Annotated in this window: 43 protein-coding genes (1 of these 43 only partly in view); 8 read left to right on the forward strand and 35 right to left on the reverse strand. The window is 50.3% G+C overall.

All coding sequences use genetic code 11. The annotated features are described in order from the left end of the window. From MKY48_RS29390 to MKY48_RS29405, 4 genes are all read right to left on the reverse strand, one after another. Positions 1–4,411, reverse strand: partial view of an amino acid adenylation domain-containing protein gene (locus tag MKY48_RS29390; RefSeq protein ID WP_339291777.1) — the 5' portion only. The gene continues 71 nt to the left of window position 1, outside the view; 4,411 of the gene's 4,482 nt are visible here — the first part of the coding sequence; it begins with the start codon at positions 4,409–4,411; its stop codon lies beyond the left edge, outside the window. 34 nt (positions 4,412–4,445) lie between these two features. Continuing rightward, positions 4,446–5,468, reverse strand: coding sequence for a hypothetical protein (locus MKY48_RS29395; RefSeq protein ID WP_339268145.1), 1,023 nt, complete (start codon positions 5,466–5,468; stop codon positions 4,446–4,448). Between the two features lie 463 nt (positions 5,469–5,931). After that, entirely contained in the window at positions 5,932–7,224 is a 1,293-nt protein-coding gene (locus MKY48_RS29400) for a homocysteine synthase (RefSeq protein WP_076325379.1), read from the reverse strand. Positions 7,225–7,373: 149 nt separating this feature from the next. Next, complete coding sequence (locus MKY48_RS29405; protein ID WP_339268146.1) at positions 7,374–8,201, reverse strand: SDR family oxidoreductase; 828 nt, start codon at positions 8,199–8,201, stop codon at positions 7,374–7,376. Positions 8,202–8,428: 227 nt separating this feature from the next. On the opposite strand from MKY48_RS29405, the gene MKY48_RS29410 reads away from it, so the two are divergent. Further along, positions 8,429–8,686 (forward strand): DUF3949 domain-containing protein, encoded by a 258-nt coding sequence (locus MKY48_RS29410; RefSeq protein WP_339268148.1) that lies wholly within the window; start codon positions 8,429–8,431, stop codon positions 8,684–8,686. 79 nt (positions 8,687–8,765) lie between these two features. On the opposite strand, the gene MKY48_RS29415 is transcribed toward MKY48_RS29410, so the two are convergent. The 7 genes from MKY48_RS29415 to MKY48_RS29445 all read right to left on the reverse strand — a co-directional run bounded on the left by MKY48_RS29415 (position 8,766) and on the right by MKY48_RS29445 (position 16,346). Further along, positions 8,766–9,629, reverse strand: coding sequence for an ABC transporter ATP-binding protein (locus MKY48_RS29415; protein WP_076325376.1), 864 nt, complete (start codon positions 9,627–9,629; stop codon positions 8,766–8,768). Beyond that, positions 9,622–10,464 (reverse strand): hypothetical protein, encoded by an 843-nt coding sequence (locus MKY48_RS29420; protein WP_076325375.1) that lies wholly within the window; start codon positions 10,462–10,464, stop codon positions 9,622–9,624. The genes MKY48_RS29415 and MKY48_RS29420 overlap by 8 nt, the downstream gene beginning before the upstream one ends. Next, positions 10,445–11,134: an RNA polymerase sigma factor gene (locus MKY48_RS29425; RefSeq protein WP_076325374.1), complete on the reverse strand. Its 690-nt coding sequence runs from the start codon at positions 11,132–11,134 to the stop codon at positions 10,445–10,447. Before MKY48_RS29425 ends, MKY48_RS29420 begins: the two co-directional genes overlap by 20 nt. Positions 11,135–11,224: 90 nt before the next feature. Beyond that, complete coding sequence (locus MKY48_RS29430; protein WP_339268151.1) at positions 11,225–13,426, reverse strand: ABC transporter permease; 2,202 nt, start codon at positions 13,424–13,426, stop codon at positions 11,225–11,227. Next, complete coding sequence (locus MKY48_RS29435; RefSeq protein WP_076325372.1) at positions 13,419–14,288, reverse strand: ABC transporter ATP-binding protein; 870 nt, start codon at positions 14,286–14,288, stop codon at positions 13,419–13,421. Before MKY48_RS29435 ends, MKY48_RS29430 begins: the two co-directional genes overlap by 8 nt. 308 nt (positions 14,289–14,596) lie before the next feature. After that, positions 14,597–15,502, reverse strand: a complete 906-nt coding sequence (locus MKY48_RS29440) for an aldo/keto reductase (RefSeq protein ID WP_339268154.1) — start codon at positions 15,500–15,502, stop codon at positions 14,597–14,599. Positions 15,503–15,551: 49 nt separating this feature from the next. After that, positions 15,552–16,346 carry a sulfite exporter TauE/SafE family protein gene (locus MKY48_RS29445; RefSeq protein WP_083659800.1) on the reverse strand — a complete coding sequence of 265 codons (795 nt, stop codon included), beginning with the start codon at positions 16,344–16,346 and terminating at the stop codon, positions 15,552–15,554. A gap of 122 nt (positions 16,347–16,468) precedes the next feature. On the opposite strand from MKY48_RS29445, the gene MKY48_RS29450 reads away from it, so the two are divergent. Next, positions 16,469–16,648 carry a hypothetical protein gene (locus MKY48_RS29450; RefSeq protein ID WP_076325467.1) on the forward strand — a complete coding sequence of 60 codons (180 nt, stop codon included), beginning with the start codon at positions 16,469–16,471 and terminating at the stop codon, positions 16,646–16,648. Positions 16,649–16,694: 46 nt separating this feature from the next. On the opposite strand, the gene MKY48_RS29455 is transcribed toward MKY48_RS29450, so the two are convergent. Beyond that, positions 16,695–17,255: a hypothetical protein gene (locus MKY48_RS29455; protein ID WP_339268155.1), complete on the reverse strand. Its 561-nt coding sequence runs from the start codon at positions 17,253–17,255 to the stop codon at positions 16,695–16,697. Beyond that, the gene (locus tag MKY48_RS29460; protein WP_339268157.1) at positions 17,252–18,157 is read right to left on the reverse strand and encodes a hypothetical protein; all 906 of its coding nucleotides are present in this window, start codon (positions 18,155–18,157) and stop codon (positions 17,252–17,254) included. The genes MKY48_RS29455 and MKY48_RS29460 overlap by 4 nt, the downstream gene beginning before the upstream one ends. A gap of 189 nt (positions 18,158–18,346) precedes the next feature. On the opposite strand from MKY48_RS29460, the gene MKY48_RS29465 reads away from it, so the two are divergent. Further along, a complete protein-coding gene (locus MKY48_RS29465; RefSeq protein WP_339268158.1) occupies positions 18,347–18,688 on the forward strand; it encodes a hypothetical protein in 342 nt (113 codons plus the stop codon). Positions 18,689–18,761: 73 nt separating this feature from the next. Here the strand turns inward: MKY48_RS29465 and MKY48_RS29470 are convergent, their stop codons facing one another. The 5 genes from MKY48_RS29470 to MKY48_RS29490 all read right to left on the reverse strand — a co-directional run bounded on the left by MKY48_RS29470 (position 18,762) and on the right by MKY48_RS29490 (position 26,274). Then, the gene (locus tag MKY48_RS29470; protein WP_339268159.1) at positions 18,762–20,951 is read right to left on the reverse strand and encodes an alpha-galactosidase; all 2,190 of its coding nucleotides are present in this window, start codon (positions 20,949–20,951) and stop codon (positions 18,762–18,764) included. 50 nt (positions 20,952–21,001) lie between these two features. Further along, positions 21,002–23,044: a beta-galactosidase gene (locus MKY48_RS29475; RefSeq protein WP_339268160.1), complete on the reverse strand. Its 2,043-nt coding sequence runs from the start codon at positions 23,042–23,044 to the stop codon at positions 21,002–21,004. 152 nt (positions 23,045–23,196) lie between these two features. Then, positions 23,197–24,483 carry an ABC transporter substrate-binding protein gene (locus MKY48_RS29480; RefSeq protein ID WP_076325364.1) on the reverse strand — a complete coding sequence of 429 codons (1,287 nt, stop codon included), beginning with the start codon at positions 24,481–24,483 and terminating at the stop codon, positions 23,197–23,199. A gap of 69 nt (positions 24,484–24,552) precedes the next feature. Beyond that, entirely contained in the window at positions 24,553–25,392 is an 840-nt protein-coding gene (locus tag MKY48_RS29485; protein ID WP_076325363.1) for a carbohydrate ABC transporter permease, read from the reverse strand. Further along, positions 25,393–26,274 carry a sugar ABC transporter permease gene (locus MKY48_RS29490; protein ID WP_076325362.1) on the reverse strand — a complete coding sequence of 294 codons (882 nt, stop codon included), beginning with the start codon at positions 26,272–26,274 and terminating at the stop codon, positions 25,393–25,395. It abuts the gene before it with no gap. A gap of 132 nt (positions 26,275–26,406) precedes the next feature. Here MKY48_RS29490 and MKY48_RS29495 point away from each other — a divergent pair, with 132 nt between their 5' ends. Beyond that, positions 26,407–28,242: a sensor histidine kinase gene (locus MKY48_RS29495; protein WP_339268162.1), complete on the forward strand. Its 1,836-nt coding sequence runs from the start codon at positions 26,407–26,409 to the stop codon at positions 28,240–28,242. Beyond that, the gene (locus tag MKY48_RS29500) at positions 28,220–29,857 is read left to right on the forward strand and encodes a response regulator (protein WP_339291778.1); all 1,638 of its coding nucleotides are present in this window, start codon (positions 28,220–28,222) and stop codon (positions 29,855–29,857) included. Before MKY48_RS29495 ends, MKY48_RS29500 begins: the two co-directional genes overlap by 23 nt. Before the next feature lie 240 nt (positions 29,858–30,097). Here the strand turns inward: MKY48_RS29500 and MKY48_RS29505 are convergent, their stop codons facing one another. The 9 genes from MKY48_RS29505 to yicI all read right to left on the reverse strand — a co-directional run bounded on the left by MKY48_RS29505 (position 30,098) and on the right by yicI (position 44,894). Continuing rightward, positions 30,098–32,131: a beta-galactosidase gene (locus MKY48_RS29505; protein WP_339268166.1), complete on the reverse strand. Its 2,034-nt coding sequence runs from the start codon at positions 32,129–32,131 to the stop codon at positions 30,098–30,100. A 68-nt stretch (positions 32,132–32,199) separates the two neighbouring features. Further along, positions 32,200–34,575 carry a glycoside hydrolase family 95 protein gene (locus tag MKY48_RS29510; protein WP_339268168.1) on the reverse strand — a complete coding sequence of 792 codons (2,376 nt, stop codon included), beginning with the start codon at positions 34,573–34,575 and terminating at the stop codon, positions 32,200–32,202. 202 nt (positions 34,576–34,777) lie between these two features. Further along, complete coding sequence (locus MKY48_RS29515) at positions 34,778–36,490, reverse strand: ABC transporter substrate-binding protein (RefSeq protein WP_339268169.1); 1,713 nt, start codon at positions 36,488–36,490, stop codon at positions 34,778–34,780. A gap of 76 nt (positions 36,491–36,566) precedes the next feature. Further along, positions 36,567–37,475 carry a carbohydrate ABC transporter permease gene (locus MKY48_RS29520; RefSeq protein WP_076325357.1) on the reverse strand — a complete coding sequence of 303 codons (909 nt, stop codon included), beginning with the start codon at positions 37,473–37,475 and terminating at the stop codon, positions 36,567–36,569. A gap of 14 nt (positions 37,476–37,489) precedes the next feature. After that, on the reverse strand, positions 37,490–38,452 hold the full coding sequence (locus MKY48_RS29525) for an ABC transporter permease subunit (RefSeq protein ID WP_339268171.1): 963 nt from the start codon (positions 38,450–38,452) through the stop codon (positions 37,490–37,492). A gap of 89 nt (positions 38,453–38,541) precedes the next feature. Next, the gene (locus MKY48_RS29530) at positions 38,542–38,727 is read right to left on the reverse strand and encodes a hypothetical protein (protein WP_339268173.1); all 186 of its coding nucleotides are present in this window, start codon (positions 38,725–38,727) and stop codon (positions 38,542–38,544) included. Positions 38,728–39,007: 280 nt separating this feature from the next. Next, positions 39,008–40,564 (reverse strand): response regulator transcription factor, encoded by a 1,557-nt coding sequence (locus MKY48_RS29535; RefSeq protein ID WP_339268175.1) that lies wholly within the window; start codon positions 40,562–40,564, stop codon positions 39,008–39,010. Further along, the gene (locus tag MKY48_RS29540) at positions 40,539–42,347 is read right to left on the reverse strand and encodes a sensor histidine kinase (protein ID WP_339268177.1); all 1,809 of its coding nucleotides are present in this window, start codon (positions 42,345–42,347) and stop codon (positions 40,539–40,541) included. Before MKY48_RS29540 ends, MKY48_RS29535 begins: the two co-directional genes overlap by 26 nt. 219 nt (positions 42,348–42,566) lie before the next feature. Further along, a complete protein-coding gene (gene yicI / locus MKY48_RS29545) occupies positions 42,567–44,894 on the reverse strand; it encodes an alpha-xylosidase (protein ID WP_339268179.1) in 2,328 nt (775 codons plus the stop codon). Positions 44,895–45,064: 170 nt separating this feature from the next. Between yicI and MKY48_RS29550 the strand changes: the two genes are divergently transcribed. After that, complete coding sequence (locus tag MKY48_RS29550; protein WP_339268181.1) at positions 45,065–45,943, forward strand: AraC family transcriptional regulator; 879 nt, start codon at positions 45,065–45,067, stop codon at positions 45,941–45,943. Here the strand turns inward: MKY48_RS29550 and MKY48_RS29555 are convergent. Next, entirely contained in the window at positions 45,938–47,365 is a 1,428-nt protein-coding gene (locus tag MKY48_RS29555; protein ID WP_339268184.1) for a glycosyl hydrolase family 18 protein, read from the reverse strand. The genes MKY48_RS29550 and MKY48_RS29555 overlap by 6 nt on opposite strands. A gap of 319 nt (positions 47,366–47,684) precedes the next feature. Beyond that, positions 47,685–48,440 (reverse strand): YqcI/YcgG family protein, encoded by a 756-nt coding sequence (locus MKY48_RS29560; RefSeq protein ID WP_339268186.1) that lies wholly within the window; start codon positions 48,438–48,440, stop codon positions 47,685–47,687. A gap of 184 nt (positions 48,441–48,624) precedes the next feature. Here MKY48_RS29560 and MKY48_RS29565 point away from each other — a divergent pair, with 184 nt between their 5' ends. Further along, positions 48,625–50,343 (forward strand): ribonuclease J, encoded by a 1,719-nt coding sequence (locus MKY48_RS29565; protein ID WP_339268188.1) that lies wholly within the window; start codon positions 48,625–48,627, stop codon positions 50,341–50,343. A 168-nt stretch (positions 50,344–50,511) separates the two neighbouring features. On the opposite strand, the gene MKY48_RS29570 is transcribed toward MKY48_RS29565, so the two are convergent. Then, positions 50,512–51,735: an MFS transporter gene (locus tag MKY48_RS29570; protein ID WP_339291779.1), complete on the reverse strand. Its 1,224-nt coding sequence runs from the start codon at positions 51,733–51,735 to the stop codon at positions 50,512–50,514. Positions 51,736–51,796: 61 nt separating this feature from the next. Beyond that, positions 51,797–52,870, reverse strand: coding sequence for an ATP-binding protein (locus MKY48_RS29575; RefSeq protein WP_339268190.1), 1,074 nt, complete (start codon positions 52,868–52,870; stop codon positions 51,797–51,799). Positions 52,871–53,179: 309 nt separating this feature from the next. Between MKY48_RS29575 and MKY48_RS29580 the strand changes: the two genes are divergently transcribed. Further along, positions 53,180–53,800, forward strand: a complete 621-nt coding sequence (locus tag MKY48_RS29580) for a hypothetical protein (RefSeq protein ID WP_098749017.1) — start codon at positions 53,180–53,182, stop codon at positions 53,798–53,800. A gap of 126 nt (positions 53,801–53,926) precedes the next feature. On the opposite strand, the gene MKY48_RS29585 is transcribed toward MKY48_RS29580, so the two are convergent. The 4 genes from MKY48_RS29585 to MKY48_RS29600 all read right to left on the reverse strand — a co-directional run bounded on the left by MKY48_RS29585 (position 53,927) and on the right by MKY48_RS29600 (position 57,604). Beyond that, positions 53,927–54,589 (reverse strand): VTT domain-containing protein, encoded by a 663-nt coding sequence (locus tag MKY48_RS29585; protein WP_339268192.1) that lies wholly within the window; start codon positions 54,587–54,589, stop codon positions 53,927–53,929. Between the two features lie 262 nt (positions 54,590–54,851). Next, a complete protein-coding gene (pdxK, locus tag MKY48_RS29590; protein WP_076325345.1) occupies positions 54,852–55,664 on the reverse strand; it encodes a pyridoxine/pyridoxal/pyridoxamine kinase in 813 nt (270 codons plus the stop codon). A 548-nt stretch (positions 55,665–56,212) separates the two neighbouring features. Continuing rightward, complete coding sequence (gene map / locus MKY48_RS29595; RefSeq protein ID WP_076325344.1) at positions 56,213–56,959, reverse strand: type I methionyl aminopeptidase; 747 nt, start codon at positions 56,957–56,959, stop codon at positions 56,213–56,215. Between the two features lie 522 nt (positions 56,960–57,481). Further along, complete coding sequence (locus MKY48_RS29600) at positions 57,482–57,604, reverse strand: hypothetical protein (RefSeq protein WP_339293578.1); 123 nt, start codon at positions 57,602–57,604, stop codon at positions 57,482–57,484. Between the last annotated feature and the right edge of the window lie 67 nt (positions 57,605–57,671).

Below are 57,671 nucleotides of genomic sequence, written 5' to 3' on the forward strand. Positions count from 1 at the left end.
CAGTCTGTCCCCTGTCTGAGCCTAACTGAATAACTTCAGCCAGCCGCTGCATAAAAACTTGAATAAACGCGTCCATTGTATCCCGGCTGAACATAGCCTTGCTGTATGTCATGCGGACCTGGAGCCTCTTATCCGTAATCATGGCTACCACATCGACCAAACAGGACAACCTGTTGCTCGGGCATGTATCTCTTCCGGTATCGTCCCCGGCAATGGCGAGCACAGGGCTGTGTAAATGATTATCGATTTCGCCCATATAATTGAAACGGAGCAGGTTGCATCCCGTCTTCGGAATGCTGCCGGAACCGTATGCCAAGATACCATAGTCGATTCCTTTGTTTGGAATGGAGCGAAGCTGGCCCTTTATGCTCTTGATGATTCCCGCTGTTCTGGTTTCAGTCATCTGGAGATTAACGGGATACAGCGAAGTGAACCACCCGATGGTTCTGGATACATCCATGTTCTCGAACAGCTCTTCGCGTCCATGTCCCTCTAATTCGATCGTGATTTTCTTCTTGCCGGTAATTTCGCTCACGGCCATGGCCAACGAGGCGATCAGCAAATCGCTCGTTTGAGTTCGGAAAGCGGTATTCGCCTCCCCCAGCAGCCTGCTCGTCTCCTGCTCTGAGAGCTCCCGGACCAGCGTGCCGCATACGGCAATCCGGTCGTCATTCGAAGGGTAATCAGCATCCAGGCTGTCTTCTACGTTCTCTAAGACCGAATACCAGTAGTCAAGGTGTTCCAGCGCCTTCTCGGAGCCGTAAGCATCAATAGCATCTGACCAAGTTTGAATGGAATGCGTCTTATTCGGCAGGGTCCAAACCGATCCGGTCAAAACCGCTTGCAGCAGCCGGTCCAAGTCTTCCAGCATAATTCGCCAGGAGACTCCATCTACAATCAAATGATGTGCTGTCAGCAAAAGACGCTGTCCCTGATCTCCTTCATCAAATGTAAGAGCTTTGAATAGAAGGCCCTGTCCGAGCCGTACACTTGCTTTGAAAGATTCGGCTTGTTTCTTCAGAACCGCAGCCCGCTCTTTCTCCGGAAAGCTGGTCAGATCGAAGCGGGCAAGCTCTACGTCCCCGCGTCCGACCGTCCGGTACACCATGCGCCCTTGAGTTTCAACAGCCTGCAGCCTCAAGGTGTCATGGTGGCCGATTAATGCAAATAACGCATCGTGAAGCTGATCTGTTGTTATTGCCGGAGTTAGGCGAAGCAATACAGACTGCGCGTAGTAATGAGGATTGTTCCATTGTTGTGAAAAAAACCATGATGTAATCGGCAGTGGCTTAACTTCCCCGTAACTCGGCCCCTGCTCGATCGGAGCAGCCGTGTTTAGCTCAATAAATGCAGCCAGTTCTCGGATAACGGGATAACTCATAATTTGCTGCACCTTTAGCTGATAACCGGCCGCCTTGATTTTAGATACAATTTGTATTGCCTTGATAGAGTCACCGCCGAGCCGGTAAAAATTATCCTGAACCGTTATTTCATCCCTGCGGAGTACATCCTTGAATATATTCATTAACAGCGCTTCAACTTGACTGGTCCTTCCGGTCTCACTTGTTTCGAGGTACTGTTCCGGAGCCGGCAGAAGGCGCCGGTCCACTTTACCGTTCGGAGTAAGCGGCAATTGATCAAGACGGACAAAGTAAGCCGGTATCATATACGAGGGCAGTATCTCTGCTAGCTTCATCCTCAGCTCCAGAGCCGTAAGATGTCCCGTTGCGACGTAATAAGCGGCAAGCTGCTGCTGTCCGTCTTCTCCGATGCGGTCAATGACGACGGCTTCTTCAATACCGTTCATTTCAAGCAGCTGATGCTCGATTTCTCCCATTTCAATGCGGTACCCTTTAATTTTGACCTGATGATCGATCCGGCCTAAATATACGATGCTGCCACTATCGTGGCGTACGGCCAAGTCGCCCGTCCGATACATCCTATTGCCCGTAAGGAATGGGTTGGGCAGAAACCGGTCTTGAGTCAGCTCCTCCCTGTGCAAGTAACCCCGGGCCACTCCGGCCCCGGATATATATATTTCGCCGATCGATCCGTCTGGGACCGGCTCCAGCTGCCGATCCAGCAAATAAATCTGCACATTGTCAATGGGCTGTCCGATCGGAACGGAGACCCCTTCGTCGCTCGCCGGATCATACCGGTAAATCATGCAGCCGACTACGGTCTCAGTCGGTCCGTACTCATTGAGGATTTCAATCCCGCCCCGACTGTGTTCATGGATGTCACGAGCCAGCGAGCATTTCAAATCTTCACCGCCCACAATGAATGTCCGAACCGTATATTGGCTGAAATCCATGTCTCTGATGAGTGCCAGATGAGCCGGCGTCAGCTTGATAACTGTTGCCTTGTTGTCTTCCACAATACGTTTAACTATAAAGTCGCTCCCGTCATCTTCGTAGATTTCGATACGGCTGCCGCTAATTAACGGCGTAAAGATAGAGGTCACGGTCAGATCGAAAGCAATGGAAGAGTACAGCGCAAATACATCATTTTGCGAGCGGATATACGTCTTGCCAGCCCACCAGATGTAGTTCACCAGTCCCCTGTGTTCGATCATCGCACCTTTGGGATTGCCTGTTGATCCTGAGGTATAGATGATATAGACCAAATCATCTGGCGTAATCATAGCAGGCAAATTATGCCCGTCCTTGTTGTACAGACGTTCATCATCGAGTGCAAGAACCTCACCGTTGTAAGAAAGCTGCTCCCATTCCTTGCCATGAGTCAGCAGCAGGGAAGCTCCGCTATCCCTCAGAATATACTCGATCCGTTCTTTGGGATATTCGGGATCAATCGGCAGATATGCCATTCCAGCCTTGATTACCGCCCAGATCCCGACAACGATGGACAGAGAGTGGCGGCCCATGATAGCTGCCGGGGTGTGAGGGCTTATCCCTCTCTCCAGCAGTGTTCGTGCGAGCCGATTGGCGCGTTCATTCAGTTCGCCGTAAGTAAGCGATTGTCCCATGCATGAAACAGCAATGCGTTCCGAATTCCGCTCGACTTGTTCTTCGAACAGCTGCAAGATCGTTTGATGCGAGGGATATTCGCAATCTGTTGTGTTGTACGTATATAGAAGCTTCGTACGCTCTTCCGGCAGAAGCAGCTGCAAATCATGAAGTGCGGCATCGGGACGGCTCAGGACTTGATCGGTTAAATATAGAAGACGGCTATGTAGTTCATCGATTTGCTTCTCCGTGTAGTCGCCTTCTTTATAATCGAAGTACAGCTCCAGTTCTTCATTCGATGACCATTCGGTTACGATGAGCTGCAAGGAATACAGTTGGTTGCCGTTATTCACCTCAATTTGCTGCATTTTCCAACCAGGACCGAAGTTCCGGTCGAATGCCGTATTATAATAGTTCACGCACACTTGAAATAATTGGTCCAATCCCCGCTGCTGAAGCTGAAGATCCTGTACGAGCAAGTTGTAAGGATATTTCTGATGGAAATAGCATTGAATGAGTTCTTGGTTGACGTTATGTATGAACGATGAGAAGGACATCTCATGCTTGATGTCAATGAGAAAGGGCATCGTGCTGGTAAACATACCAAATGTATTTTTTTCTTTGGCCCCCGTACGATTCAATACAGGAGTGCCTATCAGGAGACGGTTTTGTTGATTCGCTTTGTGGAGATAAAGGAGCATCGTTGCTACAAAAAAGGTATTCAACGAAATACGATGGGTTTGTGCAAAGTCGCGGATGGCATCGGAAGCAGACTGGCTTACTAAGAACTTTTTGCGGTTGCCTGCGATGCCGATTGATGTAGTATGCAAATCAATGTCATGGATGTGATCAAATTTATGATTCCAATAGCTTTGATTTTTCGTAAAACGAGGGGATGATAAATACTTTTGCTCTTGTTCAATGTAATCCAGGTAGGTAGGTCGGGGTTCCTGAGGAACTTCCTCCCCCTGCATCAATTGCGTATAAATCTGATTGATGTGCGTCGTCATCAATTGAAAAGACCAGCCGTCCGAAATAATATGGTGGAATTTCGTAAGATACGCGCTTTCTGTGTCGCTGATTCTAACCAGTACAAAATCATACAATTGTTCTCCATCCAGTGGGAGCGGTTTGGAAAACTCGGCACTCACCCAGGCATCCACATCCGATTCTTGGGCCATAAAATCGATAAACGGGAACGTTTTCCTGCGGTATTCCATCACCGTCTGCAACACCGAACCGTCCTGTTCGACTAACCGCATACGGACGGCATCATTGAGCCGAATGAAATGATTAATGGCTTCCTCCAGCAAGGAAAAATCGACGGGTCCGTAAATTTTGATGAGTCCTCCGATGTTATGTATGCTCGTACCCGAGTATATATTTTCTACATACCAAATTCGTTTTTGCGGATGTGTCAGTGGATAGAGTTGGCATGTCTTCATAGAAATAACCTCCAATCGGAATAAGTTACGGATACTAGGAAACCACCCGAGGGTCCAGTGCATTCAAAACGGTTCCCAGTATTCGTTTTTCACTTTCCATGATGTGAGTCATCTCGCTCAATCCTTGCTTCAACATGCATTCGTCTCCGGTTAAGGCGTATTTCATCAACAAATGACGCAAAGCATATGCCTGCTCTTCTATTGGCCGGAAGCATTCTGTAAAATCTGGTGAAAGAAGTCCCTGATTACATAAATACTGGATCCGCAGCCCCATCATTTTCTTGTGTTCCCACAGAATGTGGATGGGCCGGATATCACGTTTACGAACAAGTACGGGCATATTGCGAATTAGTGCAGCATAAACATCGACACCGAATGCCGCCTCCAGTGGATTCGCCGTTCCCCGGTTGCGCAAGGAAATATTGCTGCCCGCCAAATATTCTTCCAGGGATTCTTTGATAAACGCTGCATCTAGCCAGTAGCTTCCCGATTTATTGAACTTGTAAAGGTAGATTTGTTCTTCATAGTTGTCCGTCCATTCGAGGTTTTGGAACCCTTGCTCCATTTCATGGTACGGCACCACGGTCTTCTGAAACTGCATTTCTTCATCGTAGCCGAGAACAAGAAACGTCCTTCTCGCATCATCGTAACCGTAAACCAGAATATCGTGAGCATAATGAGTATGTTGATAGACTCGTCTACGAGGGATATAGAACTCATCCACATAAAGAGAGATCGTATAGTTTGAACGGATACTGTTTATCAGAAATTCGATGATTCCAGGCGGTGAATCGAGCACGCATTCGCGCTCCAGCTTTTGTGTAATCAGCCAGGGACAGCGAATAAAATCTTCTCCGTAAAAGGTCATAGGCACTGAGCGTGAAGCGGCCTCTCCGTCAAGATCCTGATGACAATAGAGGTGGATGAAATTGCTGTAAAACCAAGGCAGCGCTTCATTTCGTGTAAGTACCGTACATAAGGGATATGCCAGATACTGATATCCGACAAGAGGCGGGATACTCAATTCAAGTTCCTTGCTACCCAAATCAATACTCACTTCTTTCTCGTTTGTTAATTTTTTGTAAAATAATGAAGCATTATATGAGTTTACCTAAAAATAATATAATAACTAATATATGTAATTCATACTCCCATAGATGTATTTTATTGTCAATATCTATTAAGATTTTTCATTTATACTTTTTTGTCGCCAAGTTATTCAACTCGAAAACAGCCGATCAGCTACAGGATCCGACAGGATCCGGCCTGTTCCAGAACTATGAAAATAGTCCTACTTAATGAAGTTATTCTGAAAACGTCCATCGATCCTTCTTCCCACGTCCCCTAACAAATAGAGTAGAAACATGAGTCTTGCTTCTAGGCTGAAACAGATTATTACAAGCTGTAAGGAAAGATTAACCCCATCTGGCAAGTCGCTCAGAGTAAAACAACAAAAGGCACCTTCCTCCAAAAAGGAAAGTGCCCTATATCTCAGTCATTAAAACTATATATAACAGCCTTTACTTCTGACTTGCCGCAATAGCTTGTTCCAGATCGTATAGTATATCATCGATAGACTCGGTCCCGATCGACAGACGCAGCAATTCCGGATTTACGCCCGCCGTAAGCTGCTCGTCTTCCGTCATCTGCTGATGCGTCGTGCTGGCCGGATGAATGATAAGCGACTTGGAATCCCCAACGTTAGCCAAGTGGGAGAACAGCTTCACATTCTCGATCACCTTCTGACCTGCCGCTGCCCCGCCTTTGATTCCGAAGGTCAGGATAGCGCCTTGGCCCTTCGGCAGGTACTTCTTCGCCAGCTCATGCGAAGGGTGACTCGGCAGCCCTGCATAGCTCACCCATTCCACCGCCTCGTGACTCTCCAAATACTTGGCAACCTTCAGCGCATTCTCGCTATGGCGCTCAACGCGAAGATGCAGCGTTTCCAGCCCTTGCAGGAGCAGCCAGGAATTAAACGGGGACAGCGATGCGCCAATATCCCGCAGCAGCTGTACGCGCGCTTTGATAATATAAGCAATCGGGCCTACTGCCTCCGTATACACAACGCCATGATAGCTTGGATCCGGCTCCGTCAATCCAGGGAACTTATTGTTTGCCGTCCAATCGAATTTACCGCTATCAACAATAACCCCGCCGATGGAGGTCCCATGACCGCCGATGAATTTGGTCGCAGAATGAACGACGATATCTGCTCCATATTCTATCGGTCGCAGCAAATACGGGCTTGGAAAGGTGTTGTCTACGATAAGCGGAATGCCGTTCTCATGCGCGATGGCCGCAACAGCTTCCACATCCAGCACATTGCCCTGCGGATTGCCGATCGTTTCGGCAAACACGGCCTTTGTCTTGTCATTGATCGCTTTTCGGAAATTTTCCGGGTCCGTGGAATCCACGAAATGCACCTTGATGCCCAGCTTCGCAAGCGTATTGGAAAATAAATTATAAGTACCGCCATACAAGCTCGAGGAAGAAACAATTTCATCACCTGCGCCCGCAATGTTGAGAATGGAGAAGGTGATGGCTGCCTGCCCGGAAGATGTCGCCAGTGCACCGGCACCGCCTTCAAGCGCTGCAATCCGCTTCTCAAACACATCCGTGGTTGGGTTCATGATACGCGTGTAAATGTTGCCGAATTCTTTAAGCGCAAACAGATTCGCTGCGTGCTCACTGTCTTTAAACCCGTAGGAAGTCGTCTGATATAGAGGGACGGCGCGGGATAATGTGGTCGGATCAAGCTCCTGACCGGCGTGAACCGCTAAGGTTTCAATGGAAAATTGGCGTTCTTCTGACATGGGTGTTTCCTCCCTTTTCTTCATATGGAAAGTATTATGGCTTCATAATTTCTCCCATTCTCTCATACTTTCCCGCATTTGAAAAGAGTTATAACCAACTAATTTCATCGGAATATTATAAATTATTCTGCATGCAGCTGGAAACCATCTTATTCCTCATCCGCTGCATACACCCTGCCCCATCCATATCCGGCTTCCGGGGACGTATCCTCCGGCATGCCCGGCAAGATTAAACCGCCGTCTATACGGAGATTGATCCCAGTAATGTAGGATGCCGCATCTGAGCAGAGCCAAGCAATCGCTTCCCCGATGTCCGACGGCGTGCCCAACCTTCCCAGCGGGATTTTTCTGCCGAGCGGCTCGTCCTCTGCCGATTGGTCCGGCTTGTGAACAGTCGCTCCCGGTGCCACGCAGTTTACGCGGATGCCATGCGGAGCCCACTCGAGCGCTAGCGATTGTGCGGCACGTATAAGCGCTGCCTTCATGCTGCCGTAAATGCTGTCCTTGGGATAGGCTCTCTCTCCCCGGGAGGACGTGATGAAGATGATATTTCCCGGAATTCCCTGGGCGATCATCTCCCGGACAGCATATTTGCTAAGCAGCATCGGTGCTCGAAAATCGAGATGAACCGTAATGTCCAGCGCGTCCTCCTCAAGCTCCGTGAGCTCGTCATAAAGGCCGATCCCCGCATTGTTCACCAACAGATCGATCCGGCCAAATTCCTCTATCGTCTTTCGTATCGTATTCTCCGCTTCACTGCGAACGGTCAAATCGCTTTGAATAATAAGAGGCGTCTTGCCATAGATATGACGAATATCCTCTGCTATGTCCACTATTCCATCTTTACTCGAATGGTAGGTCATCGCCAGCCGATATCCTTTTTCAGCCAAAACCTTGGCAATCCCCCGTCCAATTCCAGCTCCAGCGCCTGTCACCAACGCTACTTTCTCTATCCCTTGAATCCCTATGCTACCCATTCCTCTCGCTCCCTTCGAAATCCTGCATGCAGGCCACGATTACGCCGCTGTTCAACCTATACGCATACCGTGCCTACCCTTCCTTACCCTGTTCCGAAAGGGATGATTGGCTTTGATAAATAAAGTGAGCATCGTTATTATAAAAAGTTGAATCCTTACCGAGGTTAAATACGTATTGAATATTAATATGATTTTCCATAAACGATAATCTTTAGGAGGGTGTACTCATGAATTCTGAGTGGTGGATTGTTGGAAGTATTCTAGTCGCCGGATTCCTGTTTATGATTCCCGTGCAGTACCGCTATATTGCAGCGTTAAAGAATGATCCCCGGAAGCGAGGGGGCGATCAGGAAACGTATTACAACAAGATGTCGTTTCAAGAAGAACAGCTACACTACAACACGCAAATTATGTTTTTGCCTTCCACCATGGTTGCCTCGTGGATCTATAATTGGAGGCATAGGAAAAGAAACACGACCAAGTAGGCGCTTTCTTTCCAACGGACGAAACGCAAAAATCATCGCCCACAATAAGGGCGATGATTTCCCAAGATCCAAACTATTTTCAGCCGCGTCTAGCTAAAGCGTTCATATGTAGGAAAAAGGTATCCTCCAGCGTAGGCGCCTTCTCCACAAATTCGGGACCCGGCTGCTTTTTCCCCATCAGCCTTACTCTCATATGATGTTCCGTCATTTGAAAATGAATCAGCAGCTCCTGCGGTATCCGCTCGAAGGCTTCCAGATCGATTTCGCCTTCCCAGACGCTGGAGCTGGAGGCCACATTCAGTTTCCACTGGGTCGGTGAACCGATATACCGGATGCGACCGCGGTGTATCCATATCACGGTATCTACCGCCTCTTCCCACTCGTTCAGCTCATGGGCGGCCACGATCACCATTCGGCCCCTGGCGTATTTAGTCAAATACGTGATAAGGAATTTGCGTTCCTCAGCGTCCATGCCGTTTAAAGGCTCATCGAGGAATAGAAAAGAAGGTGAAGCCAGCAGCGCCTGCACGACGGCAATGCGCCGCTGCACCCCTTGTGACAAATTCTTGACCTTGCTCTTGCGGAAGGGCTCCAATCGAAAGTCCGTCATCAGCCTGTCAATGGCCTCAGGATTATAGATGCCCTTTAATTCTGCCATATAGGTCAGTAGCTTGCCGACCTTCATATCCCCATACAGCTCGATATCCGCCGGAACATATCCGATTTGACTGCGGATCAACGGCAAATGATCTCCTGCCCTGCGCCCGCTGTACAGAATTTCGCCTGCATCGGGTGCCTGGAGCGTGGTCAACAGCTCAATCAGGGTGGTTTTCCCAGCCCCGTTCGCCCCGACGATAAGGTTCAGGCCGGAGTGAATCTCCGCTTTGTCGATTTCAAGCCGGTACGTACCCGCTTGGCGTTCCAGTCCTTCAAGCCTAATCATTTGCCATTCTCCAAGCTCCGTTCAGCTTCAAGCTGCGTCCGTAGGAAGAGACGAGCAGAATCACTCCGATAACAAGCAGGGCCACGTCCGTCATCATTTTACCGCTCATCGAAACGCCGTGATCCACGATTTGTCCCTGAATTACGATCCACATTCCGTAGACCAGGACGGCCGAGATCAGTGAGACAACCATGCCTTTGCGAAACAGCATATACATCGCAGCCCCTCCCGTCACCAGCAGAATTCCCATCCACTCCAGAATAAAGGGTCCGAATAAAAAGCGAGAGCTTTCCGCCTGGATGGATCGCAGCCCGAGCGCGAGGGTGCTCAGCAAGGCCATTCCGATGACGATGCCGGTCACAAGCAGCAGACGGGTATACAACACAAGCGCCGGTGGATATGGGGTTAGGGTCTCCACAGCCCGCATTCCTTTATCCCAGGTTCGGCTGCTGAACAGCATCGATACAATCAGCAGCAGAGGGGTGATCAACGGGAAAATGCCGCCGGGCAATCCGGCAAACTGATCCAGTGGATACTCCGGATCGATCAGTAGAACCAACATGCAGAATACCGCGCCTGCTGTGAGCAGAATGGATCTTTGGTTCAATCGGATCTGACTCCGAAGAATCTGTTTTAATGAGGGCGGGTCGACCTGCGGATTAAAATCCAGCTTGGGGGACTCGGGCTCAATCCTGAGCTGATTGAACTCTCCCTGAAGAGACGCAATGAGCTGCGCCGTCTCATCCGGTGACGGCGATGGAAGAGCAGCGCGTCTGAGCGGGCCACGAAGCTCGTCTTCAAGTCTTCTCAATTCATTATCGAATGGATGATCCATGGAGGTACACCTCACTTTCTTTTACTTTGCTCTGCGAATCCGATTCTTCCGACTTGGAGCGGTTCCGAACCTGTTCCTGAGGGCTTTTCTCCCGTGTCCTTCGGGACGAACGGACGGGAACCAAATCAGAATGCTCCATCGATAATGTTTTCTTCAGCTTTCTCAAGCCGTTATATAAATGCGTTTTCACCGTACTTAGGGGGAGGTCGACCAGGTCGGCGATTTCCTGCAGCTTCAGATCATGAAAGAATCGAAGAGATATGACTTCCTGTTGTATATCGGGCAGGCTCTCCAGAGATGCTGCAATCTCCAGTGAGGTTTCCTGTCTTTCCACAAGTTCCTCCGCGCCGGGTGCAGGGTCGTATGCATCCGGCATCTCCTCACCCGCAAGACCTTCAGACCTATAAGATGCGCTTTTCCAATAATCCTTGCACATATTCAGAGCCACGCGGTAAAGCCAGGAGCGAACATGTTCCAGCGTGCCGTGCTGCTTCAGATGCCGAATGAGCCGGATAAACGTTTCCTGAACGATATCCTGGGCTTTTTGCCTATCAGCCAGCCTCTGGGTCGTATAACTGAGCAGCGGACCATGGTACCTCGTCACCAACATTTCAAACGCTTCCTGGTCGCCGGCAGCCATGCGTTCGGACAGCTGCTGATCGGAAATCATGCCTTTCCCCCCCTTTCTATGTGCATTCTAATCTTCCCACTATATCTATTTCTCAATTATAACCGACCGTGTGCAGGTGCATAGTCGTCATTATTTGACATTCATCATGGCATCCCATTTTTGCTGCCACTCTTTATACGTAATCGGGTTCTCCGGGCTTAAGTACGAATTTCGTTCGGTATCGGGAAGCATCAGCCCTTGTTGGTAAAAATGAACCAGCAGCTCTTTGACCTGATTCCCTCTGCCTTCTTCCAACGCCCTTCTGACTTGCTTAGCCATACCCATGCCTAATTTATTTTGAGGATCATCCCCGTCCCCATTCTTGAACAACAGTTGCTGTACCGACCGAAGGTTTCCGTATGCGGATCTCAGTTGTTTATCACTAAGCCCTTTCTCCTCCACGTAATACACATACCAGAAAAGACTGCTGATCTTGCCCCGCACATCCCGCTCTGGATGCTCAAAATAATAATTGAACCCCTCCTGGTTGCCGAACAGAACGGAGTTCATCCATTCGCCAGGCAGATTCATGAAGTTATATGTGTACTGGTTCGAGGACAGAATCAGACGATGGTGCACCCGGGGATTATTAAAACCGTGACCCAAATATAAAATCTTGTCGACGTTGCTTTTGAACTCGGGTACCCACTTGGAAAAATAGTCATACTTCTTTTTCATATCCTGCAGCATCGATACGGATGTTTTCTCCAGATATGGCGTTGTCACGATTGTGATCGGGAGATCAACCTGGTGGATTTCCTTCCAAAACTGACCTCCGTACAGGGAGATATTCTGCTCGATCTCCCCACCCTCGAACCGCTGGTAGCCGGGCCTTCGTTCCAGCTCCTGCATCCCCGTATACAAGGGTCCCGGATAACCTTCGACCTCCAGCTTCATCTCGCCGAAAGAATAACGCATCCGGCCAAATTCCCAGCCTAAATAAACGTATTCCGGAGGACCGTCTCCGTTATCACTCTTTAAATATACATGCTGATGACCGGGAAGCGGATACCAAGCGATATATCCATCCAGCTTAACTTCGGGCCCCACACTGTAAACCGAAAATTCCTCACGGGAGTACCCAGCCATAAAGTCCATGACCTTGCCTCTATATTCCAGCTCGGCTTGAATGTCCCCTCCCTTGGCATCGCCAGCCATCCTTACCGATATCCGCTCTCCCTGTCTGCGATAGGGAGCGTCAATGCCCTGGAGTTGGACACGCTCAAGCTCGAACATCCGGTTCAGGGTTAAGGGAAGCTGCCTCATGCCTGATAACTCGGAGGCGGGTATCGTTAGCTTCGCCCTTACGCGAAGCTCATCGTTTGACAGTCGTTTCAGCTTGATATCATAAGAAGAAACATGAAAGAAGGATATATTGTCAGGGTCATCGACATAAGAAACCGTAGGGTCTCCAAGCTTCGCATCAAATTGGGCATACCGATCCGCCCATAGTGTGCCGTAGGGTATGGCTGCGGCTACCGTCAATACGGCAGCCCCCAGCACGGCGAGCCATCCCGCTTTCCGCAGCATCGTAGGCCGCTTACGGTTTAACAAGAACAAACACACCGTTAGCAGCAGGAAAGTAAAGGCAAGCACGAACCACCGGGAACTCATTAAATCTTCCCTAAACAGACCGTACCCCCAATTCTCATATTCAAAGCGATTGGATTGAAGGAAGAATTGGTTGAGGTGAAACACTTGAGCCGGCATCCATCTTAATTCGGTGATGATATAAATTTCCATGAAAAATGTTCCAAACATCCATGCACAGAAACCGATCAAATAAACAATCCGGTTCGGAATGCTTGCCCCAAGCAGCATGGCGAGCGCGAGTGTCACCATATAGGAAACCTCGTACTGCACCGCAAATTGCATGGTATGCATCATCGCAATATCACCGGCTATCCCCTGGCTAACCGACAGGATATAGAATATAACCGACGTCGACAACGTGAACAGGGAAAAGTACAACAAACTGACCACATATTTCGACGACAACAAGGTAAAGAAAGACACAGGCAAGCTGTGATTCCATTCAAAGGACCTACGGCGAACATCCCGTCGAATAGACAAGATGCCAATTAGCATAGCCGGACCCAGGGTCATCGTATGACCCAGCATGTGGAATGAATAGGCCGCCGTGTACAGATTATGGTTCGGTCCATTGCCGCTTGCCGCCTGCAGCATCATAATGATGAACAGAATCGCATAGATGATCGGAAGTGAGGCAAACAAGGGATTACCGAACAAAAGCCTAAGTTCAAGGAGACTATGCCTCCACCACTTATGCATGACGATCCCTCCGCAGCAAGCTCAGATATCCATCCTCCAGCGTCGGATCCGCGGGAAACGCCCCTGCAACCGGGGCCGTTTGGCCGATAAACCGGCACAGGACGCCTTCCGGAACGGTTCGGGTAGATACGACGGACATGGGATCAATCAAGGCAAATTCATCCGGACTCATCACCGCTTCCCATACTTGTCCCTTCCCGCATGCCTGCAGTTCAGCCAGACTGCCGTTCATGGACAGTCTCCCCTTGTTCATGACTGCGATACGACGGCAGTTGCTCTCAATATCGGCGACAATATGGGTGGATAGCAGGACCGTCCGGTCGATGCTAAAGCGGGTTAACACATTGCGGAACCGGACACGCTCCTGAGGATCCAGCCCGGATGTCGGTTCGTCAACGATCAAGATATCTGGTGTTCCCAATAACGCTTGGGCAATACCCAGCCGCTGCTTCATTCCCCCGGAGTAAGTACGTACTTTTTTATCAGCCTTCCCCTGGAGATTAACCATCTCGAGCAGCCTGGAGATTTCCTTCTGTCTGGCACTCCGTTCTTTGATCCCTTTCATGGCCGCCACATAATCCAGATAATCTCGTCCGGTCAGCTGCGGGTAAATGTGAAAATGCTGCGGCAAATACCCGATCATCTGCCGAATCTCCTCCGGCCGTCCAATCGATATCCCGTTCACTCTCACCTGGCCGGAGGTCGGCGACAATAAGGTCGCCAGAATGCGCATCAGCGTTGTTTTGCCGGCGCCATTGGGGCCCAGCAGACCGGTCATGCCTGTATCCAATTGTAGAGAAACATCCAAGAGTGCCCATGCACCCTTGCGATAGGTTTTTGATAAATGCTCAATGGTAATCATTCTAGAATCCTTTCACCATTAACGATTATGGCATAAGCCGCGCGGTTTACGTTACTTGGAACGAACCATCGTCTTAAAAAGTTTGGCATTTCCAACGTTTTGACATCAATTCATTTTATAAGGTACAAAAAAGCCCGTGATCCTTTAAGCGGATTGCGGGCATGATCTATATTCACCTGATGTCAGGCTCTTATTCAGTTATTATAACATGCTAAGATGCGGTTCATCCGTAAACCTTCAGGACATAAATATTTCATGCCGCAAAAGATTAACGGGATGGATCATTCACGTGCTTATCGCATCGATCCTTACCGATGAGCCTCATATTGGTTGGCGCGACTGATCGCCTGGATCGATTGGATGCCCTGCGGCGATAACTCTTCCTTATTCCCCGCCGCCAAGTTATGCAGCAGCTGTTCAAGCGAGCTAGCTCCAGGGATGGTGCAGGCAACAGCGGCATGGGCCACAGCATATCGAATAGCCAAATGGGACAAATCCATGCCAGGGCCAACCTCTTCAAGCCTCTTGAGTATATCAAGCAGCTCATTTTTGTTGTAATCCAGATAGCCCTTCTCGGCTTTGGCTTGTCCGCGGTCCGACAATATGCCGCGGGCAACGGGTCCTCGTGCAATGGCGGATATTCCGTTCTCAGCAAGGAGATCGAGCACCTCTTCCTCCGGTCTCCGGTCCAGGATGCTGTACTGACTCATGACGCTGACGATATTGGATTTTCCGACATACTCGCGGATGACGTTCGGCCGGATGGACGAGATGCCGTAGTATCGAATCCACCCTTCCCGCTTCAGCTCTTCAAAAGCTTCAATCGTCTCGTCAATCGGATCATCAAGCGTCCCTCCATGAAGCTGATACAGATCGATATAATCCGTACCGAGTCTGCGAAGACTATCCTTGACAGCGGATTTGATGTAGTCCTTGGAAGGATCCCATACTAAGCCATCCTTACCCGGTACACGACGGTTGCCGACTTTGGTGGCGATGATCACATCCTCGCGCCGACCTTGAACCGCTATGCCTACCAGTTCCTCGTTACGGCCTTCGTCGTACAGATCCGCCGTATCCAGAAAATTCACGCCCCGGTCCAGCGCTTCGTGGATAAGCTTTACGGCTTGTCCCTCATCTGTACCCAGTGACATACAGCCCAGCCCGATTTCGCTTACATACAATTCCGAAGATCCTAGCTGATTGATTCTCATGCTTGATCTCCTCCTCTTCCCTATGATGAATAAGGTTCTACTTCTTTACTTACCCTAAAATATCGATCCAGATCTTCACGGCCGTAACTGCAATGAGAATCGCCAAGGCATACCGCAGCAGTCGGACGTTCATCTTGCGACTGATGATGGCGCCGATGGGAGCACCCATCAAGCTTCCGGCAACCGCGAACAGGGACGGCCAGATCGGAATGTCGCCCGAGGCGATTTTGCCAATGACACCCCCGACCGCAGACAGAAAAACGATCGCGAGCGAGGAGGCGATGGTTATCCGTGTCGGTATCTTAAGAATCGTCAGCATGATGGGTATCAGGATAAAGGCACCTCCAGCGCCGACAATCCCCGCAATGCCGCCGACGATAAAGGCGGCTCCCATCGCAATCCCTGAATGATAGGTCACCTCGTTAACCGACCTATTTTCCATAGTTGCCCGGGTCGGCACAATCATCAATAACACCGCGATAACCGCCAGAAAACCGTAGATCACGTTAATCATACCGCTTGTCATCAGCATCGAGGACAGACTCCCGATCAGACTGCCAACCAGGGTGCTTACCCCCATCTGAATGACCAATGGCTTGTGAAAATACGACTCACCGCCGCGCGAACTCATCCGGTTGGTGATCATGCCTGACAATGAGGCGAAAAATACCTGCAGCATGCTGATGGACGCCACCTCCTTGGAGGTAAAGGCCTCCAGTCCAAACCAGGAAGGAACATAGAGCAGCAAAGGAAAGTTAATAATCGCCCCGCCAATTCCCAGCAATCCTGAGAAAAAAGAACCGATGATACCTATAAAGATCATAACTACAAGTTGCACTATCAAGGTGATCGATCTCCGTTCAATTTAATATCGTGACCGCGCACATTGCTATTGAATGTACCCCATTGTTGATTTATAATAAAACCAAGTATTTATATCGGAAATTGAGGAGGTATGTGGTGATCATGTTGAATAAGCTGAAATTCCTCTTCCAGGACCGTTGCCCTGACTGCGAGCAGAAGCTGATCTCCAGACAGGAAGACATGGCTACGATCAAGCATTGCCCGGATCACCACTACACCGAAGAAACATATAACCAGCTGGGAGTTACGATTGTTTATCATCCCAGCAAAGATAACAGTTAAACTTTGTTTAAACTCCGTTAGCTATTTCGGACTGAGATCTTTGGATTTATTCCGTTCCCTCTGCCCATTCCCGTCCGGCAAGCCTGACCAGAAGCATAACCGCGATCTCGGCAACCATCACTACGAGCGAGCACATAAAAATCACAGGGATCATATCGCCCGAATCCAGATTTAAAATGAACGGGTAGGCGATAAGCCATAGCAGCTGCGCGGCCATAAACAAGTGCCCCCGAAAGCGAGCCTTATGATCCAGTCCGGATTCGGCACCTGCGGAATTGGCTTGAATGCCTCTACAGATTCCAAAAATCAGTACCATATGCAAGCAGATGGCAGGCAGTTGAATCAGCAGCTCCTCTACCGATTGCATAGGCACGCCGCCTGTCTTCACCTCAGGAAACCAGAATAATGAAAGAACCGACCAGATCAGCAGCAGCCAAGCGGATAGATGCCCTGCCTTAAAATATCCGTTCAACGCCTGAAGCCTCCATAATCCCGAAGCAATCAACAGGTATCCCAGCAATTCCGGCAGCAAGTCCACCGTTTCCAGCTTAAAGTCGACAAGTACAAGCAGCAGCCCCCACACGATGCGATAACAAGCGCTTCTCATGGTTTCCTCCTGCTTTCCCGAACAAATTCCGTCATTTCTCGATCCATCGGACTTGGATGATAAGGAATCATCGTATCTCCATACCAAAAGCGACGGCCGTCCTCCAAAAAGGTGGTTCTTAATATCAACTGATATACCTGCATGCTCTTCTCAAGCGACATATCAAATTGGTGGCTGATTCTAATGGAATCCCCTTTATTAATCTGGAATGGAAGCTGAATCTCATTGATAGGTTCACCTCTTAACTCGATGTGCGCTTCCGAAGGTTGAGACCGGTAACTAGTACCCGGTATTTGTCTGGAAATGTCGACAAAGATTCGGAGATCTCCATTCTCTGCGATATCGAGCAATTTCGAGGAGAACGCCGTTAACTGAAGCGGCCGACTCACGACGGCAGATTCATAGCCCGAGTTATCGGAAGAGGATCCGCCGGACGTCCCTGATATCGGATCTTGATCTTCCTGATCATATACGCCAGGCCATACGTAAATCTCTCCGATATCCACTTGTTCCGAGGTTCCATCAGAGTAAAGGGCGGTAATCTCTCGAACGAGAACCGGCTCCTTCCTCTGCTCTCCTGCCCCTTCTTTCCCCGGGGCGGGTTTATTTAAATTCACCATCATTTTTCCCAGGCACTGTCTCTGATACTCAGCATATTGAGGGTATGGCGTTACGATCTGTTCGGGATAACCTTCGATCCGGATGGAGCTTAGCGTCTTGTCTGCTCTTTTGTCCTCTACATAATACAAGTCAAATACACTGCCTCCCCCTTCCCTTGTTTCCACATGATGCTCAAGGAATACGGTTCTTCCCAGTTGGTTGGCTTCATAATACCAGACATTCCCGACCCAGCTGCAGGCTACGAACAGGATGGCGAGAACATAATACCATTTCTTGCTCATAGCGCCTCCTTATGTATCATGCGATTGTTCCATATTATTAAACTATCTTAACACGTAAATAGATGAAGAGGGTTTGATCAGCGTTAATTTTTCATATGATTCTGACGAAGGAACTCCATGAATTTGAAATAAGGTTATGACTTCATGGACAGACTATTTGAAGCCACCCTAAAATCAAGGAAGGTGTTCATGATGAATCCATCGATCGAAGAGGTCACCCATTGGCTTCAATCCAAAAGCAATCACACCCTGCACATATCCAAGCAAGAAGAGAAGGATCAGGACCAGATTGAAATACAGCTGGAACGATTTGAACACCAGCAGCATCAAGAGCAGTCCATCGACGGTTATGGAGACCACCATGCGCTCCTGCTCCACGGCCCCGGCGTGGTCATCACCGCCGGCCATGAAGCCCCGCTGCCAAGCAATTCCTTTGTCATCGGACTGGACGGGTTAACGGCTGCGGACATCCAAGACCGTCAAGTGGTGCTCACAACGGACCGGGGCACTTATTCGATCACGGCAACCTGAGGGCAGCCGGCATGAAACAGCAAGAACCGCCAGAGTTGTTGCATCTCTGGCGGTTCTTTTGGTTTTATTCAGCTCACACTCGTTTGAACCTCCAGATAAAGCTCTGGAAATCCCCATGCATCGCGGGAATGGCCAATCCGGCGTTCATCAGTCGGTCTCCGCCATAGATGTTCCCGTCTTCTTCGCACCGATAATCTCCATCCCCATCCAGCCCGGCCGTACGCAGCCAAACAATCGGCTCATTCGCCTCGCTTAAGATGCGGAAGTAATACAGCACCGCTTCCGAGCGGTCCTCGGAGACGATGGTCCAGGCAGCTTCGTTCCCTTCGAACGGATTCCGAAGGCGGTAGAAATCCCCGAACTGTACCAGATGCCGAATCTCTTTATACTGTTTTACCTGCTCGCGGACCTCTTCCTTCTCCTGCTCACTGAAGGCTGTCAGGTCCAGCTCATATCCGAAATTGCCCGACATCGCCGCATGACCTCTCGTACGCAGCGAAGTATGCCGGTGCACCTGATGATTCGGAACGGCGGACACATGGGCTCCCATGGAGCTAAGAGGATACACAAGGCTCGTTCCGTATTGAATCTTCAATCGACTGACGGCATCAGAGTTATCGCTTGTCCACGTCTGGGGCATGTAATACAGCATCCCCGGATCATAGCGTCCGCCACCGCCGGAGCAGCTCTCAAACAAAATATGCGGGAACTCCGTCGTCAGCTGCTCCATCACCCGATACAATCCCAGCATATAACGATGGGCTGTTTCCCGCTGGCGTTCAGGCGGCAGCGCGGCCGACCCGATCTCCGTCATGTTCCGGTTCATGTCCCATTTCACATAGGTGATCGGCGCACTTTGCAGGATGCTCCGAACCATATCGGCCACCGCATCGCCTACTTCCTGGCGGGAGAAGTCCAGGATCAGCTGCTGTCTGCCTTCCGTTCGCCGGCGTCCTTCCACATGCAGGCACCAGTCCGGATGCTGACGGTACAGATCGCTATCCGGCGAAATCATCTCGGGCTCAAACCATAAGCCAAACTGCATATCGAGATCGCGAACCCGCTTCACGAGATCCTCAAGGCCTTCCGGCAGCTTGTTCTTGTCAACGACCCAATCTCCGAGGGAAGTCGTATCGTCATTTCGCTTGCCGAACCATCCGTCATCCAGCACAAACAACTCGATGCCGAGATCCCGTCCGACGCTGGCGATTTGTTCGATTTTATCCGCATTAAAGTTAAAGTAGGTCGCTTCCCAGTTGTTAACCAGCACTGGGCGCGTAGCATCCCGGAATTTCCCCCGGCTCAGCCTTGAACGGTACATCTTATGATAGCGTCTGGACATGCCGCCCAAGCCTTCCGCCGAAAAAACCATCACCGCTTCCGGCGTCTGGAACGATTGTCCCGGCTCCAGCAGCCAGGAAAAATCAAACGGATTCAATCCCATCGTAACCCGGGCGGTTTCGTAATGATCCACCTCAACCTGTGCAGAGAAGCTGCCGCTGTATACAAGGCTGAAGCCGTACACCTCACCGTGCTCTTCGCCAGCGCCTTCGGACAGCAGCGCAAGAAACGGATTGTGGTTGTGGCTGCTTGAACCCCTCCGGCTCTCAATCCCCTGCATGCCGGGGGATAATCTTCTGCGCTGCACATGGCGCTCTCTCGCCCATGCTCCATGGAGATGCAGAAGGTCATAACAGCTATGATTCATATCCACGCTGGCGCTCATAGCCCGCAGCAGGGTGATGTTCTCCTTGCTGTCATTACGGAAGGACACGGAACGCGTAATGGCATCGAACGCATTCATGACCGTATAAGACAAATAAATCGTCAATCCGCTTACCCGATCCAGCAGTTCCAGCTCCAGCGTATCCGCCTCAGCATCCTGTTCCGCGTATACGGCAGGCAAGCCTTCCAGCTTCGGTTTGCCGCTGTAGATCCGGTGACGGACATATTCCGCTTCGGTGACCGTGGTCCCGTTAGCCAGCTGTACCTGGTACGCAGGCTGCCGGAAATCGCCGCTGCCGTAGCCCGGGTATTCCTGTGGCAAACTGTCCAGGGAAAAGGATGCATCCTCGCGAAACGGCGACGGTGAAAAGGATGCTCTGCCCCTCCGTTCCAGCAACCCGCCGATGCGGTGATCGCGAATCCGCCGCCCCCAATAGGCGTGCGCCGGATAGACGCCCCGCACAAGCTCAATCACATAACTTGACCGCTCGCTCTGGAGATGGAATATCCCCAGATCTTCATGAAAATGTATACTCACTGCTTTTTGCCCCCTAACCCAAGGTCCGAGTTAAATCTCCATGTTCCGTTTTAAGACCCTACGGCGGTCGTCCGTTCCAGAATCATGACGTCCCTTCCCGGAATCGTGACATGGCCTGAAATCTGCCGGCTACCCAGGAGATCGAATTGATTGGCAGAACCTGCATCAAACGTCATCTCTTCGGCATTGTGGTTCATAATGAACAAGTAGGAGTTCCCATCCTTCACCCGTTCCACCACCTCTACCCCGGCAGGTGTATTCAGCAGCGGCTTCACACCCTGTTCTTCGCACAGATTAGCAAGAAATGCCTGCAGGAACTGCGAATCCGGACTGCTCGCCACATAATAGGCCTGCCCTTCGCCAAACGCATTCTTCGTTAGAACAGGAGTGCCTTTATAGAAGTCGGATCCGTACTCAGCCAGAATCTCTGCCGTCTCCGCATGGATGACGTCACACAAAATTCCACATGGATAACTTCCACGCAGTGATCCCCAATCCTGCTTCATATGGATCTGATTTTGCTGCCCGGGAAGCAGGGCATCGATCTCCTCGGCCCAGATGCCAGTCACCTTGCGCAGTTCGCCGGGATGACCTCCCAGGGTCACCAGATCATGCTCATTGACGATGCCGCTGAAGAAGGTCGTCACAAAGGTTCCGCCCCGGGATACAAACTGCTCCACGCGCTGGGCAACGCCCGGCTTCACCATATACATCACGGGGGCAATCACCACATCGTACTTGCTCAGGTCCTCCTCGAAGCTGATGATATCGGTCTGGATATTCAGCTGATACAGTGCATCATAATACTTATGAACCTCATCCACGTAGTTCAGGGCTTTGGAAGGTCCGCTTGACAGCTCCAGCGCCCAACGATTTTCCCAATCATACATAATCGCTACTTTGGCGTCCGATCGGGAGTCTAGCAGCTTATCTCCGAGCTGCTGCAGCTCGTGCCCCAGCTCCGCGCATTCCCGGAAGACCCGGGTATGCTCATGTCCCACATGCTCAATCAATGCGCCGTGGAACTTCTCGCATGCCCCCACGGAACGGCGGAGCTGGAAGAACATGATTGTATCTGCCCCATGGGCTACGGCCTGGTAACTCCACAATCTCATCACGCCGGGCCGTTTGGCGGAATTGTATGGCGACCAGTTTTGAACGCTCGGCGTCTGCTCCATCAGCATGAACGGCTGTCCACTTTTCAGTCCGCGCATCAGATTATGCGCCATCGCTGTAAAGCTTACCGGCGTATCAATCGCAGGATAGTTGTCCCAGGATACCACATCCATGTGCTTCGCCCACTCGAAGTAATCCAGCTCCGGATAAAATCCCATCAGATTGGTGGTGACCGGAATGTGCGGCGTAACCTTCTTCAGTTCTTCCTTCTCCAACCGATAACATGCCAGCAGGCTGTCAGATTGGAAACGGCGATAGTCCAGTGATATCCCTTGGAAGAAGGTCCGGTTTCCGCCGAATTCTTCACTGAGCGCGTTCGGTACCACAATCTCGTCCCATTCGTAAAAGGTATGACCCCAGAAGCCGGTATTCCATGCGGCATTCAACTTATCGAGCGTCCCGTAACGCTCTTTCAGCCAGACGCGGAACTGCTGCTCGCAGTTGTCGCAATAACAATACCCGCCGTACTCATTCGAGACGTGCCAGATGACCAGTGCCGGATGATCCTTGTAACGCTCAGCCAGCTTACGCGCCATCAGCATCGAATATTTGCGATACGTCGGACTGTTCGGACATGAATTATGACGACCGCCGAATTTGCGTTTGCGTCCATCGTAGTCAACGCGCAGGATGTCCGGGTATTTCTTGGCCATCCAAGCCGGATGCGCCCCCGTGCTGGTTGCCAAGCAGACATGAACCTGCTCCTCGGCCAGCCGATCCATCATTTCATCAAGCCACGTGAAATCATAGCTGTTCTCATCACGCTGCGTTCTGGCCCAGGAAAATACATTGAGGGTCGCCACATCAACACCGGCCAGTTCAAACATCCGCAGGTCCTCTTCCATCGTTGCCTTATCCCATTGCTCGGGATTATAGTCCCCGCCATACCATATCTTAGGGAAATGTTGATTAATCATTGAAATGCCTCCTTCATCGTTCTTTAGCTAAGAAAACCGTATCTATCGACGTACTTTGAATCTTAAAGAAAAGAGGCACCATCCCATGTCATGTTGGACAGGGATCATACCTCTTATGAACGATTAGCTAACTTTGATTAGAGCATTGCTCCTTACTTTTTCAGACTATCCCAGGATGTCTGCATATCCTCAAGCATCTTGTTCGCATCGGATTTGCCTGCGAAGAAGGCCTGCATCGCGCCGGAGAATTCCTGGGCTACACCGTCAGGGAACTTCGCGGATTGTCTTGGCAGTACTTTGCCAGCTTGCACGTACTCCCACACGGCTGAACCCAGATCGCCCATGTCCTCAGGTGTTGCTTCGATTGTCTTCAAGGCCGGGATGAATTTGAATTTTTTGACGATGTACTCTTTACCGATATCGGATGTGACAAACCAGTTAAGGAAGATCTTCGCTTCTTCCTTCGATGCGGAATCCTTGTTGATGACCAGGTTCGCAGGTACCCCTACGTTCAGCTTGTCATTTAGCTCCGCATTGTCGCCAAGCGGCATCGGCAGGTAGCCAAGATTCAGGTCCGGATTGATGGCATCAATCTCGGTTTGGGCCCAGTTGCCGTTCTGCATCATGGCTGTTTTCCCCGTAGCCAGCAGGGAAATGGCCGTATTGTAATCGGTGGTCAGCGGATTTTTGTTCCCGTGATCCAATGTCAGCTGCATCAGTTTGGCCCACTCTTCGAACTTCGCATTGCCCGCAAATTTTTGCGTGCCGTCGTTCAAGCCCTGGATAAAAGCATTCGGATCATCCTGCTGGGCAAACGCCGGGTTAATACCTTGGTTACCGATCAGCCACCATTCCTGGTAAGCGTTCGCAAAAGGAGTTATGCCTGCCGCTTCCAGCTTCTTCGCAGCATCTTCCAGTTGGGCATAGGTTTTAGGAAGCTCGGTAATGCCCGCCTGCTCAAACAAATCTTTATTGTAGATGTACCCCCAGCCTTCAAGGTTCATCGGCATGCCGTATACTTTACCGTCTTTGGTCATCGGCTCTTTTGCCATGTCCACCAGATCGTTCACCCAAGGCTGATCGGACAGATCCTCCAGGCGGTCAATCCACATCTCCATCTCGGCGTCGCCGCCATTGGAGAAAATATCAGGCGCATCGTTGGATGCGAATTTCGTTTTCAGTGCAGCACCGTAGTCAGCACCGCCGCCTACTGTTTGAATATCAAGCTTGATGTTCGGATATTCCTTCTCGAATTCAACCTTGAGTTCATTCAGGCCGTCCACGATCTCGGTTTTGAATTGGAAAATCTTAACCGTCTTAACTTCGCCGGAAGCTCCATCCGAGCTTCCGCCCTGACCTTCCTCCGACTTGCCGCCGCAAGCCGCAAGCAGCAGCGAAAAAGCCAGCAGCATCACGAGAGATAATTTCATTTTGTTCATCTTTACTACCCCCTAGTATTGTTTATATATAAAGATGGGAAAACCGATTTGGGAGAAGCCAGGCTGCCATTACCCCTTAACGGAGCCGGCAGCGACGCCTTCAACAATGTACTTCTGTAATGACAGGAAGAAGATGATAATCGGCGTGATGCCCAGCACGAGCGCTGGCAGCGCCATATCCCACTGCTTCGAATACTGCCCGAAGAAGGCAAAGGTCGCAAGCGGAATGGTCCGCAGTTCCGGACTTTGCAGGATCAAGGATGGCAGCAGGTAGTCGTTCCAGACCCACAGACAGTTCAGGATAATGACCGTCACCATCATAGGTTTCAGCATAGGCAAAACGATACGGCCAAATACTCTGAACGGAGAAGCTCCGTCGACCGTGGCGGCCTCCTCGATTTCAAGCGGAATACCTTTCACGAAACCGTGGAATAGGAAGACCGACAACGGGATACCGAGTCCCAGATAACTGAGAATCAAACCCACGATACTGTTGTTAACACCCAGGAAGTTAATGACCTGCAGCAAGGGAATCATTATGGATTGGAACGGAATGACCATGGCCGATACGAACAGCATGAACACGATTTGATTGAATCTCGTATTGGACCGAACCATTCGGTAAGCCGCCATCGCACTCAACAGGGCGATGATCAGGTTGCTGATGACCGTAATGATGACGGAATTCACGAACGCTTCCGGGAAGCGGGTCATTTCCCAAGCCTTGCTGTAGTTGTCAAAGTGAAAGGCGGTTGGCCAGTTGGCCGCGTCGACCATAATATCGCCCAGCGATTTGACCGAGTTCACCAGCAGGAAGTAAAAGGGCGCCAGGAAAATCAGCGCAATAATGACCATCACAATCTGAAGTACAATCGTGGAAGCCGACATAGGAGGTTTCTTCGATCTCATTTAAGCTTCAACCTCCTTCTGCTTCGTTAATCGAACTTGAATGAGCGTGATGACGGCAACAACCAGGAAGAAGATCAGGGACTTGGCTGTTCCGAGTCCATACCGGTTGTTCAGGAATGCCTCATTGTACACGTTCATAGCCAGCGACTCCGTGGAGCGGTATGGTCCGCCCTTCGTGAGCGACAGGTTCAGGTCGAACATTTTGAAGGACCAGGATATCGCCAAGAATAAACATACGGTGACCGCCGGCATGATGAGCGGAACGATGATGCTCTTGAGCACTTGAAACCGGTTCGCTCCATCAATCTCGGCAGCTTCCATGACTTCCTTGGACACATTCGTAATGGACGCGATGTAGATGACCATCAGATAGCCTGACGATTGCCATACAAAGACCATGACGATGCCCCAGAAGCCAGTTACTTCGTCTCCCAGCCATGGAAGATTAAAGAACGGAATCCCCGTTGCCTCGCCAACGGTGGCAAAGCCCTTTATGAAGATAAACTGCCAGATGAAGCCGAGCAGCAATCCACCGATCACGTTTGGCATGAAGAAGATCGTCCGCAGCCAGTTGCGCGCCCTAATATTTTTCGTTAAGAAGTAGGCCAGGAAAAAACCGACCAGGTTCGTTAGAACCACGCCAACGATCGTAAACTTGGTGGTAAACCAGAAGGACTGTGCGAATGCGCTGTCATTTGTGAAAATCTGTTTGAAATTGTCCAGCCCGACCCATTCAACATTCCCCGATACACCATTCCAGTTGGTAAACGAGTAATACATCCCCATTACAAATGGGATAATGATCGTCATACCGAAAAACAGCAGCGCGGGTCCGATATAAACCAACTGCTGCGTCAAGGCAGCCGTTCTCTTGCTATTCATGTAAATCCCCCTCCGCTTGTCCTCTCGTTTCTCTATCCATTTCTCTATGATTTAATTATGCTAAGATGAAGACCTTGGGACTACCACAGGATGTGAACTAAATGGTATAGAAAATTGATCGGCGGTGAATTTATGAACTGGAATTGGAACAGCATTCGCACGAAATTGATTACCTTTATGATCATGGCTACCATCATTCCAACCACCATCTCCATGATCATCAGCTATGTCATGACAACCAACTCGCTCAAGGAACGGGCCGTTGTTGAGAATATGAACCTTCTCTATCAGGGACGGTTGAATTTGGAGAGCTATTTGGAAGACATGAACCGGAATTCCCTTACGGTTTATTCGGATCCGGATTTTTTCCGCAGCCTTTATTATAGTCATGAGAACATCAATGCCAGCGGTAGGCAGTCCGCCACGCTGCAGTCCATTCATAAAGCCATCGGCGGCGCAAGACAGGTCTATCTCTATGTCGACGGCAAAAGAGAGGCCACGTTGTTCGCCCAGGATATCGCCAGAAAAACGAGTGATGTCAACCTCTATTCCGAAATTCCCAATCTCGGTAACGATACGGTGGTTTTACAGCCGCCCCATCCCCTTCACACGTATGGCTTTCAGTTAGCTTATCCCTATGAAGCCAATAAACAAGTATTCACCATGTACCGGGTCATTGAACGCGTCCCATCTACCGAGCGATTAGGCATTCTCGCCATCGATATGGATATGAATTTCCTGAGCCGGATCAGCGATCAGCTGTTCCAGCCCGAACATGAGCAGCTATATATTACGAATGAAGCCGGGTATATCATGTATGCCGGCCATGGCGAGATGCTGGGACAGCAAATTCAAACGGAATGGTACGACAGCATCAAGCAATCCGGCAAGAAGGAAGGCCATTTCGAATATGACAACAAAATCTATTTATATAACAATATCAAGACGTCGATCAGCGACTGGACAATGATCAAGGAGGTTCCTTCCTCCTATATTCTAAGCAGCGCCGACAAAGCAGCCTTCGTCAATATTTTGCTGATCGGCGTGTCCCTGATTCTCATCATCGCCGCCACGATCTGGATTTCGGTCTACATCACGGCGCCGATCCGGGAATTGGTAGGCCTCATGAGCCAGGTCAAAAGCGGACGAATGACCGTGGATATCTCCTCCAGCCGCAAAGACGAAATCGGAACTCTCCACCGCAGGTTCGGGAGCATGATGGATACGATCAACAATCTCATCTTGCAGGAATACAAGCTGAAGCTGGCGAACCGGACCAACCAGCTCCGCGCGCTGCAAGCGCAGGTAAACCCGCATTTTATGAACAATGCGCTGCAAACCATCGGCACCCTTGCGCTTGAGCATGGCATGAAGAGGATCTACTCCCTGATCTCCGCTCTTGCCCGGATGATGAGATACAGCATGTACAATACGGACAAGCCGGTCACGCTAGCCACAGAGCTCGATCATATCAAGGATTACGTGGAGCTGCAGAAAGAACGATTTGAGAATCAGTTCGACTTCCGTTACGATGTGGATGAGTCGACTTTGCAGGTGTTGATCCCGAAAATGCTGGTTCAGCCGCTGATCGAGAACTTTTTCAAGCATGGCATGAACCCCTTGGCGGAAAACAATTACATCGCGCTGAAAAGTAAGCGCCTGTCGGCCTCCATCGTGCAGATCACGGTCGAGGATAACGGTAACGGAATGCAGGATGAGCCGTTCCAAACCCTTCAGGAGCACTTGCTTCGGATGGAAGAAATAGATCTGGAACAGCTTCAGGTTCTTTCCGAAATGGAAACGGAAGACAGCAGCGGGATCGGACTCAGCAACATCATGACAAGGTTGAGACTGTATTATCGTGGAAAATCCAAGTTCAGCATCGAAAACAACCAGCCGCATGGCTTTCGTGTTGTACTGACTATAAATGTGGAAGGTGAAACGGATGAAGGCATTGATCGTGGATGACGAGTCTCGCGTGCGTAAAGCCATCCGACTGCTGGTCCAGTGGGAAACGCATGGGATTACCGATATTGAGGAAGCCGCCAATGGTCTTGAGGCGATGAAGCTGATTCCGGCGTTCCGGCCGAGCCTCGTGCTGATGGACATGTTGATGCCGCTCAAAAACGGCGTAGATCTCATGGAATGGATTCACAAGAATTACCCGGATATCAAATTCATTGTCATTAGCGGGCATGACGACTTCGAATTCGTACGCAACACCATCTGGTACAGCGGCACGGATTATATCCTCAAGCCCATCGAGGAAGCCGTCATCAACCAAGCGGTCGCCAAGGCGACTGCCGCCTGGAAAGCCGAGGAACGGGAACGCCTTGCGGCGCGGCAGCAGCATGTTCAGGTGAACGAATACCGGCCGGTTTATTCCGAGAAGCTGTTATCTAGCCTGATTGATGACAAAAGCGCCCATTCCCAGGTGGTCAATCGCCTCAAGGATGAAGGCATCGTACCGGAGCAAACGCAGACGATACGCCTGGCCGTCATGCAGATGGACAAGTCAGATCATGCGCTTTATAGCCGCTTTGGCCATCATCAGGATTTGCTCATGTTTGCCCTGCTGAATATTTGCAATGAATTTCTGCAAAAGGACCGGATCGGGATCGCCTTCCGTCACTTCGGTTCACCTCACCAACTGGTTATTTTGTTGTGGGATCAGCTTGCCACGCTGCCCACACTGCTTCAAGAGATCAATAACGGGATGCACCGCACCTTGTCGCGCCACATGCACTTTGGCCTTAGTCCTGACGGTCAATACCCGGCAGACATTCCGGAATTGTATGACCGAAGCTCGTCCACCCTGCATCAGAGGGATTTAACGGTCCTAAATCACTTTATCCATGATACGGAGCAGCAGCTCCGATCGGGCGTTGACCATCATAAAGGCGCGCAGTTCAGCGGGTTTGAGGATACCTGGAAACTCGCCATACTTAGCGGCCAACCTGCTCCCATAACCGAAGCTGTAGAGTCATTCATCGCGGCTATTCGAAAAAGCAGCGTTCTTACGCCGGAGCTTCTGGAGCGTTGGGACCGCGATATCGAGAGATTTGCCAATCACGTGATTCATGAAACCGCTAACCCGTCGTCTGAAGCTTTGTTGAAATTGTACAAAGAGGAAAGCGCCACCATCGAGCGGCCAAGCCCGGACAAATATGTGTGCTCCCTGGCAGAGTGGCAGCAGTATTGGATTGAATTAATGAGCCTGCTGGCCTCGGCCGTGCAGTCCCAGAAGCAAACGGGACAGGACCTGATCCATGACATTACGACGTTTATCGAGCAAAATTATCAGAACGACGTGTCGCTGTATGATATTGCAAACCGATTTCATGTAAGTCGTGAGTACATTTCCCGCAAATTTAAGCAAAAGCATGGCATTAACATTCCGGAACATCTGAACCGGATCCGCATCTCCAAGGCCAAGGTCCTGCTGCAAAATCGAAGCCTAAAAATGGCAGCGATTTCCGAGATGGTCGGCTTCAAGAACGAGAAATATTTCAGTCTTGTTTTTAAAAAGCAAGAGGGCATCTCGCCGAAGGAATTCCGCAAGCTGCATGAGCAGGAAGCGTAGGCTGGACAGCGGTTTACCGCCGAAGGACTGAGAGCCTAGGCTGTTTAAGCATATCCGATCGACGCATTTTCTCAGAAGCTAGACCGCATGCAGCCTAAATTTTTCTTGCGGGATCAGGAGGGTAACCTCAGGCGTATATTAAAAAAATAAAGCAGAGAAAGCCGGGGATTCCCCGTCTTCTCTGCTTTTTTTGAGAGCGCTCCAAGCTATTTATTTTTCGTGTAAGCCCTCATGCTATCTCTACCCCAGCCGTTTCTCTAATATCATCACTCCGCGTGCCGGCACCTCGCAGGAATCTCGATGTTCTTCTTCTGTCAGCAGGTCAACATAGGTATCGCCTTCCAATGGCACGGGTTTGCTCTCCGGCATGTGATTAAGTACAAAGGTGAACTCCACGTCCTCCTTCACACGCTTTGTCACCTCAACGCCTTCCGGAGCTTTCAAGACGGGCTCAATGCCATGGTCGTTGCATATGGTTTGCATCAGGTCCTTCAGAAATTTAGGCTCTGGACTCGTGGCCACATACCATGCCTTCCCTTGCCCGAAGGAATTCACGGTTAACGATGGCGTCCCCTGATAGTAATCGGAGCCATATTCGGCAACGACTTCCGCTCCTTCAGCATGGATCACGTCACACAGAATTCCGCAGTCGTAGGTGCCCTTCAGTTGTCCCTTCGGCCCTCGCATCACCATCTGATTCTGCTGGCCCGGAAGCAGTGCATCAATCTCCTCGGCCCATATTCCCATTACCTTGCGCAGCTCGCCCGGATAACCGCCAAGCGTCACCAGATCATGCTCATTAACGATGCCGCTGAAGAAGGTCGTCACGAAGGTTCCGCCTTGCGATACAAAGGCCTCCACACGCTCTGCAAATCCCTGCTTTGCCATATACATCACCGGTGCGATGACAACGTCATATTTCCGGAAGTCCTCTTCCACGCTGATCATGTCAGTCTGGATATGCAGCTGATGCAGGGCATCGTAATATTTATGGACCTCATTCACGTAATTGAGGGCAACAGTCGGGCCGCTCGACAGATCGATGCCCCACCGGTTCTCCCAGTCGTAGATGATCGCGACTTTGGCGTCGGAACGGGCATCCAGAATACGGTCCCCAAGCTGCTGCAGCTCCTTGCCCAGCTCCGCGCACTCGCGGAATACGCGGGTAAACTCATGCCCTACATGTTCAATGACCGCGCCGTGATATTTCTCGCAGGCTCCGATCGAACGACGCAGCTGGAAGAACATCACCGTATCCGCGCCGTGGGCGACCGCTTGATAGCTCCACAACCGCATCACACCCGGACGTTTGGCCGAGTTATACGGCTGCCAGTTCTGGACGCTCGGCGTCTGCTCCATGAGCATAAAGGGCTGTCCTCCCTTAAGTCCCCGCATCAGAGCATGCGCCATGGCCGTATAGCTGTACGGTGTATCCAGGGACGGATAGTTGTCCCAGGATACAACATCCATCTCTTTGGCCCATTTGAAGTAATCCAGCTCCGGATAGAAGCCCATGAGATTCGTGGTCACCGGAATATCCGGCGTGATCCGCTTCAATTCATCCCGCTCCAGCTTATAGCAGTCCAGCAGGCTGTCCGATTGGAAACGGCGGTAATCCAGAGATATGCCTTGAAAATTGGTCCGGTTGCCGGACCACTCCTCGCTTAAAGCGTTAGGTACAACAATGTCCTCCCAGTCATAGAAGGTATGGCCCCAGAAGCGGGTATTCCATGCCTTGTTCACGGCATCCAGCGTGCCATAGCGCTGCTCAAGCCAAGCCCGGAATGCCGCGGCACAATTGTCGCAGTAACAGTACCCGCCATATTCGTTCGATACGTGCCAGATCAGGACTGCCGGATGATCCTTATAGCGTTCCGCCAGCTTGCCGGCCATGATTTTGGCGTATTTACGGTAAGTGGGGCTGTTCGGGCAGGAGTTATGGCGGCCGCCGAATTTGCGTTTACGGCCCTCGTAGTCGACGCGCAGCACATCCGGGTATTTACGCGCCATCCACGCCGGATGGGCCCCTGTGCTGGTTGCCAGACAGATATATATCCCGTTCCGGTACAGTCGATCGATCGTCTCATCCAGCCAGGCAAAATCGTACGTGTCCTCATCCGGCTGGCTCAAAGCCCAAGAGAATACATTAATGGTGGCTACATCGATACCCGCCAGCTTAAACATGCGGTCATCTTCCTTCCACGCTTCCGCATCCCATTGCTCGGGATTATAATCGCCGCCATACCACATTTTGGGCAATTTTTCGTTAATCATCTAGGGTTCAGCTCCTTTAGCTTCTTAAATTCCGTATCCAGTTCCCTATTCAAAAAGGCCTTGTTCGATCAATCCATGTTCACGCTGCCTTCGTCGGTGGCTGGCGTGATCCGGTAAGTCGCTCCGCTCACCGTTTCAAACGAGCCTTGCTCATCCGTCGTCACCACACTTCCGTCTTCCCTTCTAATAGCAAGCGGCACGGAACAGCTAATCCTACAGACTCGGCCATGCGTAGAGGTTACGCTCGCAGACGTAAGGATGCCTTCGCTCCATTCCATGTCCACAATAAACCCGCCACGAGCCTTTAACCCTCTTACGGAGCCTTCTGCCCAAGACTTCGGCAGCGCCGGCAGAAGCTGAATGGCGTCCAAATGACTCTGGAGCACCATTTCTACAACTCCGGCGGTGCCTCCAAAATTCGCATCGATCTGGAACGGAGGATGGTCTCCGAGCAGATTAGGATGCATGGAACGGGAAATCAGCGTCCGGACATAAACATACGCCTTGTCCGGTTGCTGTAATCGGGCAAACAGGTTGATCAGCCATACGCAGCTCCACCCCGTGTGCCCTCCTCCATGGTCGATGCGCGACATCAGCGTACGATAAGCGGCTTCCGCAAGCTGCGGCGTATCCTGAAGGGTTATGTCAGAGCCGGGGTACAGCCCATACAGATGGGATACGTGCCGATGTCCGGGCTCCGCTTCCGGATAAGGCTCGCTCCATTCCATGAGTTTACCCTCGGCATCGATGGCGTAAGGCAGCAGGCGTGCAACCGCTGCCTTCCATTCCTCCCGCAGCTCATCATCCTGCTCCAGCAGCTGTGATGCCTCAATACAGTTATGAAATATATCCCGAATGATGGCCATATCCATGGTGGAGCCTGCCGACACGCTGCAAGGCTGGCCGTCCGCAGTAAGAAACTGATTCTCCGGCGATGTCGACGGGCTGGTCACCAGATGCCCTTTCCCGTCTTCAGTAAGCCAATCCAGGCAAAATAATGCCGCATTCCTCATCAGCGGATAAGCCGTTTCCCGCAAATATTGGAGGTCCGGGTGAAATTGGTAACGCTCCCAAAGATGCCGGCACAGCCATGCACCGCCCATTGGCCAGAAAGCCCACATGGCTCTGCCATCGCTCGGGCTGGACATTCGCCATAGATCCACGTTATGGTGGGCGACCCATCCGCGGGCGCCGTAATGAATCTTCGCCGTCCGGGCACCGCTTACGCTAAGCTCCCGGATCATCTGGATCAGCGGCTCATGGCACTCGCTCAGATGGGTCGTTTCTGCAGGCCAGTAGTTCATCTCGGTATTGATATTCGTTGTATAATCACTATTCCATGGTGGCTGTACATGCGGATTCCATATGCCCTGCAGATGGGCGGGCTGTGTACCTGACCGGGAGCTGGCGATGAGCAAATATCTTCCGAATTGAAACATCAGCGCCTCGAGTGCAGCATCCTCTCGTCCCTCCCGGTACGCTTTCATCCGCTCGTCGGTGGCTAAAGCTTGTGCGGAACGCACACGCTCTGGACGGCCAAGCTGAAGCTTCACGCGTCTGAACAAGGCTTGATGGTCCTCGATATGCCGTGAGCGCAATTCTGTAAATCCATGCCGCATCGCGTCCTGGAGTCTCCCCCTGCATATACTGGACGGATCGGTTCCTTCAGAACCCGGAGATCGATCGAAGCCTTCAAAATTCGTGGCAGCCGCAATCAGCAGCGTGACCGAGCCTGCGCCGTTAATACGTATACCGCTGTTATCCACCGTAACCTGCCCGGTGTCCGTCAAGGCCAGCAGCCTCATTTCATACCGTATGCCAATCCCGTCTTCATAGAGCACCGACCCGGGGTGATCACCTCTGTAATTCTCAGCAATATGGGTGGGGGCTTGTCCATACAACACCAATGCTCCGTCTTCTGCACTGCGGGTACCATGCTGCAGCGGTGAACGAAGCCCGATCTCTAATTGGATGGTTCCGCCGTTCGTGCTTGTATAACGGATAACCGCGACCTGATCAGGCGCACTGATGAACATTTCCCTGCTGAAGCGATCATCGGGACCGCCGGTTCGAAAGTGAGTGGATGCAATCCCTGTATCCAGATCCAGTGCTCGCCTGTAGTCCGTCCAGTGATCCCCTATTCCCGACTGTCGGATGACCAGGTCTCCTAAGGGCAAGAAGGACTCCGTGCTTCTGCCAACCATCTTGCCCTCAATCAACTGCTCGGCTTCGGCAAACTTCCCGGACGCAATCAGCTCTCTTGCCGCTGCCAAATGCCGGAGAGCCTCGTAATTATTCGTGTCCCGGGGAAATCCGGACCAAAGTGTATCTTCATTCCATTGAATGCGTTCTTCCTGAACGCCTCCGAATACCATAGCCCCAAGTCGGCCGTTTCCGAGCGGAAGCGCTTCTTCCCACCTGTCCGCGGGCTTCCGATACCACAAGGTTGTGTTCTTATTCTCAGCTGAATTCAGTGTAATCCCCCCTTATTCCAATTGATAAAGGTCTTCTCGATGAACCTCTCATATCCTTCATCCGCTGCTGTATTTCTTCTGTTAAATAACGGCACAATCGCTATAACAGTGACCCTTTCATGTAGCGGCAAAAGGGGCCGCATATTGCCGGCCCCTTCTATTCACCTATACCTTAATCATTCCAGAGTTCGACGCGGTCGCGTACCAATTGGGTGTATTCCTGCTCCATCTTCTCGGCGCCGGCATCATTCAGCTCTTTGATGAACTGTTCATACAGCGCATCAAATTTCGCCGGATCGGCAAGAATGATTTCCGGAATCCGTTTACGGGTAATCTCTTCCACCTTTTTGTACGTGATATTGATATTGGAGTCGCTCGGTACTGGAATGTTGTAAGCAACGCCCCATGGCTTCACTCCAAATTCCTCTTGTTTCGGCCACAGATCTTTCCACATTTCCGCGCCGTATGCCTTCAGTGTTTCCTTCGCGGATGGCGTATAGTTCTCTATGATCGTCTCCGGGAAATTCGTCGTATAGTAGTTATCCGTCGAATCCTTCACGCCGTCTCCGTAACGCGGGAACATGGCGTTGTACAAGCCGATTCCTGTTTCCTTAGTGAAGTTGGCGTTGTCATAGGTTTTGCGCTCTTGGACATCTTCCGGAATGACGCGCTTGCCGTCCACAACGTTGTAATGCTCGCCCTCTATTCCCCAATTCATCAAAACTTGCCCTTCTTCGGAAGCCAGATAATCCAGGAACTTGATGATTCGAACTGGATCCTTCGCGGACGTCGTAATGCCCACACCCCATCCGGCGACGTAACCCGCGTCTTGGAACGTTGCATCCTTAGTCGACTCATCCAGCTGGATCGGGAATCTCGCATAGGTGCGGTTTTCCTTGCCGGAAGATCTCAGTGCGTTTGTTGCATTGCCGAAGCCCCATTCCTGATCGATGACGCCAAGAACACGGCCAGAAGAGATTTTAGCTTCGTATTGGTCCGTTTTCTGTACGAACGTTTCCTTATCCAGAAGACCCGCATCGTTCATATGGTTCAACCAGCGGAAATATTCTTTCTCTTCCGGGCGCTTGTAGTGCAGCTTAGCCTCGACCGTCCCCTGGTCGATATAATACTCGCCGTCATCCGATGCGCCTGTCGCGATAAACGCCGGGTTCGTTACCGAGATCATGATTCTCCATCCGTCCGCATTCAGCGTCAGCGGAATCGTCGGCTGGCCGTCAATGGTCGGGTGTTTCTCGGCATAGTCTTTCAGCGCTTTCTCGTAATCCCTCACCGTCTTCAGTTCAGGGTATCCGAGTTCTTTCAGCACTTCATGCTGGATCTGAAACGTGCCGCCGGCATCGAGCGCCTGATGGTCCACCGCTGCAAGCGTCGGGAGGACATAGATGGCCTCATCATCGTTACTCCATTTCAGACGGCTCATGTATTCTCCATACACCTTCTTGATGTTCGGTGCATGCTCTTCGATCAGATCCGTCAGATCAATAAATGCTCCGGAATCCACAAACAGATTGGCGTCACCCTTCGCAAATACCAAGTCCGGATATTCCCCGCTCGCTACCATCAGCGGGAGCTTCTGATTGGAGCCGTCTACCGCGTATTCGGCCTGGATTGTAATGCCGGTTTTCTCGGTCAGCTTCTTGCCGACCGCATCCTGCATGTTGGCCCAGTTCGCATTGGAATCCGCGCTGTAATACGTCATGGTCATCGGCCCCAGCTTCTCTTCCTGCTGTGTATCGTTGCCGCCATTGCCCTCTTCACCGCCGTTTGCGCTATTGTTACTGTCGCCGTTGCCGCACGCTGCAAGAACGAATGTGGCCATCATCATGATCGCGAGCAGCAGCGACAATCTCTTCTTATGATTCATTGCTATACCCCCTAAATCGATTTTTAATCATCTATCGTATAACAGGTCATAATGCCTGCTGATACCGTACATGCGCTTAGCTTTTTACTGCTCCAAGCGTCATCCCCTTCACAAAATACCGCTGCAGGAACGGATAGACGAGCAATATGGGAACCGTAACCACAATCGTAATCGCCATTTTGATCGATTCCGGCGACACCTGCTTCACGATTTCGGCCATATTCTGCCCGGACATCATGCCGCTGGTTTGTCCCTGTGTGCTCTGCAGCACCTTCATCAGCTCGAATTGGAGCGTCGTGAGATGGGGTGCATTGCCGTTATAGAGATACGTATCGAACCATGAGTTCCACTGACCGACTGCCAGGAACAAGGCGATGGTAGCCAGTACGGGCTTACAGAGCGGGAGAATGATTTTGTAATAGATCGTGAAATCATTAGCTCCGTCAAGCTTGGCTGATTCCTGAAGCGAATATGGCAAGCTGTCGATGAAAGACCGGATAACGAATACGTTAAATGCGCTCACCATCCCCGGAATGATGTAAACAAGAAACGAATTCATCATGTTCAAGTCGCGGATCAGAATGAAGACCGGAATCATCCCGCCGGAGAAGTACATGGTCATGGCCAGGAATACAGACATGAACTTTCTTCCCTGAAAATCTACCCTGCTGAGGACATAACCCAGCATCGTTCCGCTGACCAAGCCCAGGAATGTTCCTGCCAGCGTACGGAGAATCGTAATTTTGGCGCCGGTGATCAAACCGTCGTATTTAAAGATCTGAACGTAGTTCTCCAGCGTAAACTCGCGCGGCCAGAGATAGATCCCCCCACGCACCGTATCCACGGAATCGTTCAGCGATATCGCAAGAACATTCAGGAACGGATACAGAGTGACAATCATAACCAGTGCCATAAATATAAAGTTACCCATATCAAACACGCGGTCGGAGAGCGTGGGCTTGAATGCTGTTTTGGTTCGTGCCATGCTGCTTCCCTCCCCTACATAATGGATTGCTTCGTGAATTTTTTGAATACGCCGTTAGCGAGCAGCAATAAGAGGATACTTACAATGGAGTTGAACATCCCAATTGCCGTACCGAAGGAGAAACGTCCCATGCCAAGGCCATAATTCAGCGCATACAGATCCAGCACTTCGGAATAATCCACCACCAGCGGGTTACCCAGCAAGAACTGCTTCTCGAAGCCGATGCTGATCAGATGTCCGATGGACATGATCATCAAAATTGCAATCGTAGGGGCGATGCTTGGCAGCGTAATATGCCATATTTGGCGAAGACGGCTTGCGCCGTCAACCTTGGCTGCTTCGAATTGCTCCTGATCAATTCCTGAAATCGCTGCCAAATAAATGATCGCGCTCCAGCCCATTTCCTTCCATATATCAGAGCCTGTTACGATATACCAAAACAGGTTCCCCTGAGCCATAAACTGTATCGGTTCATCAATGAACCCCAGCCACATCAGCAGCTGATTGACAGCGCCTCCATCTGTGGACAGCATTTTGGTCACGATACCTGCTACCACGACCCAGGACACAAAATGCGGCAGATAAGATATCGTCTGTACGGTCCTCTTGAATACGCTTCCACGAAGCTCATTCAACAAGACTGCGAATAGGATCGGAATCGTAAATCCAACGATCAATCCCATAAAACTCATGGCGAGTGTATTTCGCAACACCAGATAAAACTTATCATCCGAGAAGAGTGTCACGAAATGGTCCAGGCCCACCCATTTTTGCTCGAAGATCCCTTTGCCCGGCTTGTAATTCTGGAATGCCATCAACCAGCCCCAGACCGGCATGTAGCTGAAGATGAACACAATGACGATAAATGGAAGCGACATTCCATACAGTACTTTCTGCTCTTTGAAAGTGGCCCAAAAGCCTTTCTTTTTCTTTGCGGCAGGTTGGATGCTACCTTCTGTCTTTGTTACCGCTTTCAAACCAACCCCTCCTCTCTTGTATATCCTGATGATAAACCAAGCTGCGGCGGGGAAGTACCCGAAGGATTGGTTTAAAAATCATATAAAAATTAGACATTAACTGAGGAGAAAATGCAGAAGAGCTTTATGCCGCTCCGTGTCCGGATCGTATCTCCGATCGCTGTTAAACCCGGGAAACTTCGGATGATACGGTGAGGTGGTTTCCCGGCTTTAAAGACGAGCGCTGTCGCTTCTCCGATACGATTCCGGCCCCTCCGCTCTATGCTTCGCAGCATTTTGGCTCCCCCAGTCATGTCTTGGGGAGGTAGGAGGAAATAAAAAAAGACGCGTACCTTAGTCGCGTCTTAAAGGGCAGCGATATGAAAGTACTTATGTTTAGTCTGGTTGTAGGGTAAGTGAACGCTATCCGATATTTGGCTTACCTATGTTCGATCTCCCGTCAAACCCATGCTCAGCAGCTTGATGTCAGCACGCTACACTGCGCTTCCGCATCGCCTTCCCGTTTGGCAGTTGGTTCCATGGCGAAGAGGCAGACGATGAGGAACTTGACCCTGTTTACAGGTCCAGCTCCTTGCGGAAATTAGACGGAGAGGTACCGACGTATTTTTTAAACTTGCTATGAAAATAATCTACGTTCGTATACCCGACCTTCTCCGCAACCTGATATACCTTCATGCCCTGTTTCAGATAATCCTTGGCCTTGTTGATCCGGACCTTATCGAGGTACGTATTGAAGTATTCTCCAGTTGTATTCTTGAACATCTTCCCGAGGTAGGCGCTGTTGTAATTAAATACGGAGGCCAGTGTTTCCAGTTTAAGATTCTCATTGTAATTGCGCTGAATCAGGTCCATGATCCGCTTCATCTCCTGATCTCGTCCGCCATCCCCCGCCTGCCAGATCAGCTCCTCCAGGAATTGGGACGAATGGCGGTACAAATCATAGGCCGTGCGCTGGCGAAATATCGCGGCAATCCGATCCGAATATTCCTTCGTGCGGGACCGCAGCTCTGGCTGATGCTGCATCAGCTTATTGTGCACGCCGGTGAGGAGCTCCACGAACGCCCCCTTCATCCTTTCCTCCGTATACTCCACATTGACCATGGCATATGCAGCAACATGCAGCAGCTTCCGCTGCACCTCGACATTGCCTACATCTACAGCGTAATAGAGCTGCTCCATCAGCTGCTCCGGATCATAAGGTTGCCGCTCTTCATCCGTAATGTCGCCAGCAAACCGCTTGGATTCAGGGAATAACAACTCGCCGGAAGGATAGAAGAAACGTTCGCGAATCCGTTCCTTAGCACAGCGGTACGACTCCGCTACATCCTCCAGACGATGAACCTGGCGCCCCAATGAAGCCGTAATTGACCTACCTGCCAGTGCGGCAGCAGCCTCCAACGTTTGAAGCAATTCCTTCCGCCCTCCTGCGGTCAATACTGGCGTGGGCATTAGAACGCCAAGTTGCCCATGCATGGAAAAGACCGTGCCGCGGCCGTTCTCTTCAAAAGCTTCAAGCAGCTGGTTTTTCAATCGGTCGTTGGCTCCCTCACCAGATTCATCGTAGCCGTTATGATGAATAATCAGCACTTGGTAATGGTTCCATAACAGTCCTGACCGCTCGGCGATATGCCGTAAAGCCGCATGATCGGGCTTACTCTCCGGATTGAACCATGTCTGAATGAACTGCTCGCGGTTCATATCGGAGGCTGCCCTATTCAGTGCCTTCCTCTCCTGTTCCTGCTCGATGGCTTCTTTAATCTGAAGCAAATACTTGCTCAGCTCGTCCTCATCCACCGGTTTCAATAGGTATCCGTCCACGCGATGGGAAATCGCCCGTTTGGCATAATCAAAATCAGCATATCCGCTTAGGATGAGCAGGTGAATCTCGGAATCCAGGGTTCGGATGGCTTCGATCAGCTGCAATCCGTCCATTCCCGGCATTCGGATATCAATCAGCATCAAGTCCGGGTCAAACATCCCGTGCTTCTCCAGCGCTTCGCTCCCGTTCGCTGCGGTACCAACAACCTGATACCCAAGCTCGTTCCATGGCACAATGCTCTTCAATCCTTCGCGCAGCTTGGGTTCGTCATCCACGATTAACACTTTCATCATCGCTCTCTCCTCCTGTCGGAATACTGAATTTAATGCGCGTTCCAATCCCCGGTTCGCTATAAATGATCAGACCCGCTTCAGGGCCGTAGGTAAGCTGCAGACGGACATGAACATTCCGGAGCCCGATCCGTCCTCCGTCCTTCTCATCGGTATCGTTCAAATAACCATAGATCATCTGCAATCGCTCCAAGGTTATGCCCGCTCCATTATCCTCGGTTATGACATGCAGTTTCCCTTCGCTGGCCGTGACCCTCACCCTGATGAAAGTTCCTTCTTCCTTGTGATCCATCCCATGTATGACCGCATTCTCCACAAGCGGTTGTATGATCAGCGGCGGGATTCTAACCCGATTGGCTTCGGGATCTACCAGAAGTTCATATTTCAGACGATCCTCATAGCGGAATTTTTGAATATCCAGATAACACTGCACCATCTCGATCTCGTCTTTTATCGTTGTTTTTCCGCTGCCTATCTCGAGATTGCTTCGCATCATTTTACCGAGCAGACGCACAATCCGGGCGATTTCGTCCTCACCCTTGAGATGGGCCTCCATGCGAATAGACTCTAAGGCATTAAACAAAAAATGCGGATTGATCTGACTGGCCATCATTTTGAATTTAATTTCGTTCTGCTTCTGTTCCATTAACCGTTTCTGTTCATTGGACTCCTGCACTTCGTTCATCAGGTCGTTAATGTTACCGACCATGGAGTTGAATTGGCGGGATAACTGGCCGATCTCATCCTTGCCGTCAATTTCCATCGCAACGCCGAGGTTGCCGGTACCTACCTTCGTAATATGCTTGCTGAGTCGCAGCAGCCGATTAGAGATCAGTGAGGAGAAACTGTAGATCAAAAGAACAGCCAGCAGTAGACTAATGATGATGACCGTCATCGCCAGCTTGCTGATCCGGTTGGCGTCCGCCACGATGCTATCAATCGAAAATATGGAAATAATGCGCAGACCATTAACCCCGGATTCCGTATTCAACGGTTCAATCAGCACCTTGGAGGCTTCATCATGGATGACCGATTCATAGCTTCCGCTCGCATGGTATACAACCCCGCTGGTATCTTGAATCTCGGCTAGCGTCTTCCCGTACAGCTCCGGGCGGTTAGCGGCGACAATATTGTTATTGCTGTCCACAATAATGGTGTCAAACGTTTCTTGGCTGAGGATCGTGTTCAGCATACCCGTATTGACATTGATAACCAGTACACCACGATTGTCCTTGCTTCCAAGATCAACCCCCTTGATTAAGCTGAGGTAAACCTTCTGATCTCGTTCATCCGTAATATAGTCCCAGTAGATGACGCCAATATCATCCTCGGCTCGCTGATACCATTCCGTTCTCTTGATTTCATCCTCGGGATAAAGGAACTCCCAATTGTTCAGCATGGTGGGGTTCTCACTGTAGAAACGGATATTCGATATTTCCTTGTACATCCGAATCGCCTGCTGTAAATCGGGATACTCCCTGTAAGCCACAAATACGTCGTATACGCTTTCATATTGCTGGCTAGCAAGATTTCTCAGACGCTCGTCGTAGGATAGCCGATAGGATAAATCGTCTGCCACGTTGATGACTTCGGTGGACCGTTTCTTGACCCGGTCCACGTTCTGGTAAGCCTGCTCCAACGCATTGTTGAAAGCAAACTTGCGGAGCTCGCCCGTAAGGAATATCCCCACGATGGCAACCGGCACAAAGACCACGACAACAAAAGACAATATCAATTTGTTGCGGATTTTCATGTCATTCACAAGTTGAATGAAATAAGATAACATCGGACCGTCTTCGCTCCTGTCCTTTAATCTTCGGCAAGCCTCTAAAAGAAAACGGTTACAACTATTCGTGAAAAAATCTGCCGCAGGCCTATTATATCAGCATTGCCGTTTGTTCAAGTCCATTCAAAATATGGAAGAAGCCCGACTCCAGCATAAGGCTGGTCCGGGCTCATCTTCGCTATGCTTTTTTCCCTTTTATCAAACAGGCGTTCACCGAGCTTACCCTTCCAGAGCTGCCGTGAAGGTCACCGCTTGTTGTCCAGCTTCTACTTGAATGCTCCCTTCTTGCAGGCTCACTCCCGAGCCCTCCACAGATGAAACGGCTCCCATGTCATGCAGCTTCACGGAGAATGGCTTGCCGCTGCCTTCCATCGTAAAATCAATCCGGCTGCCTGCACGTACCGCCCGCACATCAAGCTCGGTCTCCCCATTCATGTTGCGAACGGTAACCGAAGCCTCGCTGCCGTCTTCCAATGCATACAAGCCAAGTTCAACTCTGTCTGCATAGTCATATTCCGGACGGTTATCGGTTGCTCCCAAGGCGAGGAACGAGTTGCTGCGTACAAACAACGGCAGCCCGAGGAAACCGTACGTTTCCTTGCGCCAAGCTCCGCCATCCACCGTTTCTCCGGTTAACAGATGCGTCCAGCGGCCCTTCGGCAGATAGTACTTCACATCGCCGTTCTCGCTGAATACCGGTGCCACAAGCAGGGAATCTCCCAGCATATATTGACGATCCAGCATTTCAACGGCCGGGTCTTCCGGGAATTCCATGAACATGGCGCGCATGCTTGGCACCCCTTGCTCCGATGCCTGTACGGCGGTATGGAACAGATAAGGCATCAGACGGCTCTTCAGCTTCGTGAAGAAGCGCGTAACATCCACTGCCTCCTCGTCATAAGACCACGGCACCCGGTAAGAGCTGCTGCCGTGCAGACGGCTGTGACTGGACAGCAAGCCAAATGCCAGCCAGCGTTTGAATACATGCGCCGGAGCCGTATTTTCGAAGCCGCCAATGTCATGGCTCCAGAAGCCGAAACCTCCGAGACCAAGGGACAAGCCGCCGCGCAGACTCTCCGCCATCGATTCGTAATCCGCATAGCAATCGCCGCCCCAGTGAACAGGAAACTGCTGTCCGCCTACGGTTGCAGAGCGTGCAAATACGGCTGCCTGATTCTTGCCGAACTTCTCCACCAGCACATCAAAGACCACTTTGTTATAGAGCTGTGTATAATAATTGTGCATTTTGTGCGGATCGGAACCGTCAAAATAAACAACGTCCGTCGGAATGCGTTCGCCGAAATCCGTCTTGAAGCTGTCGACACCCATATCTGCCAGCTCGCGCAGGTACCCTGAATACCATTCGCATGCGTCTGGATTCGTGAAGTCCACCAGCGCCATACCCGGCTGCCACAGATTCCACTGCCACACATCGCCATTCTCTTTCTTCACGAGATAGCCCTTCTCACGGCCTTCCTCAAAGAGACGCGAGCGCTGCGCGATATACGGATTGATCCATACGCAAATTTTCAAGCCTTTTTCTTTCAAACGCTTCAGCATGCCTTCAGGATCCGGGAAAACCTCTTCATCCCATTGAAAGTCCGTCCAGTTGAGCCCCTTCATCCAGAAGCAGTCAAAGTGGAACACTTCCAGCGGGATATCGCGCTCCAGCATACCGTCAACAAAGGAGTTTACGGTTGCTTCGTCATATTGGGTCGTAAAAGAGGTTGAAAGCCACAATCCGAAGGTCCAAGCCGGCGGCAGTGCCGGTTTTCCTGTCAGGTTCGTGTATTTATCTAGCACACCTTTCGGATCAGGCCCGTCAATAACAAAGTACTCCAGTGACTCGCCTGGCACGCTGAACTGCACCTTCTTCACTTTCTCCGATGCCACTTCAAATGATACGAGGTCCGGTTGGTTGACAAACACGCCATAGCCCTTATTCGTCAGATAAAACGGAATATTTTTATAGGCTTGCTCGGAGCTTGTACCGCCATCCTGGTTCCAAATATCCACGACCTGGCCATTCTTCACAAACGAAGTGAATCGCTCGCCAAGGCCGTAAACCCACTCGCCTACGCCAAGATCCAGCTCTTCGCGCATGTAGGTCTGTCCGCCATCTTCCACGATATGTGCCATCGATTTGGCTCTGCTGCCGGTAATGCGTTCTTCTCCTCTATAGAAGTGAACCGACCATTCCGGGCCTTTCTTGATCACAACGCTCAAATTGCCGCTGCGAAGAACCGCTTCCTGATCATTCTCTTCAATGACCGTATGGTCACCTTCCTGTTTGTACAATTCGAATGCAGGTCCGCGATCTCTTACGCCTGCATAGTGAACCAGCTTTACACCAATGACGCCGGGCGCCGGAGATTGAAATTGCACGGTGATCAGCTGCGCATTAATGGTTGCTCCTCTACCCGGAATCGGGGCCGTGGAGGCATAGGCTGTCAACGTGTCTCCTTTTACTGCAAAATCATAAGCCTGAACCGCTCCCGAAACGGAATATCCTTCTCGGATAAGCCAATTGCCGTCTGTAAATTTCATTTTTTAATCCGCCTTTCTATATGATGAAAATTGAACTTTAAGATGTAAGCGTTATAATATCATTATACTGATCTATTTCAGGCCATTCTAACAGTATTACGTTATTTTATAGCACAATCTTGATATAAGATGACATCATTCAAGCACTATTCATTCAAAGGAGGAATATGATGGATCAATCCTTTCGCCAATCGTTAAAAGAAAGCACCGTCCACGGAAATGAACGCTTCCCGTTTGGTGCCTACTGGCATCAATTTGCCCCCGGTAACCATGTGGTAGACTCCCATTGGCATAAGGAAGCGGAAATTTTCTACGTGATCGAAGGCGAGGCTCTGTTTCAGATCGACTCGGAATATATCCCTGTCCGGGCGGGTGAAGCGATATTTATCGATGGAGGAGACCTTCACACTGGTCATGCCCGGGGCGATCAAGGGTGCAGTTTCTGTGCGATGGTGTTCGATTTCGGCATGCTTGCAAGCAGCAGCTACGATCTTGTACAGGAAGAAATGATTGTTCCCTTTCAGGAGCGAAGAGCCACCTTTCCAAGATGGATGACATCCGAGACCGATGAGCAGCTGCTTCAGCATATAAAGGAAATGACGCTGCTGTCGAAGCACAAACCTGCTGGTTATGAGGTCGCTATTAAGGGACATCTGTTTCTCATGTTATTTCAGGCCGCATCCTCTGGCCGACTGGTCAACCGGAGCCGGAGCGAAACAGCGGATATGGTGAGAACGGAACGCTTGAAGAAAGTCATTCTCTACATCCAGAATCATTATCACCGTCCCATCCGGCTGAGTGAGCTGGCTGATCTGATCCCGATGAGCGAAGGCCAGTTCTGCCGCTTCTTCAAATCCATGACCGGGCAAACGCCCGTGGATTATATGAATTCCTATCGCGTTCGCCAGGCAGCGGAACTCCTTCGTCAGCCGGACAATAAAATATCCGACATCGCACTCGATGTCGGATTTGGGCACATCAGTTATTTTGTTCGGGTCTTCCGTAAGATTATGGACTGCACGCCTTCGGAGTATCGGAAAAAACTATAATTTCGGCAGGCTCGGTATGGTCTGATTGCAATCCCCCGGAAGCGGCAGATTTCGACATACGTACTGGCCCGCGCTGTTCTCATTTGCAGCACCTGACGGCGCTGGCTGATGAACCCGCTGTTTCCAGAGCTGCCACAGCATGAATCCATCATTTGCTCTTCCCTTATTTTTAATATAATTCACCATCGTTTCTACATTATAATAGGGCGTTGCAATATTATTCTGACCGTTCATCATGTCGGCATCGTATACCGTGCCCGGTGCGGCATTCAGTTGCAGGACGGCCCCGCCGGATCCCTCCGGAGCAATCTGCATGCCCATATTGATAGGTCCGTTGTATATCGCCTTGTACGATTCATATCCTTCACGCGGATCGTAATAAATACCGCCATCGTAGGACATCAAATTGATGAAGTTGATCTTACTTCCATGATCCTTGACTACGCGGTACATGGTACCGCCAAAAGGAGATCCCCATTGGACCTTGCCTTCTTCAAACGGCGTTCCTTTCACGTAATAAGCGCCCGTGGACCAACCGGCGATGGAAATCTGCAGATTCGCATTTCTTGCATGGATTTCATTATAGAGACTCGTAATAATGCCCGCGATTTCTCCATCCTTAGTGCAGCTGAACTGAGCGGCTGTTCCTTTGTTGCAGCTGCTGCCGCTGGATTCCCAGTCAATGTCGACGCCGGCAGCGCCAAGATCGAGAGCCAAATCCACAATGTTCTTGGCATTGAATCCGGACCACTGTGAACCTTGGCTGTATGACCAGCCTCCTACCGATAAGAATGCTTTTGTTCCGCGGGCTCTAAGAGATGCGATATTGTTACGCAGATCCTGGGACTGCTGGGCTGTAAATTTACGTTGGCCGTTCGGGGTGGTCGCCCCTTCCACAAATTCCAATCCCGCAACGGCTTGATCAAACGCGTAGGACCCTTGGGTATACGTGGTATCCGGCCTTACGAATGCAAGATTGAGATGGGTAATGTAATTGGGAATGTTGGCAGTCGTCAGATCGTAAATACTGGTGTTCCAAGAGCTCGCGTAAGCGACATACATACGGTCACCAGGCAGCGGAGGGTCTACTGGAGGATCTACTGGAGGATCTACTGGAGGATCTACCGGAGGATCTACCGGAGGATCGACGGGCGGTGTCCCAGGAGTGCAATCTCCAAGGTCCTCCCATACCCCCCATTGTCCTGTCGTTCCAGGTACCTCGCCCTGTGTCCACCATTTCGCTTTCCAGGCATGACCGTTGTAGGATACGATATTACCCCCGCCATATACGGCAGAACTGCTCCAAGCAGGCTCCGTACAAACCTCAGCGGCTTGAACCTTGTACACAGGGAACAAACTAAGTACCAGCACGGCGATGAATCCGAGAATCCATCCTCTCATCGTTCTGGACAACCTTGTCATTCATCAAACAACTCCTTCGCCAATTGATTTTGTTTATTAAAGCGGTTTCAAAGCTGGTGAAAGCTTCGTACCATACACACCTCCTAACGCATACAGATAAAATGATATGACGCACTTCAAGTGTAACTTGGTCATTTTTTGTACAACAAGGATAAGATTTACTTATTCAGGGACAAAATCCTATACCCTGGCCTATCAGCTCTTCTACGCAAAAAAGGCTGTCACACTGCGGATTACCGCGAATGAGGCAGCTCTTCAATAGAAAGCATGGTTAACCCTGACTCCGATTTAGGGTATGATGATAGCAACGTGTTATTTCTTATTGTTGACTGATCTCTTTGTGCTGCCTTGCAAACGGACATTTCGATAGTGACTCCGTGTTATCCCGCAAAAAATATTGCTTCCATTCATAGTTATCCTCCGCCCCGTAGAACTTCAAGTCAGGGTGCGGTGGTACGGGATCATATTTGGCTAACCGCTGACGAATCAATCCCTTGGTGTGTTCTGCTTGCCTTGTTCGGGCATTGAACTGCTTCAGAACCCAACGAGGCGTAAAAGCAAGCATCATGTAGGGAAAGTATCTGCTCTGGCGAAGCTCATGTGCCGGTGTGCCGCAATAAACAAAATAAGGTTCGCCTGCAAAACAAAACTCCCACAGATGATCCGCAGGCTCCTCCGGCAGATCCGCCGGCCAAGGCTCCGTATCGTATTCGGTTGTCTGGCTTAACAGCTGCCAGAACAAGCGCTCATAATATTGGACGCCTTCCAGGCTATCGCGCCCATGCTCCGTACAGATCATGACGACAAGTGAAGTATATGGCCCGAAGTCCCTGGAGCCGAGCCCGTACTCGCGCAGCAGAGCAGCAAGCTGTTCCGCCGCGGCCTGTGATTCACCTTGATGAATAAAGCCGTATCTAAAATGATTCAGTGCATGTCCTTGCACTGCGGGAATACAAGGGAATTTGGCGTAACGGTCCGTCATTTTCTCGGTCAGCTTGGTTATCGCTTTCCGCTGCCATTCCTCCTGTAATCCATGGACAGCATCCATATCGTCCAACCTCAATAAACCGCTCATCACGAGCCCCCCTCTTCTACAGCATATAAGAGTGGGTAAAAATAGGTGACTGTCTCGTGCGAAATGCACATGAATTTTGAAAAGCGTTTCCCAAAAGCTTGAACTTTCTGATATCTTTAGTAGAGAAGAAATTAAAATGACCAGGCTTATGCCTTAATTACCATAGAGAGGATTCTTTCACATTATGTCTAAACCCCTGTTAACAGATCAGATTCAAACTGCCAAACCCGCCAAAAAACCGAGGCCTTCCGCTCCACCTGTGCGCATCTTTGCGCTGGGAGGGCTTGGCGAAATCGGCAAGAACATGTACGGTGTGGAATTCAAAAATGAGATTATTATCATCGATGCCGGGCTGAAATTCCCGGATGCCGAAATGAGTGGCGTCGATTATATTATTCCAGACATTCGTTATTTACTGGATAACAAACATAAAGTAAAGGGTATGTTCCTGACCCATGGACATGAAGATCATATTGGGGCTATTCCCTATGTGCTTCGTCAAATCCAAATGCCGATCTATGGCGGGGCACTGACCATCGGCCTGGTTCGTGCGAAGCTGGAGGAGCATCGGCTGCTGGATCAGAGTGATCTGCGCATATTCCATGAAGACGAAACGATTTCATTCCGTCATCTTTCCGTTCATTTCTTTAGAACCACCCACAGCATTCCGGATGCCTTCGGGATCGTTGTGGAAACCCCGTACGGCCCGATCGTACATACCGGAGACTTTAAATTTGACTTTACGCCGGAGGACAAGCCTGCCAATCTGCATAAAATTCTGCATATCGGCGCGCGTGGCGTCCTGGCCCTGATGGCTGACAGTACCAATAGCGAGCGGGACGGGTTTACCCCTTCTGAACGCACTGTCGGCGATTCCATTCTGCGTCTGTTCCGGGAATGTCCCGGACGGATCCTGTTTGCCACCTTTGCTTCGAACGTTCATCGTCTGCAACAGGTTGTTGAAGCTGCCATCCGAACAGGCCGCAAAATCGCCATCGTCGGCCGCAGCATGGAGAAGGTATTTGTGATTGGTCAGGAGCTTGGATATATTCGCGTACCGGACGGCATGATGATTGATGTGAAAGCCGTTAATCGTTATCGCGATGACCAGGTGCTGATTATTTGTACAGGCAGTCAGGGCGAGCCAAATGCGGCACTGACACGTATCGCTTCAGGTGCCCATCGTTCGATCCAGATTCATCCGGAGGATACTGTTATTTTCTCGTCTTCGCCGATTCCTGGGAATACCCAGAACGTCAATCGCAGCATCGATCTCTTGATGCGGGCAGGAGCAGAAGTTAAATACGGCTCCATTCTCGATATCCACACTTCGGGTCACGGCTGCCGCGAGGATTTGAAGCTTATGATCAGCAGCTTGCGTCCCAAGTATTTTGTGCCGATCCACGGGGAATACCGGATGATGCTCAATCATCGTCACCTCGCCGTGCAGGTTGGGGTTGCCGACAGCAATGTTTATTTGATGAACATTGGGAATACGCTGTCCCTATTCCGCAACTATGCGCGTAAAGGCCGGAACATCCCCTCCGGAGACGTCTACATCAACAATGGAGAGCTGCGTACCCATGAGAAGGAATTGCTTGAGGAACGAGTACAGCTCGCTCACGATGGCGTTGTCATCGTCGCCATCACCATCAATCGCGAGACGCGCAAGCTGCTCTCCGGGCCGGAGCTGATTACCCGTGGGTTTGTATATATGCAGGACTCCAAGCCTCTTCTACGCAGAGCTGAAGCGATGCTGCGCAAGCAGCTGAACAAAGCCGGTGAACAGCGCGAATACAACCGGGCTGCCTGGGAACAGATGACAAACAACACACTCAACCGTTATTTTAAAAGGGAACTGGGCCGCAGCCCGTACATTATGCCTTCCATTATGGAAGTATAAGGCTCTGGTCACTCTGAGCCTTAACCGTATCTCAACATAAAAAGGGTGGATCCAAGGTCATTTGAACCTTCGGATCCACCCTTTCTTCTGACATCAGAAAGTATACACTTCTAAGCATGTGCTACCTGATATCGCAAGAATAAAATCATCTAAACGCGGTCTTCAGCCTTAGTCCGCAAGCTCCAGCCCTTTCGTTTCCTTGCCAAGTACGAGTACGCCGAGCGCACCGATCAGGATGGTCACGAAAAACATCACGAAAATGAATTCGATCCGGGTGCCATTTTGCTTCAACACCCCGACGAGCAGCGGTGCAATAACGCCGCCGATCCGTCCAAACGACGTTGCTAGCCCAACCCCCGTTGAACGAACCTTCGTCGGATAGAGTTCCGGACTGTAGGCATATAAACCTCCCCATGCTCCCAGATTGAAGAATGACAAGGAAATGCCTGCTGCCAGCAGCGAACCTTCCGTGTTGGCATAACCAAACCAGATGGCGCTAAAGGCCGTAAGCCCCAAATAGGTAACGAGAACGAATTTCCGCCCGAACTTTTCTATAAAGTACGCGGCAGTAAAATAACCCGGCAGCTGGGCAAGCGTCATGATCAACACATACTGAAAGCTTCGGACCAGACTGAACCCTTTATCGACCATGACGGTCGGAAGCCACAGGAACATGCCGTAATACGAGAATACGACCGTAAACCACAGTACCCACAGCATAATGCTCGTACGCCGATGTTCAACCGACCAGACCGAAGCCACTCGCTGCCCAAAGGTCAGCTTAGGGGCAGCCTTAGCTTTCTGCTCAAGATATCTTGGCGAATCCTCGATGGCACGCCGCAAATAAAGCGCATAAAAAGCCGGCAGAGCTCCAATAACAAAAGCAGCCCGCCATCCGTAATCCGGGATGACAAAGTAAGCGATGAGTGCGGATAGTATCCAGCCTGCCGCCCAAAAGCTTTCCAACAGCACAACCGCTCTTCCCCGTTCATGAACCGGCATGCTTTCCGATACCAGCGTGGATGCAACGGGAAGCTCTCCGCCTAGTCCGAAGCCGGCAATAAAGCGCATCAAACACAGCATGATAAAGCCGGTAGCCAGTGCGGAAAGGCCGCTCGCGATCGAGAATATGAGCAGCGTCCATAGCAGAATATTTTTCCGTCCATATTTATCAGCCAAGAATCCAGCCATGGCCGCGCCGAATACCATTCCGATCGATGTGGTACTTGTCAGAATCCCTACCTGCTGCGAGCTCAGCGACCATTCAGCTGCCAATGCCGCGACAACAAACGAAATCATTCCAACATCCATCGCATCAAACATCCAGCTGGCACCCGCACTCATCAGCAGCTTGCGCCGCTTCGGCTCTTTTAACAATTGCATATTGCCCATGTTGCCCGCCCCCTCTCCTATATCTTTCTATAATGTAGAGCGAACCATACGCCTGGTCAAGCTAGATTATGCTGAGCGGCAGAATTACCTTGATGGTCGTTCCCTCGTGAAGCTTGCTGGATACATGAACCTGCCCCTTGTGATCCTCGATCATTTTTTTGCTGATCATGAAGCCCAGGCCATTGCCTTTCTCCTTCGTGGTGAAGAACGGTTCCCCGAGACGAGAGAGGATTGCTTCCGGAATCCCGCAGCCATTATCCGTAAAATGGATGGCCACCGTATGGTCATCGCTTCTCTCCAGCCGAATGGTTAACTCCCCGCCACCCGGCATGGATTCCACGGCATTTTTAATAAAATTGATGAACACCTGCTTCAGATGATTCACATCACCCTCGACATTGGCCTCTCGCTCTCCGAAATCCGTTATAATCTCGACGTTATGTATGATGGCCTGCGTATTTAATAGAGTAATCACTTGGTCCAGGAGCTGCCGGATATCGGTACGCTCGAATTTCACACTTTGCGGCTTCGCCAAAAACAAAAGCTCACTTACGATCAGCTCAATCCTTTCGATCTCCGAGGAGATAATATCGAAATATTGATCCTTCCGGCCAGCGCCGGAGCGAATGAGCTGCACGAACCCTTTGATGGAAGTCATGGGGTTACGAATTTCATGGGCGATCCCTGCCGCAAGTTGACCGGCCATGGACAGCTTATCGGACTGGATCAGCCGCTCCTCTTCTTGATAGGCGGCCTTTTTCATATCGGTAATATCCGTAAAATGCGCTACGTAGCCAAGTGTTCTTCCTTCCCTGCTACGAGCTGTGCTTAGCATACAAGATACCCACCTGATATCGCCTTGTTTATGTATCAGTCTCTTCTCCAATTGCAAAGAAGCGGTCTTACCCGACATTAGCTTCTCCATCCTATCTTTGTCCTTATTGACATCTTCCGGATAAATCCAATCGTAATAGGGGTGGTGCAGACACTCTTCCGCCTCATACCCCAGCATGACGCAAGCAGCGGGATTAATTTTGATAATGCTCCCCTCTGAATCGATGAATACGGTTCCAATCGGCGCTACTTCAATCGCTTGGACCATAAAATCATAGCTGAGACGTTCACTATTCATCATCGTTTGGAGATCCTCCTGTCTTTCATTGTTCAATCGTTTTACATATTTCGAGATATCGGTTTGCTTCTCCTTTCCTCTCGCCTGTTGAAAAATATAAATAAAGCAAACCAAAGGATAATTTGGACATGGGGCGAATATATTGTGATGAGGTTTCTAATTTTTGGTGGCAATTCCAGCGCTATTCTATTAAAACTGAGAGAAAATGGTTTTTTTTGACTTGAACGCTATGGCTTTTTCGTTTATTGTGAAAGAAAGCAAGTCATTTACAATTGCTAGTCGTTAGGACCGTTAACAAAGGAGTTTGCGAGTATGTACACGGAACAAGATATTTGGATTGTGCTTACAGGCACGGGCACCTGGTTCAGCAGAATGATCCAATATTTCACGAAGGCCCCACTCAACCATGCATCCATCGCGTTTGATTCCGAATTACGCGAAGTGTACAGCTTTGGGCGAAAGAAGGCGAACAACCCGTTTGACGGCGGTTTAGTTCGCGAGAATCTACGCGACCCCTTCTTCTACACTTCGGAATGTGCGGTATATCGTTTCCGCGTTAGTAATGAAGACTATCAACGCATGCACAACCTTGTCAAAGAGATGATGCGTGATCAGGACCGCTACAAATATAATCTGCTAGGGCTGCTGGGTATATTGTTTCGGATTCATATTGATCGTGACGATGCTTTCTTCTGCTCCCACTTTGTTGCTACGGTGCTGGAGCAAGCAGGCCTGCGGCCTGTGAACAAGCCTTGTCATCTTGTAACGCCGGAGGATTTCTCCCATTCATCACAGTTGAATGAAGTCTACCGTGGACCTCTCCACGGGTATCTTGCTCAAGACATGACATCCCCGCTATCCCCATCACCGACGTTTACTCCTGTGACAACGAAAGGCCGAGGCAAGTTCTTCAGATTCGGAAAAACGGGTTAATACTGAAATATGTAGTTATCATATAAATATGTTTCTCTGATACCTTGAAAAAAAGCAGCCGGGCTCTCACCCGGCTGCTTTTTTGTATATTCCTCGCGGGGGTAACCCCCCGCGTCATGTTTAGCATTAAGCGGATGGAGTCTGGTCCGACGCCTGCTCCAGCACCGTCTTTTCGACCACAGCGGGGCTAGATTCGATAGTAGATTCAACCAGCTTTTCCTGCTCCATTTTCTTACGCTTGCGTTTGCGGTTAAAGTACACACCAATCAACAGAAGCGGAACCGCAATAAGCGCAATATATAACGATACATCCTTAACCATACCTTCTGCCGCGTTACCGTACAGGTAAAACAAGGTACCTACCACATAAAACTTGGTAGCTCTGCCTATAGCGGCATAAGCAAGAAGTCTCCATAACGGGAAGTTCAAGCACCCCGATAGAATCGTGAACACCTTAAAGGGTACCGGCGTGAAGGAACCAATCAATATGGCGGCCTCGCCGTTTTTCTGAAACATGTTCGTAGCAGAGTCAATCCACTCTTTTTTCAAAATCTTGTATAGTACCGACTTCCCAAGCAGCTTTCCGATTAAATAACCCAGCGGCGTCCCCAGCAAGCACCCGATAAAGCCATACGTTGCAAGCCACAACGCATTCTGCGGATGCATGATGCTTAGCGAAACCTGCAGAAAAAAGGCGGGAACCGGAAAAATTACAGCATCAGCAAACGAATGAATAAACAATCCCCATGGACCAAAATTTTTTAAAAATTCCAAAATGTCCTGAAACATGTCTCAACCCCTAAACATTTTCTTCCTTTTCTATCAGACCCTTTATAAAGTATAGCACATAATTATACTGGAAAGGACCTAAGCCGCTGTATCCCTTTCGGAAAAAACGCGTAGAACGAAGCATGCCTTTGCTCCTATACACTATATGCAGCGAGTTCAACTAACAACAAAAAAACCTTTCTTCCAAGAAGAAAGGTTTTTTTGTCACTTTCTGCAAACCGAATACCACGCTTGAATAAGCTTGCAAAAAAATGTATTTTGTTTAATTTGCAGATAAACTGCGGTGCGCGGAATGTCTTGTCGGACCTACGAATTCATTCAGCGGGAAGCCATTGGAGATGGCTTGGGTAATGAATGCCTTCGCTTGCTGTACCGACTCGCGAACGGTCAAGCCTTTGGCAAGATTAGCTGTAATGGAAGCGGATGACGTGCAGCCTGCGCCATGGGTGTACTTCGTTACGATGGTATCAGCCTCGAACCATTCAAAGCTGTTTCCGTCATAGAGCAGGTCCATCGCTTTGCCTTCGCGGATCTTGCCTCTGTCTTTAATCAGCACATTCTTCGCGCCGCGCTCATGAATAATGGCCGCAGCCTCCTGCATTTGATCCAGGGTTGTAATCGGGCCGGACTTGGCCAGTTGGGATGCCTCGAACAGATTTGGCGTTACCAGATCGGCGCGCGGGAGAAGGAACTCCAGCATCGCTTCCGTATTTTCCGGCTGCAGCACTTCATCCGTGCCTTTGCAGACCATCACCGGATCGATGACAATTCGTTCCAGATTATAGCGGTCGATATACTGGGACACAAGCTCGATGATCTCTACGGATCCGAGCATGCCGGTCTTCATGGCGTCGATGCCAATGCCCTCGAGGACGGTTTTCAGCTGCGTTTCTACAATATCTAGCGCCACCGGGAAAACCTGATGGTCCCATGTCTTTGGTTCCATGCAGACAATCGTGGTCAGTGCGGTCATACCGTATACGTCAAATTCCTGAAACGTCTTCAGGTCAGCCTGGATGCCAGCGCCGCCACTCGTATCGGAGCCAGCTACTGTTAGTGCTTTTCGTATCGTCATGTTCCATGTTCCCTTCGCTTGTAAAATGATTACTCTATTATAAGAAAAACTGGGATTGGCGTCTATTCATTGATCGCGTATTCGCAGATGTCGAATCGTAGTCTATTCAAAGACGAATTCTGAGAGCTGATGCAACACTCCGCATGCGGATTGTCCTTCCGATCGCTGTTGCCCCCAGATTTCCTTCGAATCACGATTTATATCGTTGAAATCCGGGGGCAAAGGCGACCACTTTCGTTTCTCCAGAACAATTCCGCCTGCTCCGTTGGAGTCTTTCTTTTAAACCCTTAAAGAGAAATTCACTTGCGATTATTCTCAGATGACCAATTCTGCATGGTACCTCATCTCTCCGCATGCGGATTGTCCTTCCGATCGCTGTTGCCCCCAGATTTCCCTTGAATCACGATTTATATCGTTGAAATCCGGGGGCAAAGGCGACCACTTTCGTTTCTCCAGAACAATTCCGCCTGCTCCGTTGGAGCATTTCTTTTATAGCTTATACAGTCCGACGGCTCCATAGGGAGCGTTAGCCCCTACGGAGTCGCATCTTATTGTTCCGTCAGAATCACTGGGCCATCCTTTGTGATGGCGAGCGTATGCTCATACTGCGCGGACCATTTGCCATCTACCGTTCTCGCGGTCCATCCGTCTGAATCGATCTTGCATTGATATGTGCCAAGATTCAGCATCGGTTCAATGGTGATGACCATGCCCTCTTTAAGTCGTGTCCCGCGATTAGGTGGGCCGTAATGGGGTACTTGCGGCTCCTCATGCATATTTTCGCCGATGGCATGCCCCACGAAGTGGCGGACGACCGATAAATTTTGGGATTCCGCATAGGTTTGAATCGCATGGGAGATGTCTCCGATTCGATTACCGATCACCGCTTGCTCAATGCCGAGATACAGGGATTTCTTCGTTACATCCAGCAGATGCTGCGCTTCCTCGGACACGTTTCCGACCGGATAGGACCAAGCAGAATCGGCGAGCCAGCCATCATACTTCACCACCATATCAATGGTAACGATATCCCCGTCCTTCAATGGCTCATGGCTCGGAAAACCATGGCAAATTACGTCATTAACCGATGCGCAGGTGGCAAAGGGATATCCGTGATACCCCTTCTGCTCCGGTGTCGCGCCGCGCTCTGCCAGAAACCGCTCGACAAATTGATCAATCTCCAGTGTTGTCACGCCCGGTTTGATCATCTTGGCAATCTGCCGGTGGCATTCGGCGAGAATGTCCCCCGCTTTATTCATCTTGGCGATTTGTTCTTGTGTTTTGAGGATTATCAATCCTGCTCACTCCTTCTCATATGGCTGTTATCTCCTATTCAAATCAAAAAGCCTTAGCTGACCGAAGATTCTTGAAGACAGGCACCTGCCTCTCCTCACTCCCCGGCCAATAAGGCTGATTCACAAATCACAAGGTGTATCTGCTTTTTCTTCTTGTCTTGTATCCAAAAAAAGAAAAGCGAAAAGCGCCCTACCTCATCTTATTCTACTCCTAAGCCAAGGGAACCTCAATCATTTCCGTTAGGAATGTCTTCCTTCTGTTTATACGCGGGCGGGCACGGGAACGGTAGCGTATGCTTGCTGTATCCTCGGAGGCAGCTTCAGCTCGGCTGTAACCCAAAAAGTCATATGACTCTCCATAACCATAAACAGAATCAGGGCAGACAGCATTTTATCTAACTTCGAACTTCATTTATTCAATGACAATCGTTTCTCCTCGTATCATAAATTATAATGTAAGGTTGCGCAGAAACGATAATTTTACACGCGAGATCACAATTCCTCTCTTTTTTCCTATGTTCATTATTCGCCGTCCATGCCCCCGATATTCGTGAGGCCGGGTTCCGGCAGCGTCAGAGCAAGGGCAACGGCAGCCAAAATCACCTCAACCGCAACCGCCGCAATATCGCAAGCTCTACCATACATACGTATCAAAAGACCAAAGGAAACAAAAAAACTTTACCCCGACAATCGGCGATAAAGTTTCAACTCG

The sequence above is a fragment of the Paenibacillus sp. FSL W8-0187 genome (assembly GCF_037969755.1).
Lineage (GTDB): Bacteria > Bacillota > Bacilli > Paenibacillales > Paenibacillaceae > Paenibacillus_AQ.

Excerpts from the sequence above, each read along its gene's own strand:
- MKY48_RS29500 (WP_339291778.1), top strand. The coding sequence starts at position 28,220 with ATGAAGGCATTGATCGTGGATGACGAGTCTCGCGTGCGTAAAGCCATC.
- MKY48_RS29515 (WP_339268169.1), bottom strand. The coding sequence starts at position 36,490 with ATGAATCATAAGAAGAGATTGTCGCTGCTGCTCGCGATCATGATGATG.
- MKY48_RS29440 (WP_339268154.1), bottom strand. The coding sequence starts at position 15,502 with ATGAGAATCAATCAGCTAGGATCTTCGGAATTGTATGTAAGCGAAATC.
- MKY48_RS29550 (WP_339268181.1), top strand. The coding sequence starts at position 45,065 with ATGGATCAATCCTTTCGCCAATCGTTAAAAGAAAGCACCGTCCACGGA.
- MKY48_RS29415 (WP_076325376.1), bottom strand. The coding sequence starts at position 9,629 with ATGATTAGGCTTGAAGGACTGGAACGCCAAGCGGGTACGTACCGGCTT.
- MKY48_RS29570 (WP_339291779.1), bottom strand. The coding sequence starts at position 51,735 with ATGGGCAATATGCAATTGTTAAAAGAGCCGAAGCGGCGCAAGCTGCTG.
- MKY48_RS29490 (WP_076325362.1), bottom strand. The coding sequence starts at position 26,274 with ATGAATAGCAAGAGAACGGCTGCCTTGACGCAGCAGTTGGTTTATATC.
- MKY48_RS29400 (WP_076325379.1), bottom strand. The coding sequence starts at position 7,224 with ATGTCAGAAGAACGCCAATTTTCCATTGAAACCTTAGCGGTTCACGCC.
- MKY48_RS29520 (WP_076325357.1), bottom strand. The coding sequence starts at position 37,475 with ATGGCACGAACCAAAACAGCATTCAAGCCCACGCTCTCCGACCGCGTG.
- MKY48_RS29575 (WP_339268190.1), bottom strand. The coding sequence starts at position 52,870 with ATGATGAATAGTGAACGTCTCAGCTATGATTTTATGGTCCAAGCGATT.
- MKY48_RS29555 (WP_339268184.1), bottom strand. The coding sequence starts at position 47,365 with ATGACAAGGTTGTCCAGAACGATGAGAGGATGGATTCTCGGATTCATC.
- MKY48_RS29460 (WP_339268157.1), bottom strand. The coding sequence starts at position 18,157 with ATGAGCAAGAAATGGTATTATGTTCTCGCCATCCTGTTCGTAGCCTGC.
- MKY48_RS29530 (WP_339268173.1), bottom strand. The coding sequence starts at position 38,727 with ATGCTGCGAAGCATAGAGCGGAGGGGCCGGAATCGTATCGGAGAAGCG.
- pdxK (WP_076325345.1), bottom strand. The coding sequence starts at position 55,664 with ATGACGATACGAAAAGCACTAACAGTAGCTGGCTCCGATACGAGTGGC.
- MKY48_RS29560 (WP_339268186.1), bottom strand. The coding sequence starts at position 48,440 with ATGAGCGGTTTATTGAGGTTGGACGATATGGATGCTGTCCATGGATTA.
- MKY48_RS29580 (WP_098749017.1), top strand. The coding sequence starts at position 53,180 with ATGTACACGGAACAAGATATTTGGATTGTGCTTACAGGCACGGGCACC.
- MKY48_RS29425 (WP_076325374.1), bottom strand. The coding sequence starts at position 11,134 with ATGATTTCCGATCAGCAGCTGTCCGAACGCATGGCTGCCGGCGACCAG.
- MKY48_RS29540 (WP_339268177.1), bottom strand. The coding sequence starts at position 42,347 with ATGTTATCTTATTTCATTCAACTTGTGAATGACATGAAAATCCGCAAC.
- MKY48_RS29435 (WP_076325372.1), bottom strand. The coding sequence starts at position 14,288 with ATGATTACCATTGAGCATTTATCAAAAACCTATCGCAAGGGTGCATGG.
- MKY48_RS29450 (WP_076325467.1), top strand. The coding sequence starts at position 16,469 with ATGTTGAATAAGCTGAAATTCCTCTTCCAGGACCGTTGCCCTGACTGC.
- MKY48_RS29535 (WP_339268175.1), bottom strand. The coding sequence starts at position 40,564 with ATGATGAAAGTGTTAATCGTGGATGACGAACCCAAGCTGCGCGAAGGA.
- yicI (WP_339268179.1), bottom strand. The coding sequence starts at position 44,894 with ATGAAATTTACAGACGGCAATTGGCTTATCCGAGAAGGATATTCCGTT.
- MKY48_RS29480 (WP_076325364.1), bottom strand. The coding sequence starts at position 24,483 with ATGAACAAAATGAAATTATCTCTCGTGATGCTGCTGGCTTTTTCGCTG.
- MKY48_RS29485 (WP_076325363.1), bottom strand. The coding sequence starts at position 25,392 with ATGAGATCGAAGAAACCTCCTATGTCGGCTTCCACGATTGTACTTCAG.
- MKY48_RS29465 (WP_339268158.1), top strand. The coding sequence starts at position 18,347 with ATGATGAATCCATCGATCGAAGAGGTCACCCATTGGCTTCAATCCAAA.
- MKY48_RS29405 (WP_339268146.1), bottom strand. The coding sequence starts at position 8,201 with ATGGGTAGCATAGGGATTCAAGGGATAGAGAAAGTAGCGTTGGTGACA.
- MKY48_RS29410 (WP_339268148.1), top strand. The coding sequence starts at position 8,429 with ATGAATTCTGAGTGGTGGATTGTTGGAAGTATTCTAGTCGCCGGATTC.
- MKY48_RS29455 (WP_339268155.1), bottom strand. The coding sequence starts at position 17,255 with ATGAGAAGCGCTTGTTATCGCATCGTGTGGGGGCTGCTGCTTGTACTT.
- MKY48_RS29565 (WP_339268188.1), top strand. The coding sequence starts at position 48,625 with ATGTCTAAACCCCTGTTAACAGATCAGATTCAAACTGCCAAACCCGCC.
- MKY48_RS29505 (WP_339268166.1), bottom strand. The coding sequence starts at position 32,131 with ATGATTAACGAAAAATTGCCCAAAATGTGGTATGGCGGCGATTATAAT.
- MKY48_RS29495 (WP_339268162.1), top strand. The coding sequence starts at position 26,407 with ATGAACTGGAATTGGAACAGCATTCGCACGAAATTGATTACCTTTATG.
- MKY48_RS29600 (WP_339293578.1), bottom strand. The coding sequence starts at position 57,604 with ATGTATGGTAGAGCTTGCGATATTGCGGCGGTTGCGGTTGAGGTGATT.
- MKY48_RS29430 (WP_339268151.1), bottom strand. The coding sequence starts at position 13,426 with ATGCATAAGTGGTGGAGGCATAGTCTCCTTGAACTTAGGCTTTTGTTC.
- MKY48_RS29475 (WP_339268160.1), bottom strand. The coding sequence starts at position 23,044 with ATGATTAATCAACATTTCCCTAAGATATGGTATGGCGGGGACTATAAT.
- MKY48_RS29585 (WP_339268192.1), bottom strand. The coding sequence starts at position 54,589 with ATGTTTCAGGACATTTTGGAATTTTTAAAAAATTTTGGTCCATGGGGA.
- MKY48_RS29420 (WP_076325375.1), bottom strand. The coding sequence starts at position 10,464 with ATGGATCATCCATTCGATAATGAATTGAGAAGACTTGAAGACGAGCTT.